This window comes from Microbulbifer mangrovi, assembly GCF_002009015.1.
Classification (GTDB): Bacteria; Pseudomonadota; Gammaproteobacteria; order Pseudomonadales; family Cellvibrionaceae; genus Microbulbifer; species Microbulbifer mangrovi.
Genome location: NZ_LZDE01000344.1, coordinates 57,672 through 99,942, shown reverse-complemented (window position 1 = coordinate 99,942; position 42,271 = coordinate 57,672). Strand labels below are relative to the sequence as shown.

The following is a 42,271-nucleotide window of genomic DNA, read 5'->3' as shown; positions in this document are numbered from 1 at the left end:
CCATCCATGGCGGTGAAGGTCTCACAAGGCTATACCCGGCATCAGCTCCTTAGCATCTGGATACACCACCTGGCCAGATGACGAATTCCAATTGAGAGCTAAAGCTGGGTGTTATGGAACAACTACTGCACTGGTGTGACCTGATCGGCATCGCCATCTTTGCTTTCACCGGCGTACTGGCTGCCGGTCACAAGCAGATGGACCTGTTTGGCGCGGTAGTGCTGGCCTGCGTCACTGCCACTGGTGGTGGCACCCTGCGCGATATCATCCTCAATGTCCCCGTCTTCTGGCTCTCAGACAGCTACTACCTTTGGATCGCCGCGGCCACCGGGGTGGTCAGCTTCTACATGATTCGATACCTGCAGGTGCCAATGCGCCTGCTGATGGTGGCCGATGCCGCCGGCCTGGCGGTATTTGTGGTTATCGGCACCCAGAAAGTACTGGATCTCGGCCACACCCCCGCCATCGCCATTGTTATGGGGGTAATGACCGGCACCTTTGGTGGCCTGATCCGGGACATCCTGTGCGGCGACATCCCCCTGCTCCTACGACGGGAAATTTATGCCACCGCGGCCTTGAGCGGCGCCGCCGCTCTGGTGATACTGGACGACATTGACGCGCTACCCGGTGAAGCCGTGGTAGCCCTAGCAGTCCTGGTAACGCTCGGGATACGACTCGCGGCACTGCGCTGGAACCTTTCAGCGCCTATCGCGCGCATCCGCCCCGAGCAATAGCACCAGTGGTCACGGTTACCCACTCAGACAACACAACTATGCCCCCACGTTTTTCCGCCTTACGCCCCTCTGACACACTGCGTGTATTACTACCGGTGCTCACGGCACTGACCCTGCTGGTGAATACCGGCTGCTCTCGGGAGGATACTGCAGGAAAATCTGCACAGACGGCGTCCCCCAATCGCCTGATCCCCAAGCCCTGCTGGTTTGATACCGAACCCAGCTGGCCGACCAGTCAGTGCTTCATGATGGAAGTGCCGGAAAACCACGCGGAGCCGGAAGGCCGCAAAATCCAGTTCCCGGTGGTGCGCTTTTACGCGGAAATCAGCGATCCAGACAAGGATCCCCTGCTCCATCTGGGTGCCGGAGGCCCCGGCGCCAGCATGGGTCTGGAGCCCGAAAATGCCAGTGACTGGCTGTGGTTCAATTACGCCGGCATGTCGGTACAGGATGGGCGCGACCTGATCGTCATCGACCCGCGCGGGACCGGTATGGCGCAGCCCAGGCTGGCCTGTGATGAGTTCATCAAGGATGCCGACCTCGCCTTCACCCGCGACCTCAGCACCGACGAAGAGGCCCGGGTGTTTAGCTACAGCATGGAGCGCTGCTACAGCCGACTGAGCAAGGTTGCCGACCTCGCCCAGTACAACAGCGCGACGGTAGCCCAGGATGTGGAAGCATTAAGGCAGTCTCTGGGCGTACCCAAGCTGAACCTTTACGGCGTGTCTTACGCGAGCCGCTATGCCCTCACCATTGCGCGCGACTTCCCCGAGTCCGTGCGCGCCATGGTGCTCAACAGCGCCGTGTTCCCCGACATTATTTATACCCAACAACTACCCGAAGATGTGATCGCGGCCTACCAGCGCGGCATTGACTACTGCAGCGAAGACGACGAGTGCAATAAGCGCTACCCGGATCTCAAGCGACGTCTCGAGAGCCTGGTGGACAAGCTCGACGAAACCCCGCTCACCGTCGAAACCGGCAAGATCCATCCGGGTGAGCAGTATCCCTTTGTACTCAGTGGGCAGCGGCTCCTGCGGGTGCTGTTCCAGGCACTGTACAGCGAACAGTTTTACGCGGAGCTCCCGGCCATTATCGAGGAACTCGAATCCGATCAGGCAGAACTGCTTAAACCAGCCATCGCCAGTTTTATGGGATTGGTGCTCGACCCGAACTTTGGCGATGCGGCGGGTATAAGCCATTTCTGTTATGAAGAGGCACCCTTCGTCGACTTTGACCTGGCACGGCAAGCGGCCGCCAGCAGCGGCATTCTGGGAGGATCGGTACGTTCTGATATCGATATGATGCAGATGCAGTGTCGCATCTGGGCGATTCCCTCGGCCCCACTGCTCGAGGCACGCGCCATCAAAACACAGGTGCCAACGCTGGTCATGCACGGCGCCCTGGACCCGGTGCTCGCTGCGGCGGATGCGGACCGGGCCCGTAAAAAGCTGCCCAACCACCAGTGGCTGCTATTCCCGAAGCTGGCACACGACGTGATCTCTGCCAGCGATTGCGCAGAACAGGCAGCCGCCAGCTTTCTGGACAGTCCACAGCAGCCGGTGGTGGAAGCTGCCGTCGAGTGCCGCAAGCAAGAGCTCGCGCAAAAGGCGGAGCTGGAAAAACAGATTGCGGATCTGGAAGCACAGCGGGCACTGGAGGAGGAGCAGCAGCGCAGCCATACGTCACCAGCGGGCAGCCGCTACTCGGAAGCCCAGTAAGCGCGGGCGCGGGGAATGACGACCTCATTGGCGCCCGCTACTGCGAACCCGCGTTACAATTTCCTGCAACGAGGCGCTGGACAAATGGCATCGCGGGGCTTAATTTGAGCCTCATAACGACTATAAAACGCAGTAGCTATGAACTATCAGGGTGTGATTGAAGTCTCCAAGCTGGCCGAGCTGCAGGGCCAACAGGAGCAAGGGAATGGTCAACTGGTCATTCTCGATTGCCGCTATGATCTGGCCGATACCGACGCCGGAGAAGACGCCTACTTCGGCAAACATATCCCCGGCGCACACTACGCCAGCCTGCACAGGGACCTTTCTGCCCCCTGTGAACGCTACGGTGGCCGCCACCCCTTCCCCACAGCAAGCCAGTTCACCGAATTTGCCCGCTCTGTGGGTATCTCCTCTGACACCCAAGTGGTCGTGTACGACGATCAGCGCTTCGCTTTTGCCGCACGCGCCTGGTGGCTGCTGAGACACTTTGGTCACAGCCGGGTCGCTATTTTAGATGGCGGCTTCAGCGCCTATAAAAACGCCGGCTTGCCGCTGGCACATGGTGAAGAGGAAGCGCCGTGCACTGGCGACTTTACAGCTGCCGCCCGCGCAAATGAATTGCTGCATTATGATGACCTCTACCCCCGACTGGACAATCCGCCCTGGCAATTGGTCGACGCGCGGGACACCAAGCGTTTTCTTGGGAATGAAGAGCCCATCGATCCCATTGCAGGACATATTCCGGGGGCGATCAACAAGCCCTGGCAGGCAGTGACCGACGATGAGGGGTTTCTCAAGCCGTTGCCGGCGCTGCGCGAAAACTGGCAGTCGATTCCGGCAGACGATGACATCGTGTGTTATTGCGGATCCGGGGTTACTGCCTGCGTAAACCTCTTCTCCTTGCATCTGATTGGACGCAAAGCGCAGCTGTATCCGGGTAGCTGGAGTGATTGGTGCGCGCATATTTTGCATCCGCGCACCGCATCGGCCTGATCAGCGCAGCAGGCAGGCGCCGGTCCCGGCAAGACCACAGTAGCCACCCGGATTCTTGGCCAGGTACTGCTGGTGATCTTCCTCCGCATAATAAAACGTGGGCGCCGGCTGGATTTCAGTGGTAATCGCACCGAAGCCCTTCTCTGCCAGCGCCTGCTGGAAAGCTCGCTCTGACGCCTGCGCCTCGGCCAGCTGTTCCTCGCCATAGGTATAAATACAGGACCGGTACTGGGTACCGAGATCATTGCCCTGGCGCATACCCTGGGTCGGATCGTGTTCTTCCCAGAAACGGCGCAGCAGCTCTTCAAAGCTCACCTTGCTCGGGTCAAATACCACCAGCACCACTTCCGCATGCCCGGTTCCGCCGCTGCAGACTTCCTGATAATTCGGGTTGGGGGTGTGACCGCCGGCATAACCCACGGCTGTGACATACACGCCCTCGATTTCCCAGAACAAACGCTCTGCGCCCCAGAAGCAGCCCATGCCGAACACCGCCTGCTGCATACCCTCGGGAAACGGCGCAACCATGGAGTGGCCGGATACGAAATGTTTGCCACTGATAGGCATCGCCTCAGGGCGGCCGGGAAGCGCCTCATTGGCGGTAGGGATCTGGGTCTTGTCGTAATGCATCAGTTTTAACCTCTAACGTATATGCCACACAGCAAGCTGGTTATTCACCGGCGAGCATAATACAGCCGCTGGCCTTCATCGGGCGCTGAGTCTGCCACTCGAAGTACTGGGCGTCGAGTTTTTCCTCGGCGCGCTCGGCGAGCTGCCGAAACGGGGGGCGTCCCGGGTCCACCAGCATGACCCGCCCTACTCCGGCACGCATGGCACGGCGGGTCAGGTTGTACAATAGCCCCTCCAGCTTGTCCCAGAAGCAGATATCCGTGCCGATCACCGCGTCAAACTCCGCCAGATCAGCCTGGGTTACTTTCTCGTAGCGGCACTGCCAGGTAGTGATGCTGACGTCGTTGAGCTCAGCGTGGTATTCGGCAAAGGGAAATACGCTGGGGTCCGCGTCGAGGGAAGTCACCTTTGCGCCAAACTCCTTGGCACAGAAGATCCCACCCAAACCCCAGCCACAGCCGAGATCCAACACCCTCGCGCCCTTTTTCAGTGGGTGCCGCTTCAGATAGTCCATGGTGAGGCAGGAACTCTTCCAGAATTTGTTGCCGTGCAGGCTCGCGTCTCCTGCCTCGCGCCGCAAGCGGCGCATATCGGGGTGCGCATTTTTCCGCACGGTCAATCCAAACATCTGACGGCTGAGAGAATTGCTTTCTGCCAAGGATCTACCCCCTCCATTGATGACTTGCCCACTTAGATGGCGTTTCAATCGATTTTTTCAACCGGAACCGCACTGAAGGTAGCACGATTCCACTGCGGAGCTTTCTACAAAAAAAATGCAGCCTCTGCCATTTCTGCGAAGTGTAACCAATCGAGCGGATCGTCTTGGCTATCTGGTCTACTTTTGCATGAGGGCCACTTTCGGTGGAACCGCCGCAGGGTGTTCCCCGAAGCCGTTTGGCTTCTCCCTTCGGATCGGCAAGCGAGAGCACAGACATGACAATAAGTATCCGCAGAACATTGCTGGCCAGCGCCCTTGGCGCTGCGGCGCTAAATGCAAATGCGGTGCCCATTTACCAATCAAACGAAGTCACTCTCTATATGGAGGGTTACTTTACCGCCCACATGGTCAACACCATGGGCAATACCAGCATGCAGAACGGCGCCTCGCGCATCCGCTTCGGTCTGAACGTACCGGCCTACGACAATTGGGACACCGGCTTCAACTTGGAATGGGGTGTTGCAGCCATCAATTCTGCCCAGAACATCGTGATTCAGGGCGACCAGCAGGCGGCGCCAGGGGACAGAAACCAGTCGCTCTTCCTCCGCCAGGGGCATGCCTTTGCCAAGCACCCGAAGTGGGGCGAGTTTTCTGCCGGCAAACAGTGGGGTGTGTATTACGAAGTCACCTATATCACTGACTGGTTCAACGTGTCCGGTGGCCTCGCCAGCGGTACTTATGGTCTGGGCACAGACGGTGGCGTAACCGGCACCGGACGCGCAGATAGCGCTTTCGCATGGCGCAAAGCATGGGAGTTTGAAGCAGGCGAGTTCAAGATTGGCCTTCAGGCCGCACAGCATGTGGCCCAACTGGAAATTGACGTTGAACTGACACCCGAAACTCGACTCGTGTGCCCGCCGCGAGACTGCGAGTACGGCCTCAGCCACGGTATCGCAGCAGTTTACCGCGCCGATATCGGTGACGGCTTCTTTATCGGCGCTGCGTTCAATCGGGTAAAACTGGATATTTCGAGCAGCGACGGCTTGCTCTACGACATCTCGGGCGACGAGCCCATATTGATCACCGATGAATACGCGTTCAGCGCCAGTAGTAACGATTGGACCTCCGCCCTGGGCATGTACTACGGCCAGCAAGCCTTTGCCAAAGGGTTCTACGGTGCAGTGGTATTCCAGCGCTCCCAGAACAACGAGCTGGCTCCCCCCGGTTCCGTTGTCGGTATCACCAACTTTTTCGATGCCAAAGGATCCGAGTCATTCCTCAGTTATACGTGGGGCCGCGATAACTGTTATTCCGTATACGGCGGGCACAATTACCTGGTTTCGGATGATCCTGGGTTTGAAGCTGCACTCGTACGCGGTGACAGATACAAACTGGCTCAGTACTACCTCGGGTTCCAGTACCGCTGGAACGAACGTGTTCGGCTTTACTGGGAAAATGCCGTCGACGCCAGTAACGAGGTGGCACAGCCGGTGGTTGATGACTTTATGGCCGTCGGCTTTCGTATCGACATCTGATACGCTTGCGGCCTAACGTAGTCGAATCACCCGGGAGCAGCACACCTTGGGCCGCATGATCCTGTTAATTGCCGTCGGTATTTTCGCCTGGCTGGCAATCCAGAAATTCAAATACAGCCCGCCGGAACAGCGGCGCAAACTCATCATTCAGTGGGTATTGATTGCCCTGGCACTGGCTGCTGTCCTACTCGCTATTACAGGACGCCTGCACTGGGTCGGCGCCGCAGTGGCGGTGGTACTGCCGATTGTAAACCGACTCTGGCGCATGTTCGGGCGGCACCTTCCCTGGATAGCGCCGCTGATCGCCAAGCACGCACAAGCCAAGGCAGAGCGAAATAAAGCAGACCGGGAAGAGGACGGACAACAACAGCAGTCCGGTGCGGGCGGCGCGAGCCAGAGGCCCCATGAGCCCCAGTTAACCCTGCAAGAAGCGCGCAAGATCCTGAGCGTATCCGCCGATGCAAGCCGCGAAGAAATCATCGGTGCGCACCGCAAGCTGATCCAGAAGTTTCACCCCGATCGCGGCGGCAACGACTACCTCGCCTCCCGTATCAATGCCGCCAAGGCCCTGCTGCTGAAACAGCTCGACGGTCAGTAATTTCAGGCCCGCCGGCACAGCAGGTGTACGTAGCGGGCCAGCTGTCGATAGGGATCGATACGGGAGTAAGTCAGCTCCTTCTCGACAATGGCTTCCGTCGGCAGCTTGTCGCGCATTTCCGGCGTCATGAAATCGTGGAAACAGCGAATACCACTGTGGGCCACAACAGACAGCCCCGCCTGTTCCACCCATCCCATGACTTCTTCCGACAACAGCGGGTTTTTCGGGGTCAAACTTCCCGGATGCCCGCCCCAGTCACCACTTTGTCGATTGCGATCCAGCTGACGCAGGCTCCCGCGCTGCAGCAAGCGAAACTCCAACGCGCGACGATTATAGAAAGTCAGGGAAAGGTATCCGGAAGGTTGGAGACTCTCAGCCAGATGCACCAGCGCCTGCTGCGGCGCCTCGAGCCACTCCAGCACCGCGTGACATAGCAAAAGGTCCGCGGCGGGTATGCGCGCATCGGAAGAGATCGACTGCAGCGGCAACTGCAAGGTTTGCACGCGCCCTTCAAGCTCACGTACAGCTACCTGTTCCCTGGCCAATTCCAGCATTGCCGCAGAAATATCGGTGAGCCAGACTTGATGCCCGGCGGCAGCCAGATCCAGGGCAAACTGTCCTTGCCCGCCACCCGCATCCACCACTTTGAGTATCCGGCGCGCTCCATCGGCCTGATCAGAGTTCAGGGTCGGAGCCAGGTCCCGGTTCAGTACCGCAAGGCGGATATCCCCTTTCAGGCCGCCGTAAATCCGCCTTTTGAAGCGCTCTGCGAGATCATCAAAGTTCCGGTCACCCACGGCGTGTCCACGTGCTAACAATTTGCTTCATCTCTGGCTACTTGTCCCGCACCTGATCCAATGAGCGCCCTTCCGCGGCAAGGATGACCTGCAGGGTACGCGAGCGGAATTCCCGCATATAAAGCACCCATATGACCGCCAGATAGCCGAAAACGAACAGGATGGGATGTACGAACCAGCCCATCACCGCCATGGAGAAATAGAAGGAGCGCAAACCGTAGTTGTAGCTGTGCCCCGCCTGATCGATCACTTTTGCAGCACTGATCGCGTAGCGGCGACGCTCCTCTCGGGTCACCTCCTCCTCATCCACTGCGGGCGCCGCCCCCAGCAATACATTGGCAAAGGAGTACTGGCGCAGAGACCAGGTGAAATTGAAGAACGCAAAGATGTAGATCACGATGAGCACCATGACCTTGATCTCAAACTGCTCCACCGTAGTGGTCTGGGCAAAAGGCAGGCTGCTAAGCACTTCCACCGCGGCACTGTTTGCGGACAGTGCCGTAACCAGACCTGCCAGGATCAGGATGCTGGTGGAGGCGAAGAAACCGATGACCCGCTCCAGGTTGCTGAGGATGGCCGCATCCGGCATACGCATATCCCGTTCCAACATGCGCAACATCCACTCGACCCGATACCATTGCATAGAGGACGCCAGGCACCACGCCGTTTTCGCTTTGCGGCGGGCAAACACCGTATAGCCAGCCCAAATCAGGCAAAACCCTGCCAGGCTCGCATAGTCCATCCAGTTCAACGCACATCCCCCTTTCGACTACATTTATTGCGTCAAAGAATAAAGGCCGAAGTTTCGCACCGATGGCGCAGGTGTCAACACTCTCCTGTCAACCCTGTCATTTCGCCCATCCGGAGCGCTAAAATGGCCGCCGATTTTGCCGGGACCCAACCCGAGCCAGTCCCGGCAACTGCAACTTACCCATTGGAGCAGTCTTTTGAGCAACGTACACCCCGCATTTGAGCCGATTACCAGTGCCGAGATCGAGTCCCTCGGCGTACGTGTGGAAGAGTACCGTCATCGCCGTACCGGCGCGCAGCATCTGCATATTGCCGCCGACAACCCGGAGAACGTATTCCTGGTTGCGCTGCGCACCGTACCCGAAGACTCCACCGGCGTCGCCCATATTCTCGAACACACCGCCCTCTGCGGCAGTGACAAATACCCGGTGCGCGACCCGTTCTTCATGATGATCCGGCGTTCACTCAATACCTTTATGAATGCCTTCACCAGCTCCGACTGGACCGCCTATCCGTTCGCCAGCCAGAACCGCAAGGATTTCGATAACCTGCTGGACGTGTATCTCGATGCGGTGTTTTTCGCCCGTCTCGATCCTCTGGATTTCGCCCAGGAAGGACACCGCCTGGAATTTGCCGACCCGGACAACGCGGACAGTGATCTGGTATTCAAAGGCGTTGTGTTCAACGAGATGAAAGGCGCGATGAGTTCTGTCACCTCCCAATTGTGGCAGAAACTGAGCAAATATCTGTTCCCCACCACCACCTATCATTTCAATTCCGGTGGTGAGCCCGCGGATATCCCCGACCTCACCTACGATCAGCTGGTGAGTTTCTACCGCACTCACTATCACCCGAGCAACGCCATCTTCATGACCTTCGGTGATATAGAGGCAGCAGAGCATCAGGCAATCTTCGAAGAAAAAGCCCTGCACAAATTCGACCAACTCCACAAAACCGTGGAAGTGGGTCGGGAAAAACTGTACAGCGCTCCGGTGCGAGTAGAAGAAAAGTATCCGCTTTCCGGCGAAGAGTCCCTGGATGAGAAAACCCATATCGTCCTGGGCTGGCTGCTCGGCGACGTTACCGACCTGGAACAGGCGCTGACCGCACACCTGCTGTCGGGTGTTCTGCTGGACAACAGTGCCTCGCCGCTGATGCACCTTCTGGAGACAACTGAACTCGGCCACTCCCCCTCCCCCCTCTGCGGCCTCGACGACTCCCAGCGCGAGCTGGTGTTTGTCTGCGGTATCGAGGGTAGCGAACGGGAGCGTGCAGACGAGCTGGAACAACAGGTGCTCAAGGTACTCGAAGACGTTGCAGAAAACGGCGTGCCCTACGATCAGGTTTCCGCCGCACTCCACCAGCTGGAACTACAGCAGCGGGAAATTGGTGGTGACGGCTACCCTTACGGTCTACAGCTGATCCTTACCGCACTCACCGGCGCTACTCACCGCGGCGATGCCATCGGTCTGCTGAACATTGATGCCGCACTGGAAAAACTCCGCGAGCAAATCCAGGACCCCAAATTTATCGCCAATGCTGCGCGCCAGCTACTGCTGGAAAACCAGCACCGTGTGCGCCTGGTACTGTCGCCAGACGCCGAGCTGGCTGTCCGTGAGGAGCAGGCGGAAAAAGCCCGCCTTGCACAACTCAAAGCGGAACTCACGGATGGCGAGAAACAGCAGATCATCCAGACAACCAAAGCCCTCGCAGAACGCCAGTTGCGCAAGGACGATGAGTCGATCCTGCCGAAGGTAGGTGTAGAGGATATTCCCGCGGAACTGCCCAAGGTAGAAGGGGAAAAAATCGAGCTGAACAATACCCGGGTGACCCGCTACGGTGCCGGCACCAACGGGCTGGTATACCAGCAGCTGGTTGCAACGCTGCCGGATTTTACCGACGAAGAGCGCGTCCTGGTGCCCTACTACTGCCAGACACTGAGCGAGCTGGGTCTCGGCGACAAGAACTATCTGGAAGTCCAGCAGTGGCAGGCCGCCGTGGCGGGCTCCCTGCACAGCTTTACCAGCCACCGCACCAAGCTTGACGATCTGGACAGCCAATCCGGTCACTTTATCCTCTCCGGCAAAGCGCTGGCTGCAAACCAGGCGGGACTCACCGAACTGATGCAGGCCACCATGGAGCAGGTGCGCTTTGACGAGCTGCCGCGCATCAAGGAACTGCTGCTACAAACCCTGGCGCGCCGCGAACAGTCCGTTGTCGGCAGTGGACACGCCCTCGCCATGGCGGCCGCCAGTGCCGGGTTCAACCGCGCAGCCTGGGAAGGACACGAGTCTGGCGGCCTGCTCGGCCTGCGCCAGCTCAAGGCCCTGGTCAAAAGCCTGGATAGTAACCAGGGGCTGGAAGCCCTGGCTGGTCAGTTCAGTGCGATCCACCAGAAAATCCTCAATGCCAACCGCCAGTTCCTGGTGGTCGGGGAAGAGGATCGCCTGGCAGACTTTACCGCGGCACTGAGCCCGCTGGCGAAAAGCAGCGAGCCAACGACCAATCGGGAAGAAGCACCGTTTACCCCGCGTAAAATCCAGGAAGTGTGGCTGGCCAACAGCCAGGTCAACTTCTGCTCCAAAGCCTATCCGACCGTGCCGATGTCACATGACGATGCCCCGGCTCTGGCAGTACTGGGCGGGTTCCTGCGCAACGGTTACCTGCACCGCACCATCCGCGAACAGGGCGGCGCCTACGGTGGCGGTGCCAGCCACGACGTCAACATTGGCGCATTCCGTTTCTACTCATACCGCGATCCGCGTATGGCAGAAACTCTGCAGGACTTCGATGCGTCGGTGGAATGGCTACTGAATGAAACTCACGATGAATCACAGGTAGAAGAAGCCATCCTCGGCGTGGTCGGCAGCATGGACAAGCCGGGCTCCCCCGCCGGCGAAGCCAAAAAGGCCTTCCATTCCAACCTGTATGGCCGCACCCATGCCATTCGCCAGGAGTTCCGCCGCAAGGTTTCCGAGGTCAGCCTGATGGATCTGCAGCGGGTGGGGAAAACCTACCTGCAGGCGGAAAAAGCCAGCACCGCGGTAGTCACCGGGAGTCAGGGACGCGACGCGGGACTGGCGCTGGATCTGCACGAAGAAAAACTGTGAAGACATACGATAAATCGAGAACGGCGAGAAAACCGCAGTGAGCAAGAAAGACGATATTTTTTCCAAACCGCTGGGAGAAGTCGCCGGCTTCAGCTTTGATCAGTCGGTGGTAGAAGTCTTTCCAGACATGATCCAACGCTCGGTACCCGGTTACACCACCATTGTGGCCATGATCGGTACCCTCGCCGAGCGCTACGCCCAGGCAGGCAGTCGCTGCTATGACCTGGGCAGCTCCCTGTGTGCGGCGACGCTGGCAATGCGTCACCGCATTCCGGCGGCAGACTGTGAAATCATCGCCGTGGACAACTCACCGGCGATGATCGAGCGGGCCCGTACCGTGCTCGCCGCCGACAGCGCACAAATTCCGGTGCATCTGGTATGCGATGACCTGCAGAATGTCGAGGTGGAGAATGCCTCTGTTGTGGTGCTGAATTTCACCCTGCAGTTCATTCCCACCAGTGAGCGCGAAGAAATTCTGCAGAAAATTTACGACGGCCTGCGCCCGGGTGGCGTGCTGATCCTGTCGGAAAAAGTGGCGTTCTCGGACAACGATCACCAGGAACTGATGATCGACCTGCACCACTCGTTCAAGGCCGCCAATGGCTACAGCGCACTGGAAATTGCCCAGAAACGCAGTGCCCTGGAAAACGTACTCATCCCGGAGACCCTCTTCGACCACCGCACCCGCCTGAAAAGTGTCGGCTTCAGCAGCGTCGATGTCTGGTTCCAGTGTTTCAATTTCGCATCCTTGATTGCCATCAAGCAGCGGGATGCCTGAGCAGTACCCATGATTGACTACACACCGCTCTACTCCGGGCTGCAGCATATCCCTGCCCTGCGCCCCTGGCTCACCTCCCTGCCCCAACAGATCGCCGACAACTTGAATCCGGCGCGCTGGGGCGACCTGCCCGACTGGCAGGCAGCTCTGGACGCGCTCCCCGATATACTGCCATCGACCACAGAGATCGGCAGCGAAGTGCGTATCGGTACCGGTGCAGACGCAACCGCCGAACAGAAGGCCTTGCTCGAATCCCAGCTGCACAAGCTGCATCCATGGCGCAAAGGACCCTGGACGGTGTTTGATATTTTTATCGATACCGAGTGGCGCTCGGATTGGAAGTGGGACCGGGTGGCCCCCCATCTCGATGACCTGAAAAACCGACTGGTCCTCGATGTCGGCTGTGGCAGCGGCTATCACTGCTGGCGACAGTTCGGTGCCGGTGCGCGACGGGTGATTGGCATCGATCCCTCCGCCAAGTTTGTAGCGCAGTTTTACGCACTGAAAAAATATCTCGGCCTGGAAAAGCCCGTGGATGTGGTACCTGTAGGTATCGAAGCCCTACCCGCCAATCTGCGCGCTTTTGACACCACCCTGTCTATGGGCGTGCTGTACCACCGCCGATCTCCCCTGGATCACCTGCGCGAACTGAAAGATACCCTGCGTCCCGGCGGCCAGCTGCTGCTGGAAACCCTGGTTATCGACGGCGGGCTCGGCGAATGCCTGGTTCCCGTAGATCGCTATGCCAAGATGCGCAATGTCTGGTTCTTCCCCAGCACCGCCACTCTGGAAAGCTGGTTGCGCAAAACCGGCTTTGTGGACGTGAAAACCGTCGATCTTGACCACACCAGGCTCGAAGAACAGCGCAGTACCGAGTGGATGCGATTTGAATCCCTGGTGGACTTCCTGGACCCTGCAGACCACAGCAAAACCATAGAGGGCCACCCCGCTCCACTGCGCGCCACCATCACCGCCATCGCCCCCTGACACCAGTATTCCCTGCGCCAGCCGGCAGCAAATCAGTGGTTTGTTGCACGGCCCGCAGGCTGCACCAAATAAAATCTCGATTTACCGCCCCCGTATTGCACAGCCCAGGCCCTTCAGCGAACGTGTACGGCATCGCTTTCCCATGCACGTTGTGCAGGAGACAGCATCCCCACAACTACACTTATATCTGACTCTGTCGGCGCGGATTCCGCGCAGACACTTCTGGCGAAAATTTTCAGGATCCCCATGAGCATCAGTGTTTTCGAGCTGTTCAAAATAGGCGTCGGCCCGTCCAGTTCCCATACCGTCGGTCCCATGGTGGCAGCGCGCCAGTTTGTGTGCGATCTGGAAGAGCGCGGCGACCTGACCAAGACCGAGCGTGTAGAGGTGCATCTTTACGGCTCACTGGCCCTCACCGGTATAGGCCACGGAACCGACATGGCAGTGCTAATGGGCCTGGAAGGCGAAGCGCCGGATACCATCGATGTGGACGCGATTGACGGACGGCTCGCAGGCATCGACAAGCACCAGCAGCTGATTCTGAATGGGCTGCGCGCAATCCATTTTGAACGAGAGCGCGACCTGCTGTTCCACAAGGAGGAATTCCTGCCCCAGCACTCCAACGGCATGACCTGCAAGGCGTTTGCCGGCGATGAATGTCTGTTTGAGCGCAGCTACTTTTCCATTGGCGGCGGCTTTGTCCTGTCGGAAGAGGATTTTGAAAATCGCGAACAGATCGCCACCCTGCTCCCCTACGATTTCAGCTCCGCCGAAGAATTGATGTCACTGTGCGAACAGCACGGCTGGACCATAGCCGAGCTGGCCATGGAAAATGAAAAAGCCTTCCGCGGCGAACAGGAAATCAAAGATGCCCTGTGGCATATCTGGGAAGTGATGGAAGCTTCCATTGAGCGGGGATGTCATCAGAGTGGCGTTTTACCCGGGGGGCTGGGCGTGCGTCGACGCGCCGAGGAGCACTACCGGGAGCTCTCCAAGCAAAGTGACGAGGAGCGGCGTCAGGGATTGTCGATCCTGGACTGGGTGAGCCTGTTCGCACTGGCTGTAAACGAGGAAAACGCAGCGCGCGGACGCATTGTTACCGCCCCCACGAATGGAGCCGCCGGGGTCATTCCGGCCACCATCGCTTACTACGTCCAGTTTGTGCATGACCCGCAAGAGCACGGCGACCTGAAGGATCAGGTAGTGGAATTCATGCTCACCGCTGGCGCCATTGGCATGTTGTTCAAAAAAAATGCATCGATTTCCGCCGCCGAGGTGGGCTGCCAGGGGGAGATTGGTGTCGCCTGCTCAATGGCTTCCGCCGGATTGGCCGCCGTTCAGGGGGGCAGTAACCAGCAGATCGAAAACGCCGCCGAGATCGGTATGGAGCACAACCTGGGGCTGACCTGCGACCCCATCGGCGGACTGGTCCAGGTACCCTGTATCGAGCGCAATACCATGGGCGCCGTGAAGGCCATCAATGCCGCCCGCCTCGCCCTGCGCGGAACAGGCGCACATATCGTCCCGCTGGACAGCGTGATAGAGACCATGCGCCAGACAGGTATCGATATGCAGAGCAAATACAAGGAAACGTCGCTTGGTGGACTGGCAGTAAATGCCGTCAACTGCTGACGTTGAAGCTAGCCAGGCACTCCGTGCCGGGTATACACATCAAAGCGACCGGACTTTCCCTCGAAACGCAGGTTCGGTTTCGTGTCCGCAAGATCAGGGGCCAGGCGCGGTCGCTTGACTACGGTGCGGTAATAACAGGCAGCGAGCGCCGGTGCCAACAGACTGTCTGCGTCCTCGTCGCTGCCCACCAACTGGTGGAACGCGACCATTTCCTTTTTCACCTTTGCGCTTTTTTCACGACTGGGAAACATTGGGTCCAGGTAAATCACCGGGATTGATTCTGCCCCCTGCTGTGCCAGCCACGCAGCCGCACTTTCTACACGCGGTTCCAACCGCATGTTTGCGGCAATGGCAGCCAGCTCGCTATCCGTTTGCGCCGCTTCCTGCAGTCGGCGCAGGCCGTCGTCCAGCAGCGCAAAAACCACCGGGTTCCGCTCCAGCATACGCACCTCACAGCCCAATGACGCCAGAACGAATGCATCCCGCCCAAGACCCGCCGTGGCGTCCAGTACCTGCGGATAAAAGCCGCTGCGAACTCCGATTGCCTTGGCGATCTGCTGGCCCTTGCCTCCGCCAAACTTTCGCCGGTGGGCCGCGGCGCCGGTGACAAAATCCACGGCCACCGGCCCCGGCGCCTTGCGCCCGGTCGCGCACAGTTGCAGCTGCTCCCCACACTTGAGCACAAAAGGCCGATCTTCGATCCGCTTTTCTGGAGATTCACCGAGAAACGGGAGGTTCAATTGCACCGCGAGCGCTTCCGCTCGCGCACAGAATTCTACCGTCGCGGCGGTTACTGCCAACTGCATGGTTTGAGGCATGGTGGGAGACATGCTGGAGGATATCCATCGCTAAAAGCGGGGAATTTAACCGGGATGGCTCAACCATTCCAGTGCCGCGGCTTCATCCTCAATGGGAAACGGGCGAACTTCCGCCGCCACAAAGTGGTTCAGCAACTGCGGCATGAAGCCCAGTAAAGTACTGTCCGACAGCACCGCTATACGATGCAGGTGCCGGTGCTGATTGCGGGTAAACACACAATGGGAAACCAGAGCGGCAAAGTTTTTCCAACCCCGGTAATGGCGGGCATCGATCAATAGCCCTTGGAGATAACCGTGCTGGCAGATCACCGGATCCACCTGTGCGGCGAGCGCCCGAAACTCTGCCGGCTTCAGATCCGCAACCGGGCGGATTTCCAGAATATCGTGGTCGTGATGCCAACAGTGCTCGATCATCGCCTGACACAAATTCGTAACTACTTTATCAATGGTAGAAAAGAAAAAGGCCGCGAACCAGTCGCGGCCTTTTCTCGAGGTGACGTCCAGCAATCATGTGCTTACTACTGGGGCTCCTCATCCGTTTTTTCCTCGTCGCCACGAAGTTTATCCATGGCGTCCTCGGCGGCATCTTTTGTCGCCTCACCAGCGTCTTTCAGCGCATCACCGGCATCATCGGCGGCATCCTTGATCACGTCGCCAGCGTCTTCCGCGGCGTCCTTGACCGCTTCACCGGTATCCCGGGCAGCGTCTTTGGTTTCATCCATCAGGGAGCTGTCTGAGCTCTGCGGATCATCGGTGGTCGGCGCCACGTCATCACTTTCCTGAGGCATGGTCGGATCCGAGTCCATGTCCGGTGGCGTGGATGAATCAGGCATTGTGCTTTCGTTGGCGGGTTTCTCCATATTGTCGTAGGCATCACCGACGGAGTCGTCCGATTTCTGCGACATAAAGTACCCGATGATTAACAGCAGAATAATCAGTGGTAACAGTAATTTCTTCATATACCCAATGACCCCTAGTCGGTTGTAGAGAGTTCAGAACGAGTGGACTCAACCCTGTGGTTGCAGCGGAACGACTTCCGGCTACGTAGCCCTGCGGCTATTGCGCCCTATCGCTACTGGTTGACGCTGCTACCGGTTTCGCAAAAACCATCATCGTAGAAGAAGGCGGCGCCAATACTGATAAGAATAATCTTCAACCGGCGCAATTCAAGGAACATTGTTCCCACATTCAAGTATTTATTGTTCTATCTAGACCGGGGCATATTTAGAGGAGGTCTATATCGGCTGGTGCCGGGCACAAGTGGATGGAAGAATAAAAGGTACCGTCCCGCTGACTACCCCTGGTAGTAGCGGTCCAGCTGTCCCAACAGGCCGGCGGCATCGGCACCCGCCACGGCAGCTTCGCAACTGGCGAGCTGCAGACGCCCCTGAGTATCCACTTTGGCGAAGATCAAATAATGTTCGCCCCGCTCGAGTTTGCGGTCGCAGTCATCCAGTGTCAGCCGGAATGCAACCAGATTGGTAGGCGCCCCTTTCCAGATTTTTTCCGTAACGCCGGAATACACATAGCCGAGAATGGCCACCATACCCGGTTCGGAAAGGGCATTGTCGATCATGCGGTGAACCCCAGTGATTTTCACCTGCGCCACCAGCTCCGAGGTTGCTATACGATCCTGCACCGCGGCATCCAATAACTCCGGCCCACCATCGTTCTCGCTATTCCGCGCGCGACTGTCCGCATCTGTCTCGTGCGAACCACTCGCGAGCGCTGCAGAAGATACGCCGGTATCGGTATCCACCTCGTCTGCATACAACAGCGCCGTTGGCGACAGCAGGCTTAGCAGTAGAATTGATCGGAGCGCGCCCCCAACCGAACCCCATCCCCGAACTCGGAAGGACATACCCGGCATAGCTTTCCCCTGTCGTGAATTCCGCGCAATAAAAAAGGGCGCCGAAGCGCCCTCTTATCTTGCTACTGAAGCGGAAGTAATTCCAGCTCCACACGACGGTTGGCCTGACGACCGGCGTCGGAATCATTGCTTGCGATTGGATAACGCTCACCGTAGCCCACTGCCTGTACCCGGCCGGCGGCGACGCCACGGGTAGCAAAGAAGTTGGCAACAGATTCGGCGCGACGCTCACTCAGAGTCTGATTGGTTACGTCGGAACCAGTGCTATCGGTGTGGCCGCTAACGCGAATTGCAGTCTTATCAAACTCCTTCAGTACCAGCACCACAGAATCCAGGGTGTCGTAGAAATCGGAGCGGATTTCGAAACGGCTGGTCGCGAAGGTAATGTTGCCCGGCATGATCAGGCGGATGTTGTCGCCCTCACGCTGAACACGTACACCGGTACCTTCCAGGCGCTGGCGCAGAGCCATTTCCTGGCGGTCCATGTAGTAGCCGATACCACCGCCGATGGCCGCACCACCCAGTGCGCCAGTGATGGCACCCTTCTTGCGATCACTCTTACTAGAGGTCGCCGCACCAATAATGGCGCCAGCGACAGCACCAGCACCTGCGCCTTTAGCCGCATTGCTGGTTTTACTTTCCTGGGTGTACGGGTCGAGGGTGGTACAACCAACCAGTGAGCCCAGGGCAAGAATTGCTACCCATTTTTTCATTTAAGCTTCTCCTAACGCTTTTATTGATAACGGGGAAATATCCGGCTATTGATCCCAGTATCACTCGCAGTAACTGACTGTAAGCTGAACCGGGTTCGCCATGGGCACGAAGACTATGCGCAAAGTCTCTACAGGTCTACCGCCTATTTCCCAAATTTGACGTGTTGTGCATTCTGGCCGAGGCAGGTAAAACAGCACACACTTTCATCCACCCACTACGATGACCACTACCACACTCATGTGAAATCTTCTCGGGCATTCACGCGAGTGATTTCAAACTCTGCAGCCAGAAACCGTGCGCTACCGGTGTAATCCGGTGTAATTCACTCTTCCACAAGATCTGTGGATAACTTTGTGCATGAATCTGAAAAAGCGCACCCCAAGCCGCACAAGCTCTCGCCCCCAGCAATTTGGGCACTTTTTGGCCCATCACTTTTACCCCTTTAAAATCAGTGCTTTACGCCATTTTTCGGCATTTCCGTACCAACTAAAGCGGACCTGTCAGATAAATTCACAGGCACCCCCTTCATGTGGAAAAAAACTTGTCAAGGTCTCACGGGGGCAGAAAAAACGAAATTTCGGGGTTTTCCAGAAATTGAGGTAGAAAAACGCGCAGTGTTATATCGGCAACTAGTAACAGCGGCGCGTTGGGCCGCAGATTTCGCCGCTGGCTCAATAGTGAGGAGGCTTTTCCTCGCCCGGACTGACGCCCTTTTGCACTTCAAACGACAGGTCCTGATATTTCTCTGTCATTTCTTTCACCCGCTGTACCAGGGCGCGAATCTGCGCATCCTGGGCGGCGATCACATCGTTTAGCTCGGCCAGGGTGTCTTCCTGAAAAGCTAGCCGGGTCTCGAGCTCGTCCACTCGTGCAGAAATCTGTTTATAATCTGTACTCATTGTTCACCTCTTGGGTACATAAGCCCACTTAAAGCAGGCTGTACAGGCAGTTCTTCAATCCAACTGCACGCTGATCCATAAACAGGCTCTGCCCCATACGAGAGGTGACATAGCCAAATCCCAGCTCCGCACCCGGGTCGGCAAAGCCAACGCTGCCGCCGGCGCCGGGGTGCCCGAAACCAGCTTCACTGCCAAAATGCAGATCTTCAGCGCCAGCGGATTTCAGGAAACCACAGCCAAACGCGATATCTGCCTGCAGTATGGCGTCCTGCCCACGACTCTGCTCCTCGGTTGCCTCACGCAGCAATACCAGCGGCAGCAACTGGGGATCTTCACTCGCGAGATCACCGTAAACGGTCGCCAAATCTCTCGCGCTGAAGTGGCCATTGGCCGCGGGAATCAACGCGCCGCGCCACTGCTCACCGTTAGTGCCCATCATCAGCGACACCGGATTGGTGAAAGCAGTAGCCACTGGCCCCTGGCGGTCTTCCTTGATAGAGCGACCGATAGCGTTATCGCGTAATTCCGGCAGTGGTTTCTTGAGGGGGCCAACGTCAGCGATTTCAGAGGAGCGGTGGCCAACGGCACCGAAGCCGCCATCCAGCTCCAGCGGGTCCGCAATACCGGCACGGTAAAGAGACATCAGCGGCTGACCGCTGGCTTTTTCAATCAGCCCCCCGATCGTCCATCCATAAAGGAAGGGTGCATAGCCCTGCTGGCTGCCGGGCTTCCACCAGGGTTCCGTGGCAGCGACCTGTTCCAGTGCTGCCGACCAATCGTAAATCAGATCATCCTTCACCCGTTCGCGGAACGCGATCACCCCGGCCCGGTGACAGAGTAGCTGGCGTCCGGTGATCTCGGATTTGCCGGCAGCGGCAAACTCGGGCCAGTAGTGTGCCACCGGTATATCCAGGTCCAGGTTACCCGCGGCAACCTGCTGCAGAGCAATCAGCGCAAGAATCCCCTTGGAGGAGGAGAACACGTTGGCGAGGGTATCTTCTTCAAATACCCGCGTACCGGCGCGATCTGCACTCCCTGCCCACAGTGAGGCAATTACCTCGCCCTGATGTACGGCACAGAAAGAGGCGCCGACATCACCGTGATCGCGAAAATTAGTGGCGAAGGCATCAAATAGGGCTTCGAAGCCCGGTGCGCAGTATCCCTGAATATCCATTGGGGGCAGCTACCAGTGTCTGTAGGAGTTGATGGCGGAACGGCCTTCTGGAAAAAGGCGGCAGGTTGAACGGGGCGCAAGGATAGCGGATAGCAACGGGGCTGTTAAGCAGCCCCCGGGACTATCTTGCGCCTCCGCCCTCTGGCGCGCAGGCGATGCGCGCGGGTGGGTCAATTTTCGGTAATCGGCTCAAAATCTTCGAGCTTGTACCCGCAGTGCTTGCAGAACTCGGAATCCGCATCATGCCCCGCCCTTCCGCAATTGTGGCACCGCGCCAGTTGCTTTTCCCGACCCAGCTCGTGGGCCAGTTCGGCAGTGACAATGCCGGTAGGCACCGCAATGATCGAGTAACCGATCAACATGGTCATGGAGGCGATCGCCTGTCCAAGCGTGGTTTGGGGGGTGATATCCCCGTACCCCACGGTGGTGATGGTGACGATGGTCCAGTAAATACTTTTGGGGATACTGGTAAACCCGTGTTTCGGGCCTTCCACAATAAACATGATGCTGCCGAAAATGATACACAGCACAAGCACACTCGAATAAAACACCAGGATCCGTCGACGCGCCTGCCACAGGGAGCGCACCAGCAGGTTGGCGTCACTCAGGTAGCGGACAAGTTTCAGGATCCTAAAGATTCGCAGCACCCGCAACAGGCGAATCACCATCAGGTATGTGGCGCCGGTAAATATCAGTGCCAGATAACTGGGCAGGATTGCCAACAGGTCTACAACGCCATAAAAGCTAAACACATAGGACCGGCGGTCATTTGCGCAGTAAATCCGGGTCAGGTACTCCACTGTGAACAGTGCGGTGAAAAACCACTCCAGGCGAAAGAAGATCTCTCCGTAGCGAACCCACCAGCTCTCAACAGAAGCAAGCAGAACCAGCACCACACTGACAAGGATGGTCCAGATAAGGACCACATCAAAATACTTTCCGGCCGGCGTGTCGGTGCCGAATATCACTTCATTGAGCCGCTTGCGGACACCTGTCAGGGCCATTCAGTCATTTCCTTGTGTCTTTGCTTGGAGGAATTGCCGTCATTTTAGCCGACCGGGACCCGTTTCAATCAACCCCGTTGTGTAGGGCCTTGCCAGGTAACTGCCGGCGGAACCTTTATCTGCCCGACACGCTTCGGCTATCCTTGCGCGGCAAGAAAGTAACCGATATCTGTAAAGCACAATTATGAGTGACAAAAACCGGCTTGTTTATTCCACCGACCGCGGCCGCATCAAAGAGTCCGCACCGGCAGAAAAGCGCCATCAAGGTGACGGCATCGTCCGCATCCAGAGAGAAACCAAGGGCCGCAAGGGCAAGGGCGTGACCTGTGTCAGAGGGGTGGATGGCACTGACAGTGAACTGAAACTACTTTTGGCGGAACTGAAAAAGCGCTGTGGCTGCGGTGGCGCCCTGAAAGATGGCGTCATTGAAATTCAGGGCGACAAACGGGACGAGATCAAGGCCGTTCTGGAGGCCAAAAGCTACACGGTGAAGCTGGCCGGAGGCTGATTGGCTCCGGGCAGGACGCCCGGATCCACGGTAAAGCGTCGGGGATTACAGCGTTCCGGCGAGTCGCAGGGGTTTCACCTTGCGGCGCCCCTCCTCCACCAGGCACAGCTTCAACAGACTCGACAGTGCCAGGTGATATCCCTCACACACCACGGCGCTGGCATTTTTGCAGCGCAGCTCGATCGCCTGCAGCTCTCCAGCCAGATCCCCCCCACGGGCATCTGCCACACCGTTCGGATCTCCAGCGCCACAGGCCGCCAGTTTCTCCAGCAATGGCGCCGGCAGAAGCGCAGGTTCCTCAACCGCAATCCTGTGCACCTCGCGAATCTGCTGCACCGCCAGCTGGGCGTATTTTTGCAGCAGCGACGCGGGGACCTCATTCCCAGGCAGGTACTCAATTAGCTCGCACACCAGGTCACCGTAGCGGTCGAGACTGCTGAGCGGTTCGCGCATGCGCTCGAAGCCTTGAAGCTGTGCCAGCGACTGATCTGCATCACCGCGCTCGCCGCCACTCAACCCGGAGACAATCCCCTGTATACGCTGAAAGAACATCTGGTGTAATTGTTGGCGCTGCTGAATACACTCCTGAACCCGCGCGCGATTGTCTTTCGCCGACGCTTCGGCAGCAGAGGGTGTGGTACCGCTCAGTTCAAAGCGGCGCGAGTCCACCCGAACGTTAGCCCGTACCAGCGCCGCGCCCAACTGAATTCGGGCACCACTCAACTGCAACTGCCCCAACCGCTGTTCCTGTTCCTGAAGATCCACCAGACGCGAGCGCAGCCAGTCGATAGTGTCCTGCAGTCCGAGGTCCGCCAGTTCCGCATTTTGCGGCCCCTGCAACGGCAGGAAGTCCCGCGGGATAACCCGGTTGAAATACTCGGACAGGACCTGCTGCGCCTCTTCGGTTTCCTTGCTGGCCGTCAGCAACAGGCTGTTCTCTACCGCCCGGCAGCTCTCCTCCGCTCCCAAGCGGCTCGCGCGCGCACAGAGCTCATCGAAATCGGTAAATAGTTTCTGCACAGAGAAGTCGACTCTCTGTAACAGTGCCGACAGCTGCCGCGCTTCTACAGCTGCTATCCGCTCGTGTCCAGCGGGCTCGGTCGGCTGCCAACTATCAGTATCTTCGGCCATCGCCATATCGATACTGGTGCGAGTGGCCTCCTCCAGATTGCGGTAAAGCCAGCGTACGGCGCGCGGAATATCCGCCAGACGCTTGCCGGTAATCTGCGCCTCCCGGTTGATCTCGCCGCATACCAGATCGGCGTGCACCAGTTGATTCCATCGCTCGGCAAATTGCGCAAAGTCGTCGCTGCCAATCATTTGCGCTGCGGCACGGTCTGCGCGGGCTTCCAGCCTGCGTGCAACCGCACCGCTGGTCGCTCGGTGCACGCCCTGTAAGCGTTCAAGCACCGGCACCAGCGCCAGTCCGCAAACCGAAAGTAACTTATGTAGAGGGTTGAGCGCTGAAATACGCGCGGCAGTTGGCTCATCTTCGACACTGAGCAGGGTCACCTCCCGCTCAAGCGCGTCCTGCCAGGATTTCAGCCGTTGTGCTGTGGTCATTGAAAGGTGCACTCCGGCACGCATCAGCGGCCCCTGATGATAGGACAGCGCACGCGCAACGAGCGCCACCACATCTCCACCATTCAGTGTCGCGACCGCCCCCAGTCCCAACTGCAGGGTACGCGGTTCACCGGGCTGCCGGGTCACAACGACATCCGAGCCTGCAGTTACCTCAATCGGCGTACTTTTTGCACCACGCGCTACAGCCAGGTTTTTCGGCCCTGGCTGCTGGCCGGCAATACCCAGCCCCGACCTTGTCTCAAGCACCTCGAGCAGCAGGAATAAGCCCGGGGCTTCAGACTTGCGGATGCTCAGTCCCACAGCCTGCTCGGACTCTGCCAGCACTCGCCAGCGAGATGTAAAAAATGGATATGCCAGCAATGCCCCGACAAACACCGTAAGCAGGAGCTTGATCAGCACACTGATGACCGTACCCACACCGAAGCTGCCATCCATTACGGAAGCGGGCAGCGCCCACAGCGCCATTCCTATGGAATAGATACAAAAGAGCATCAGGCCGGTAAACAGAGCCGGCACCAGCGCTGCGCTGACGAGGCCTGGGAGCATTGCCAGCCTCTGTGCCAGCGAATCGAATCCAGCGCTTTCACCGGTAAACAGCGCTTCCAGTTGGGCTCGCGCAGCGGACGACTCGCGCTCGCGCGGGGCCGGTGTGTCATTGTGTGATTTTTTGGGGGTAGCGGACTTCGCTGCTCGAACCTCCGCTTGCGAGGCTATCGAGTTAGTTGGTTCCACCTTTTCGACAGAATCTTTAGCAGACTTTTGAGCGCTCTTTGGCTGAGTTGCCTGTTGAGCAGCCGGCTTTGTGTCACCCGAACGTCCGGGCTGGGCGCCGGATTCTTTACGCGCCTTGCGTTTTTGCGCGAATTGCAGCCGCGCGAGTATTGCACGGTTGTCGAACTTGCCGGCGGGGTGTACTTCGATTTTCAGTCCGATCTGCTGTAGCTGAGTGCGATACTGGACCACCTGCCCCGGTGAGAGCTGATCCTTGATTACCCACCCTTTCAGGAAAAGCTTGCGCGCCTGTTCGGCACTGACGGAGAAGGTGCTGGCCACCTCCTGTAATACTTCCGCAGGTGCTTTCGCACGCAGGGTTTTACCTGCAGATACAATCTGGAATTTTTGTTGGCCTGACATGAAATACTCACCGCGCGAGGTTGGCTGTTAACCCAGCGGTGAGCCTAAAAGATTCATCAACGGCGGAGTGCGCACTGGTTCTCAGTGAATTCGGCAAAATGGGACATGTTTCCGGTTTGGCAACCGGCATCACAGTCGCTGGCGGAACAGTGTCTCATTACCGGGGAAACAGGGCTGCGCCCCGCCCTATTCCATATGCTCTCCCGGGGTATGTGGCCCACCCTGCCACACATCCGGCTCGATACCCGGGATATTGTGCTGTCGCGCATCGAACACCGGCTCTGCAATTCCCCGATTCCGCTGCGTTTCGTAATCCGCAAACACCTTGATCGCCACCCCGGACAACAACAGGATCGCGAGCAGGTTGGCAGTTGCCATAAAGCCCATGGACATGTCTGCCATATTCCACAGCAGCTGGAAGTTGTCGGAACTACCGCTCCAGGCCACCCAGGCGCCGAACAGGATAAATACGATATACAGGAACCGGTAGCAGAATATGGAAAAGCGCGTGTGCCAGAGATAGAAAATATTGGTTTCCGCATAGTAGTAATTGGCAATTACCGAAGTAAACGCGAAGAAGATCAGCGCGATAGCGATAAAACTGCTACCCCAGCTGCCCACCTCACTGGCCAGTGCTGCCTGGGTCAGGGTGACCCCTTCCATCGCCCCGCTTAATTCGACATTGCTCAATAATATGAGCGCTGCCGTGGCGGTACAGATCAGCATGGTATCGAGAAACACCGAGGCCATCTGCACGTAGCCCTGTACCACCGGGTGTTTCACATCGGCAACCGCGCCCACGTTCGGCGATGAGCCCATACCGGCTTCATTGGAAAACAGACCCCGCTTGATGCCGTTGGCCACCACCGCACCAAACGCTCCCGCCCCCGCTTCCTGCATCCCGAAGGCATTGGCAAAGATCAGGCTGAACACTTCCGGAATACGCGAGATATTGGTCGCAATCACAAACAGGGCAATGGCGATGTAGGCCAGGGCCATGATCGGCACTACGATACCAGCGAATCTGCCGATTGATTTGATCCCGCCAAACACAATCGCGCCCGCCAAAATCGCAATCAGCACACCCACCAGCAGCGGGTTTACCCCCCACGCCGAGTGGATCGCCTCGGACATGGCATTGGCCTGCACAGCATTAAAGAAGAATCCGAAGCAAATGATCAGGAAGACGGAAAAGACAATGGACAACCATTTCCAGCGCTTGCCCAGCCCCTTGTCGATGTAATACGCGGGGCCACCCCGGAAAGTGCCTGCTACCTCGCCCTGCTCCTTGAACACTTGCGCGAGGGTATTTTCAACCAGGCTGGTCGCCATCCCCACCATCGCTACCAGCCACATCCAGAAGATGGCGCCAGGCCCTCCTGCGGTAATCGCAACCGCCACACCGGCGATATTACCGGTGCCCACACGGGCTGCTGCACTGGTAGCAAATGCCTGAAATGAGGACACCGCGTCATCATGTTCCTTATGGAAACTGTGTCCCATCACACGCAGCATGTGGCCGAAGCAGCGAAACTGTACAAACCCCATACGCACCGTGAAGTACAGCCCCGCAGGTAACAGTGCGGCGATCAGGATGCCCAGCCACCAGTATCCGCCCAGCCCACCCCAGGTCAGGCTGTTCCCCCAACCAATCAGAGATGCCAAGCCGTCCAAAAACCCCTGCATACCGTTCTCCGCCATAGTGAACCACCCCCGGATCTTTTTCCCAGGGACGGCTGGCGCCGAATGACGCAACTACATTAAGACTAGCAGCCGATGAGAACGGCGTTGCACGTAGCCACAGCATTTGCCGCAATCCCGCGCCGGCGTACAATGCGTTCATTCACGCCAGCTCGATGTTTTAAACAGGCGACAGGAGACATGACTTTGACCCCACTGGATACCCGATCAAATGACACGCCGGAACAGGCGCCATACGGCAGCTGGCGCTCTGCAATCAGCGCCGATTTACTGACCGCCGGCAATGTTCGTCTGAGTGAAGCGCGCCTGTTTGAAAACCGCGCTTACTGGCTCGAATCAAGGCCGGCAGAAAAAGGGCGTTCGGTACTGGTGGAGTTCGATACTCAATCTGGACGCCGCGACCTGTTGCCAGCACCATTAAGTGTGCGTTCCAAGGCACACGAATATGGCGGCGGCTGCTATACGGTCGCTGATGGCTGGGTCTATTTCGTGCTGGCCGCAGATCAACGGATCTACCGTATGCCATTAAATGGCGAGGTACCCGAACCCATTACCCCGGAAGGTAATATCCACTATGCCGACCTGATCATCGACCAAGCCCGCCAGCGCCTGATCTGTGTGCAGGAAGATGAGTCACAAAGTGACCGCGAAGCGGTCGCCCGTATTATCGCTATCGACCTGCGAGGCACTGAGGCTCCGGATGAAGCCGCCCCGTACGAAATCATTGCAGAAGGTGCAGATTTCTACTCCAACCCGAGAATCAGCCCTGATGGCAATCGGCTCAGTTTCCTGCAGTGGCACCACCCGGATATGCCCTGGGACACCACGGAACTGATGCTCTCTGAACTCGATGTCGATGGGGCTTTTGGCAAGGCGCGACGCATCGCGGGGGATGGCAATGAGTCTATTTTCCAGCCGCAGTGGTCTCCCGGCGGCGACCTCTATTACGTTTCTGATCGCAGTAACTGGTGGAATCTTTACCGGTTGGGTAGCGACACCCCGATCTGGAATCTACCCGCGGAGTTCGCCACACCTCAGTGGGTGTTCGGCATGTCGACCTACGATTTTATCGCCGAAGATCAGATTTTCTGTACCTTTACACAAAACGGGCTCTGGCAACTGGCCATCGTCAACCTGAAAAATGGTACTTCGGACCTGATCCCTCATCCCGGGTGCGATTTCGAGAGCATCAGTTGCGCATCGGGAAAAGCCCTGATGATTGCGGGCAGCGCAGACTCGTTACCTGAAATCTCCCTGTATTCTGCGGAAACCGGGCAATTTCAATCCATTGCCCAAAGTGGAAACCTCGCCCTGCCCAAATCCACCTTTGCACGTGCAGAACCGGTCAGCTATCAAGTTGCGGAACGGGAAGTACACGGATTTTACTACTCCCCCACCAATTCCCAGTTCAGCGCACCCGCCGGCGAGTTGCCGCCGCTGATCGTGTTTAGCCACGGTGGCCCCACTGGCGCCACTTCCGCCGCACTCAACCTGAAGATTCAGTACTGGACCAGCCGTGGTATCGCCATCCTGGATGTCAATTACTCAGGCAGCACCGGCTACGGTCGCGAGTACCGCGACCGCCTGGCAGACAACTGGGGTATTATCGATGTGGAAGACGTGTGTGCGGGCGCGGAATACCTGGTTCAAAAAGGGCTTGCAGATCCTGAGCGACTGCTGATCAAAGGCGGCAGCGCCGGCGGCTATACCGTGCTCGCCGCCCTCGCCTTCCACGATACCTTTTCCGCTGGAGCCAGCCACTACGGGATCGGCGATCTCACCACCCTTGCCAGGGACACCCACAAATTTGAATCCCGTTACCTGGACAAACTGGTCGGCCCCTGGCCGCAAGCCGAATCCGTCTACCGCGAGCGCTCTCCCATCGAGCACATCGAAAAGCTCAATTGCCCGGTAATCTTTTTCCAGGGCATGGAGGACAAGGTAGTGCCACCGAACCAGGCCGAGGCCATGGTTGACGCGCTGAAAGACCGCGGCCTGCCGGTCGCTTACATCACGTTTGCCGAAGAGGGCCACGGATTCCGCAGTGCGGACAGTATCAAGATGGCATTAGAGGGAGAACTGGAATTTTATAGCCGGATCTTCGGCTTCCCCCTACCTACCCCCGGGCCCGGGATTGAAATCCACAATCTCGAGGAATGTTCCTGATGGGCCGCTGGAGACCACCGCGCCCTCGAGGCTCACGTTACATCACTGCGGAAGGTGCGCGACGGATGCGCGCGGAAGTGAAATTCTTGTGGGAACAGGAGCGTCCGCGCATTACCCAGGCAGTGAGTGATGCCGCCAAACTGGGGGATCGCTCGGAGAATGCAGATTATATCTACGGCAAGAAACGTCTGCGGGAAATCGACAGCCGGGTACGCTTCCTAACCAAGCGCCTTGAAGAGATTACCGTGGTGGACCGAATTCCAGACGACCGCGATAAGGTTTTCTTCGGCGCCTGGGTGACACTGGAAGACGAAGACGGCAAGGAAGTGAAATACCGTATCGTCGGACCCGACGAGTTCAATGTGAAAGAGGGGCTGATCTCGATGGATTCGCCAGTCGCCCGCGCCCTGCTGGGCAAGCGGCTCGACGATGAAGTGGAAATTCAACAGATGGAGCAGTGGGTGACCTATTTCATCTGCGAGATCGAATACCCGGAAACTGCCCCTGAAGATTAAGCTCGCCGCTATTCAGGAGAATGCGAGCGCCCTTGTCCCCATCAAGCTTTTGCAACAACGACAAGTGTGGTGCCCCGAAAACCGCGGGCACCCCTCGTCGATCGCCATATACGCCGCAGACAATATTCTGACCATCAAACTGTGACAGCCGTGCAGCACAGACAATGCGCTGGCATCCAGCTCCACGTTATGACTCATCAAGACTGCAGCGCTAACTTTCTGGCCAGTTACAAAATCCGCAAGCGAATCCACTGGGCAGCTCAGTAATTCATCCGCGTCGGGAAAATACTCACGCCAGGCATTGGCCGGACGCGGATCCCACACGCTGATCCGCCACCCCAGCTAATGGCCCATCGCCGCCAAAGGTCTCGCGTCTATGCCACCGCCAACGATCAAGAAATGCGGTGGCGGTGTTATACCGGCACACAAGCAAAGGCTCTCGCCCTCCTCAATCAACCGGGCGCGCACACGGAAGGATTCCACTGCAGGCGAGTCACCTTCTACAAAGTGCGCCTGGCATTCATTGCCCGCCGCGTCAGATCGGTTGCGGGGAATATGTTGGTAGTAGGAACCGGAGCGAAACTCCCGGAGTGCGAATACACGCGATCCAGTGCAAGATACTGGTTTTTGCATGCACTGGCTGTAGCAAGATATGTACAGTACCGCCTCAGCCGATACCCAACTGAAATGACAGGAAAATGGGGAGCAGTGGCACTTGCCACCAAACGAATCGACTCACTGTGTTCCGGCCACAACACCGGCTAGCCTGTCAGGCAGCGACATTGGCCAGCAGAATGACTCCGCCGTACACGACCACACCGACAAATACCGGCCAACCCAGCGAATTCGTGCGCTTCCACACCAGGTAAGTAACCAGCGTGCCGATTGCGGTAGCCAGCCATGCCTGCGTACTGACCTTTGATGGTACCAGCGACACACCAAACATCGCCGCGATCATCAATGGTCCCAGTACAGTGAGCCAGGACGGCATCGCATCCAGCGAATTACCAGCCTGCTTGCGGACCAGATGACGTTGCATCCACAACAGGGGCAGAGCACGCATCAGAAACGTGCCGATGGCTGTTGCCAGCAGAGCAATCCAGAGTTCGCTATCCATCTCGTGCCCCCCTGCTCCGCTGCACCTTATTCCGCACCAGCGAGCTCAGTCCGTAATACACCAGCGCACCACACACCGCAGCGATAGGGATGCCCGCATTCTTCATGCCGCTCACCGCAAACAACAACGCAACAATCGCCGTGCTACCGAGGGTAATGGCCCACAGTCTCGAGGCAAACCGTGGCGCCAGCAGCACGAGAAACAATGCCGGCAACGCGAACGGCATAATCTCGCCAAGCAATGGCCACCGTTGTGTCAGCTCTTTGCCGGCAACCGCGCCCAGCGCCGTACCACCAATCCAACTGAACCAGGCAACGATCGACGCACCGATATACCACCCCATACGCTCGCGCGCTTCGAGCTGCGGCAAACGCACAAGCGCCAAAGCAAAAATCTGGTCCGTAAGGCCGTGCATCAGCCACGGCCACCACCGGTTTTTATTCAGCCAGGGCGCAATGTTCGGCCCATATACGACGTGGCGCGCATTAATCAGGAGCGTCATTAGCACCACAAACCATAATGGCGCGCCGGACGCGACCATGGCCACAAACAGAAACTGAGATGCGCCGGCATACACCAGCGTCGAAATAAGCACAGCCTCCCAGCCGCTGAACCCGGATTGAATCGCGATAAGACCGAACGAGATCGCAACCGGTATATAACCGCCGAGCAAGGGGATAGCCTCACGTGCTCCCAAAAGCAATGAGCGGCTTTCAGTTGAGGCAATCTGTAAACTCAAGAATTCAATCCTTTAATGCGTCAGGACGGCTATACGAGGTGGAGGGTAAAAAAACCGATAAGCGCAAACATACTGCAGACCAGGGCGAGCAGCAGAAGGTCGAATGGTCGCTCTTCCCGGGCCTGCTCGGTCGTGCTATCGATTTCCCGCTGCTTGCTGCGCATACGCAGATAGGCCAACAGAATCACCAGACCGCCGGAAATCAACATGGCAATCTCGGTCCACGGCGAGGGCAGCTGATCACCGAGGCGCCCAATCGCGAGACCAAAACCGACTACCGCTGTCGCTGTACGAATCCAGGCGAGAAACGTCCGCTCATTGGCGGCATGCTCCTGAAAATTGCGAATCATATGCGACTCCAGTTCGGAAATGGCGATCTCGGTCGGTGTCGGCGGGTTAGCGTACACCTTCCAGCAGATGCCGCGCGATAATCAGTCGCTGAATTTCGCTGGTGCCTTCATAGATGGTGGTAATACGTACATCCCGCGCCATCCGCTCCAGCGGGAACTCGCGGGTATAACCCACACCACCATGCATCTGCAGCGCCACGTAACAGGCTTCATTGGCCTTTTCCGCCGCATAAAGTTTTGCCATCGACGCCGCGGGCCCGAAATGCTCGCCCGCATCTTTTTGCCAGGCTGCCTGCATCAGTAACAGGCGCGCAGCTTCCAGTTCGGTGTATTTGTCCGCGAGCTGCCACTGCAGTCCCTGGAACTGGGCCAGGGGTTTGCCGAACTGCTCCCGCTCCTGCAGATAAGCGCGGGCGCAGTCCAGCGCTTCCAGTCCGATTCCCAACGCCAGAGAACCGATGCCGATACGGCCACCGGCCAGCTCACCGGCAGCAATACGGAAACCGCGATTCTCCTCCCCCAGCATATTGGCTGCGGGCACGCGGCAGTCCTCGAAAGAGACTTCGTTGGTGACGGAGGCCTTCTGCCCCATCTTCTCTTCCGCCTTGCCGACCACCAGCCCGGGAGTGCCGGCTTCGACCAGAAAACAGGAGATACCCTTCCCTTTGGAAGCGCTGCTGTCGGTCACTGCCCACACCACGAAAATGCCGGCAAACTCGGCGCTGCTGATAAACAGCTTGCTGCCGTTCAACACATAGTCGTCGCCGTCCCGTACTGCGCGGGTGCGCATCGCAGCGGCGTCCGAACCTGAACCGGATTCGGTCAGGCAGAAAGAGCCTGCAGGGTATTCGCCACTGCAAATTTTCGGCAGGTAGCGGGACTTCTGTTCTTCGGTGCCCTTAGCCTGAATGACTTCCGCCACCATATTGGTAACAGAGGTAGTGGTTGCCGTAGATGCACAACCGCGAGCGAGCTCCGTGATGGCCAGACTGAACGCAACAGTACCGGCACCGGTGCCGCCGAAATCCGGGTCGATATTGATTCCCATAAAGCCGAGCTCTGCCAATTGCTTCAGCTTGTCCAGAAACAGCGTCCGGTTACCGGTCTTGTCCAATTCTGCAGCGACGGGCTTCAGCTCACTGTCAGCGAACTGGCGCGCGGCGTCCTGGATCATTTGCTGTTCTTCACTCAGGGCAAAATTCATGATGCTCTCACCTCTTTTCTCGCAGGTAATACTCGCCCACTACTCTGGTGTGCGATTCGTTATTGGTGTTATCAGGAACGTTTCAACAGCAGCCGCTTTAAAGCGCCCTGCTGTATCGCCACTCCCAGCAGGATCAGTGCTAAGCCGGCAATGGTGGCAAGCTGGATTTTTTCACCGACCAGCAGCGCAATCAACAGCAGTGAAAGCGGTGGCGACAGGTAAATAAAATTACTGATTCTGGCGGTATTGTCACAGGTCATCATTGCCGCTTGCCAGAGCAGGAATGCAATACCCATCTCGAACAAGCCCACATACAGGGCTCCGAGCCAGCCCGCCAGTGGCGGCCACTGCCAGCCCTCTCCCCACCCCTGCCATAGCAGCGTAGCGGCAAGCCACGGTAGTCCACAGCAACAGGTGAGGAACAGATTCACCGCTGCATTGCCTCCGATACGGGTATTCAGCAGCCAGTAACAGGACCAGATCAGGGTGCTGAGCAGCGCCAGTGCCACCCCCCAGGGCTGCTCGAACTGCAAATCGAGCAGATTGCCGCTGGTAGCGATGACCAGCACGCCGGTGTAACACACAAGTCCGGCAAGGAGATCCTGACGGCGCAGCTTTTGCTTGAGGAGTGGTACTGACAACAGCGCCAGCAGGACGCCCCAGGTGTAATTCAGAGGCTGGGCCTGCTGCGCTGGCAACAGTTCATAGGCGTGAAACAGCGTCAGGTAATAAAGGAAAGGATTGCAAAAACCGAGTGCAATATACCAGTGGTAGTTTGCCTTCCAGCTGCGGGCAATTTCCGCGGTTCGCCCCTGCCAGAGGATCGCGCCCAGCATAAACACGGCCGACACCACCGAGGCAATGCTGACCAGCTGTAACGGAGTCAGGTATTGGAGTGACAGCTTGAAGGCGCTCGCCACAGTAGACCAGCACAGTACAGCAGCCAGCGCCAGCAGCGTAGCGCGGCGGTTGGCCGCGCTGGTGGCAGGCAAGGATTCCGCTCGATCCACTAGACTCGATCCAAATACAGCATGGGTTACTCAGGTCGGAACGGACTATCGCTTGCCGGACTTGGGTTCAGGATCAGGCACGGCAACCGACGTATCGGTCTTCACTTCCTGCATGACGACATAGGTGTGGGTTTCACGCACACCGGGTACCGACGCCAGCTTTTCGCCGAGGAATCGACGGTAGCCGAGCATATCCTTAATACGGATTTTCACCAGGTAATCGAAACCACCGGCGACCATATGACATTCCTGAACCTCTTCGAGACCGGAAACATGCTTGTTGAATGCCTCGAGCGTCTCTGTGGCGGTGTCCGACAGGGATACCTGGATATACACGACGAGGCCCGCATCCACTTTCAGCGGATCCAGCAGTGCGACATATTCCTGAATAAACCCCTCGCGCTCGAGGCGCTTCACCCGCTCGAGACAGGGCGTGGGGCTGAGGTTAACCCGGCGGGCCAGCTCAACGTTGGGCAGGCGGCCAGCGCGCTGCAGAATGCGCAGAATCTGGCGATCAATGCGGTCCAGATCTTCCAATTTCCGAGACATAACAAAATACCCTACTGGTGATTAACCGAATAAGCCCTATATTTAACCACACTCCGTGGAAGAATGGCGATTAATTCTGGGACATTTACCACATAATCCGGTTTTTTATCCTGCACCTTATTTTAGTCTGGGAGTCCACATGTCTAAACAGTTCGCCGGCAAATTGACCGAAGAGTTGCACAACGCCCGCCAGAAGGCCCGCCAATACCTGCATGCCGACGAAAACCAGTGCGTCAGCGAGCTACTGGCCGCACCGCGCCCGGGAGAGGCCCTGCGGGAGAAGATCCTCGCCACCGCCAGCGAGCTGGTGGTCAAATCCCGGGAACAGCGCAGCAAGCGCGGCACCCTCGATGCCTTCCTGCAACAGTTCGGCCTCTCCAATAAGGAAGGCGTGGCACTGATGTGCCTGGCCGAGTCCCTGCTGCGGGTGCCGGACGCCGACACCGCCGACAAGCTGATCGCCGAGAAAGTGCACTCCGGCAACTGGTCCAGTCACCGCGGCCAGTCAGACTCCCTGTTCGTGAATGCCTCGACCTGGGGTTTGATGCTGACCGGCAATATTGTCGAGCTGGATCCGGATATTACCGAAAAGCCATCCACCTGGATGAAACGGCTGGTCAGTCGCATGGGTGAGCCCATGGTCCGCACCTCCATGATGCAGGCCATGAAGATCATGGGTGGCCAGTACGTGCTTGGCCGTACCATTAAAGAAGCGCTCAAGCGCGGTCCGGCGGAAAACAAGCCCGGCACCCGCTTCTCCTTCGATATGCTCGGTGAGGGTGCCCGCACCATGGCGGACGCCCAGCGGTACTTCGACGCTTACATGATGGCCATCGAGGCCATCGGTGCGGACAACACCAAACGCGACGTTGTCGAGGCCAACGGCATATCCATCAAGCTCTCCGCCCTGCACCCCCGCTACAGCGAACTGCAGCGCGACCGCGTGATGAATGAATTGCTACCCAAGGTAAAAGAGCTTTGCGCGGCTGCGGCAAAATACGATATGGGCCTCAATATTGACGCCGAGGAAGCGGATCGCCTCGATATTTCCCTGGACGTATTTGAAGCACTGGCGCGCGATCCTGAGCTGAAAGCGTGGCAGGGTCTCGGCTTTGTACTGCAGGCCTACCAGAAACGCTCCCCGCACGTGGCGGACTGGCTGATCGCGCTGGGCCGCGATACCGGACGCAAACTGATGGTGCGCCTGGTAAAAGGTGCCTACTGGGATACCGAGATCAAGCACGCCCAGCAGATGGGTCTGTCCGACTACCCGGTTTACACCCGCAAGTGCCACACCGACCTCTCTTACCAGGTGTGCGCGAAAAAACTGCTGGATGGCCGCGATGCCATCTACCCGCAGTTCGCCACGCACAACGCCTACACCGTGGGCCTGATCCTGGAACTGGCGGGCGACGCCAACGATTATGAATTCCAGCGCCTGCACGGCATGGGCCACCTGCTCTACGACCAGATCGAACAAGTACACGGCAAGCGCGTCCCGGTCCGGGTCTACGCTCCAGTGGGCGCACACAAAGACCTGCTGCCCTACCTGGTCCGCCGCCTGCTGGAAAATGGCGCCAACAGCTCCTTCGTCAACCGTTTCATGGACGAGAAAACCCCGGTCAATGAACTGGTGCGCGATACCCTGAAGCTGAGCGAAGCATGCAACCCGTACCGCCACCCGGAAATCCCGGTCCCCGCGGACATCTATATCGGCCACGAAGCTCTGCCGCGCAAAAACTCCCGCGGCATTGAACTGACCGACCCCGTCGCCGCCAAGCCACTGATGCAGGCGGTATCCGCCACTAGCGGCGCTTCCTGGAAAGGCGGCCCGATCATTGCGGGCGAGTCCATTTCCGGTGACCAGCCCGTGCGCAACCCGGCCACCGGCGAAACCGTCGGCCATACCGCCGATACGGATCCTGCGCTGATTGAGAAAGCCTACTCCTCCGCGCAGCAGCACCAACGCGCCTGGAACCGCCTGGGCGGTGACGCGCGCGCGAAGATTCTCGACACGGTTGCCGACCTGTACGAACAGCACCTCAACGAACTGGTTGCAATCATCTGTCGCGAAGCCGGCCGTACCCTTAACGACGGCATCTCGGAAGTGCGCGAGGCGGTGGACTTCTGCCGTTACTACGCCAACGGTGCGCGCAAGCACTTCAGTGAGCCCACCGTACTGCCCGGACCCACCGGCGAAACCAATGAGCTCAGCCTCTGCGGCCGCGGCGTGTTCGTGTGTATCAGCCCGTGGAACTTCCCGCTGGCGATTTTCACCGGCCAGGTGGTTGCGGCCCTTGCTGCAGGTAACGGTGTACTTGCCAAGCCCGCCGAGCAGACCCCCTGCATCGCCCACCGCGCAGTACAGCTGATGCACGAAGCCGGTGTACCCCGCGAAATTCTGCATCTGGTAACCGGTACCGGTGCCGCCATCGGTAAACCACTGCTGGACGACCCGCGGGTTGCCGGTGTGGCTTTCACCGGCTCCACTGAAACTGCCAAGCACATCAACATGCAGCTGGCAGCCAAAGACGGCCCCATCGTCCCACTGATCGCCGAAACCGGCGGCCAGAACGTGATGATCGTGGACTCCACCGCCCTGCCCGAGCAGGTGGTGGACGATGTCATCCAGTCCGCTTTCCTGAGCGCCGGCCAGCGCTGTTCCGCGCTGCGCATTCTTTGCGTGCAGGACGTAATCGCAGACAACCTGCTGAACATGCTGAAAGGCGCCTGTGACGAACTGACCCTGGGCGACCCTTCCAAGCTGGAAACTGATATCGGTCCGGTGATCGATGAGAAAGCGCTCGGCCTGCTGCAGAAGCACAGCGAACGCATGCAGCAGGAAGCCAAACCGCTGTTTGCTTTTGACGAAGCCAAGCGTCCGCAGATCGGTACCTTCTTCGGCCCGCAAGTAGTAGAGATCGAGGACTTCAACCTGCTGAGGCGCGAAGTGTTCGGCCCCTTCCTGCACGTAGTGCGTTTCAAGGCGGAAGAGCTCGAAGATGTGATTCAGCGCATCAACGCCACCGGATATGGCCTGACCTTCGGTCTGCACTCCCGTATCGAGGGCCGCGCCGGCGCCATCTTCAAGCGCATTGATGTGGGCAACTGTTATGTAAACCGCGATATGGTCGGTGCTGTGGTCGGGGTCAACCCGTTCGGCGGCATGGGCCTGTCCGGCACTGGCCCCAAGGCTGGTGGTCCACACTACCTGTTCCGCTTCGCAAACGAAAAGACCAAAACCGTTAACATTGTTGCCACGGGCGGCAACACACAACTGTTTACGTTAGGAGAGTAACGCTCTCAACATTAGCGTTGCAGCAAAAAAACGGGCGCGCTCGAAAGAGCCGCGCCCGTTTTTCTTGGCAACTAAAAGACTTGCGATTTAGATACGCTAGTTACTGATTAATCACGCCTTTATTTGCCGCACCAAACTGAGTGGCTACCGCAGTTTCATTGTAACCAAGCTGCGTGGTGTGATGAACGTTGTATTCACCCAACTGGGTTGTGAAGGATTTGTGCCCATACTCTTCCTGCATGGTCACGGCTTTGTTACCAATACCTACCTGCAGTGTCACTTGACTGAGGTCTACACCAAATTGATCAACCCGAGCACGGTTGTACTCTCCGTGCTGAATGATCAAAGAGTCACTATAGAAGGCTGTTTGGGTAACGTTGGCCCGGTTACCGGTGCCGTACTGATAAGTGTATGAATGCGAGCCCAACGTGCCCCACTGTTGTGTACGGGCGCGGTTATCCTGGCCGTGCTGCTCAATCAAACCTATCGAATACTCGCTGGCCCATTGATCAATCCAACCTTTGTTACCAGTGCCATCCTGCTTGATCGAGCCCAGGTTGTAGTTGCCCCACATCTGACTTACTTCAGCGCGGTTGAACTCGCCATACTGGTCTACCAGTGCGTGATCACCCACCGTCAACACCTGAAAAGTGAACGCTTTGTTTTTGGTGCCTACCTGTAGAACACTCGTCAAATTGTCATAACCATCCTCCTGCAAGGAAGATGCCCTGTTCATTTGTCCGAACTGGGTCTGAAAGATCGCACTACCAGTTTCAGTGCCATCCTGAATTGCTTCAGCTTTGTTCCTGTACCCGAATTGGGTTTGCAGAATGAAATTATCGGATGAGAGCGGACTTTCTTGATCAGCAATTGCATTGTTCATTGCGCCGATCTGCACCTGTACGGCGGTATTATTTTCAGCCATGGCTGCCGAGCTGATGGCAAAAACCATGACTGCGGCTATCGGGGTATACGTCTTCATGAATATCTCCTTGAACATCAACACCTCGGTTGACGATATTGCGGTGATCGCCATCCGATTACACAGGTGCTCTCCCGCACCTAACGTTCGCGACTTACAGATTTCCCGATGAGCTGACTGCGAATGTCAAAGCGAACCCCAAAAAACAAACGGCAGAAAACCGAATGCCATATGGCAGTAGCTTTGAACATATTGCGGCTATCTCAATTGTCAGGTGAAAACTGCTACGACAGACAAGGACTGCACTAACTGAAGCCAACCGGCGAGTGACAGCAAAACTACTGCACAGGATGAATTAGTCGTCTTACCTTGTAGGGACCGATCTTATTTCGTACAACAAGCTCGAATAATGAACAATCGGTATTCAGTTTTGAGTCGAGCCGGATTAGTCGCCATGGGAGGGAAGTTTTAATTCACTAGGAAAAAAGTTGTGATTAAGCAAAAACGGCGCATGCTGCGACCCGCCAGAATGCAGCAAACGTCACAGCCATAAGGCATCGAAGAACCTGATATCAAAACACTCAATTTTTACGCCGAATTTCTACTAGTGCGTAGTGCGGCATTCAAGACAAGCTCAATAAAGTTACATACCCCAAATGCATACTTATTGGGGAACAGGTAAAAACGGCTTATAGTTTTTTTTATTTTTTTAACAATAGCCCCTACTAGCTAATCGATATAATTTTATATTCGTATCCCATAAAAAAATAAAAGCAAAAGGGGTATAACAAAAGATCGCAAAAATTTAAAAATGTTAAATTCTGCCCGTAATAATTTCTCAATTTAACCCGCCACTCAAATACAGCAGCTATTGGTAAGCACGACGACCTAGATCCACGATCAATGGGTACGCAAAGCCGTTAACTATTGTTTTATTTGAAATTTTTACTTTTCGAGAAATAGGCGCCACAGAATCTTTTCGTAAAAAACACTATCTCCACACCAGAATCACCTGCCAGCTGAGTCATTTTTCTCAGAAACTTCCTTCTCACTCTTATAACTGATAGGCCGCGAAGCCAGTTGTCATATGCAAAACGAAAACCTATTTTTTAAAGGTTGCCCAAAAAATGATCAATCAGCCGGGGATGCTTTTACACCATCGTAAGAGATTTCCGCCCCGGTGATCTGTGGCAATGAGAAGTATCGATCAGAGTAACCAGCGAGAGGGATCTAGCTATGCCTTGCCGTAATGGCGATTGCTATCCGCACAGGGATAAACCGTCAATCGCACCTCCAGAGTCACACCTCGAACAACCTTCAGGACGTCGAACCTCCATAACCCGTGTGTTTCTACAGCGAGGCGGCGCTTGGGGACTATCTCTGTCCTTGATTGCTGGACCGACCTTGGCTGATCCCCCTCCTCTCAAGAAAGTCACTGTTCCCGATGTAAACATGCTGGGCTTACTAGATGGCGAAGGCGAAGGTGTTAGCACTTCGGAATGGGAGCAAATCACCAAACCAGGCAAGCGCGTAGCGCTACAACGACTTGGAAAGCTGTTCTTTTACGACATGCAGGTTGGCAGTGACGGAGTTCAGGCATGCGCCAGCTGCCACTTCAACTCTGGCGCTGACGTACGACGAGTCAATAGCATGAGTCCAGGTCTCCGCGGTGGGGACATGTCACACCAATTGCTGGGGGCCAACAAGAAGCTTACCGCAGCGCATTACGGTGGCGTAAATTCACCGCGCGGCTTGCCGGTTAGCGAAAGTACACTCATCAGTTCGGGGGCAACCCCGGACCAAGGCAACGGGACTCCAGGCAACCTTGTTGACAGTTCTGTCCTGAATAGTATTGCCAACTACGACGTAAACGATGTCGTTTCCTCCCAAGGGGTGCGCGCCACATTGTTTACCGGTCTGATCGCCGGCTCCGCGCAGGATGCCGGAACGATTAATGCAAAAGACCTGGGATTTGACGACGACGACGTTCTGTTCCCAGTGGACTTCCCCAATGATCCGGCATTCCCCAAGACCGTGCGACGGGTAGAACCGCGCAATACACCGACAACCTACAACGCCATCTTCAACCAGCGCAGTTTCTGGGATGGTCGTGCGGATATGTTTTTTAACGGCGTAAACACACTGGGATTCCGCGACCCGGACGCGAAATTGCGTGTTTATTACGGCGGGGACTATGCCCAGAAACATGGCGTTCTGATCCCATTTTCATCACTTGCCTCCCAGGCAGTAGGCCCGATCGGCAGTGACCTGGAAATGGAGTTTACCCACCGCGGTGGAGGCAACGAGCCCACTTACAATCTCGGCCGCAAAATGCTTCACCTCACCCCGCTTTACGGACAGTGGGTGAACTGCAATGACTCCCTTTTAGGGAGCCTGATCAGCTGTGGTGTCGGTGAATCTCAGAAGCGCGGTGTTGACGACTATCTCTACTCCGACTTTGTCAAAGACATCTTCGTAGAGAAATTCTGGGGAGACGGCAATGGCAACGACGTTTGCCTGACCGCTGCTTCCGACTTCACCGAAAAAGTGGACATGAGCAACTGTGGTTACGGCTCGGACAACAGAACCCTGATGGAGGTCAACTTCAACCTGTTCTGGGGTCTTGGCGTGCAGGCCTATGAAGCGATGCTCACCACGGGCAACACCATTGTCGACCTGATGGCTGGCGGCATGATCGATTCGGACCCAGAAGGTAATAATGGTCCGAAAACGATGGTCGAGCATATCAGCGCTGACGGGAGAATACTGGTACGCCTGGATGTGGGTAAAGCCCGTCCGCCAGCAGGCGCACCGAACCGGAAATTTGAGCGTGTCAACGGTCGCTTCATGATGGTAATCGACTGGACTGAACTCCAGCCGGAGGGCGATGGTGTAGCCTTTGAGGATTGTACGGCGATGCTCCCACCGGAAGATACTCCCGAGGAAGCTGCTGCCGCTTATGACTCCTGCTCCTACAAGTTTGCAGAGTTTATCCATCCTAAAGCGGAAACCGGATCCGAAGCCCCCAAAGCGCCGAACCAGCCGGAAAGCGGCGCACTTGCCGCGGGTGAGCCTATTGGAGGGTGTGCACCTCCGTACAGTTCCCGTGTTTGCGAGGCTGCTGCCGCCACCATCGCCAATATCGATGAGGGTATGGGGCGTTTCCAGGCCGGTGCGACAGACTGCGCCGCATGCCACTCCTCCGCTGAGTTTACCGGTGCCACCATCAGTGCCACGGTTGGATTTGGTGGCGTAGACCCGGTTCCCGGTGAAGAGCCTCCTGCCATTCTGGAAAGAATGAACACCTTTGAAAACCAGGGGGTCTACGATTCTGGCTTCTACAATATTGCGGTTCGCCCAACCGCGGAAGACGTCAGTGTTGGTGGAGATATCTTGACGACCAACGGAGGGATCATACCACTGTCCAAAGCGAGGCTGGCACAGCTCATAGGTATGCTTCCCGGTGAATTACCCTATCCGTATAACACGCCGGAATCCAAATCGGTTCTGCAGAAAATTGCCGACCGACTGGAAGCTGGCGTGGGTCTCGGCGGTGTGCAGGTACCCAAATCGCCTAGCGACCTTTCGGCCAAGCCGTTCGCCATGAACCTGGCTTGTGACCCGGAAATGGATCCACCGCCGACAATCTGTGATCCAAACGTCCCGAGTGACGATCTGGCGCTCCGCTATGGTTTCTTTAAAACACCAACCATCCGTATGACCAAGTTCACCGGACCGTTTATGCATAACGGCTCAAAAATGAACCTGCGTCAGGTACTGGAGTTTTATAAGACCATTGTCGATTTTGATGCGGACGACGATAAACGCTTCGGCTTTTCCAAACTGAACCGCCACAACCTGGATGCGGGACTACGCATCTTTGATGTGGGTGCCGATCGAGAGGCAGCCATGATCGAAATGATGGAGACCGGCTTGACCGACTGGGGCGCTGCCTACCAGCAGGGCAAATTTGACCACCCGCAAATTTGCGTTCCCCATGGTCACGACAAACAAGGTCGTACCAAGCTCGCTGATATCGCGGCGGTCGGTGCGGAAGGTAGTTCTAACCGTA

The 42,271-nt window shown here is 57.2% G+C and carries 35 protein-coding genes (1 of these 35 running past the window's edge); 14 read left to right on the top strand and 21 right to left on the bottom strand.

Annotated features, from left to right (window positions below):
- The first annotated feature begins 113 nt into the window (after positions 1-113).
- The 3 genes from B4U49_RS17220 to B4U49_RS17210 all read left to right on the top strand — a co-directional run bounded on the left by B4U49_RS17220 (position 114) and on the right by B4U49_RS17210 (position 3,448).
- Positions 114-734, top strand: a complete 621-nt coding sequence (locus tag B4U49_RS17220) for a trimeric intracellular cation channel family protein (protein WP_078085839.1) — start codon at positions 114-116, stop codon at positions 732-734.
- A 38-nt stretch (positions 735-772) separates the two neighbouring features.
- A complete protein-coding gene (locus B4U49_RS17215) occupies positions 773-2,455 on the top strand; it encodes an alpha/beta fold hydrolase (protein WP_239692688.1) in 1,683 nt (560 codons plus the stop codon).
- 138 nt (positions 2,456-2,593) lie between these two features.
- On the top strand, positions 2,594-3,448 hold the full coding sequence (locus B4U49_RS17210; RefSeq protein WP_078085838.1) for a sulfurtransferase: 855 nt from the start codon (positions 2,594-2,596) through the stop codon (positions 3,446-3,448).
- Here B4U49_RS17210 and msrA read toward each other — a convergent pair whose 3' ends face one another.
- Both msrA and B4U49_RS17200 read right to left on the bottom strand, forming a co-directional pair.
- The gene (msrA, locus tag B4U49_RS17205; RefSeq protein ID WP_078085837.1) at positions 3,449-4,078 is read right to left on the bottom strand and encodes a peptide-methionine (S)-S-oxide reductase MsrA; all 630 of its coding nucleotides are present in this window, start codon (positions 4,076-4,078) and stop codon (positions 3,449-3,451) included. It lies immediately after the preceding gene.
- A 40-nt stretch (positions 4,079-4,118) separates the two neighbouring features.
- Positions 4,119-4,736 (bottom strand): class I SAM-dependent methyltransferase, encoded by a 618-nt coding sequence (locus tag B4U49_RS17200; RefSeq protein WP_078085836.1) that lies wholly within the window; start codon positions 4,734-4,736, stop codon positions 4,119-4,121.
- A 275-nt stretch (positions 4,737-5,011) separates the two neighbouring features.
- Between B4U49_RS17200 and B4U49_RS17195 the strand changes: the two genes are divergently transcribed.
- Entirely contained in the window at positions 5,012-6,271 is a 1,260-nt protein-coding gene (locus tag B4U49_RS17195) for a porin (RefSeq protein ID WP_143735723.1), read from the top strand.
- A gap of 55 nt (positions 6,272-6,326) precedes the next feature.
- Complete coding sequence (locus B4U49_RS17190; RefSeq protein WP_239692690.1) at positions 6,327-6,869, top strand: J domain-containing protein; 543 nt, start codon at positions 6,327-6,329, stop codon at positions 6,867-6,869.
- 2 nt (positions 6,870-6,871) lie between these two features.
- Here the strand turns inward: B4U49_RS17190 and B4U49_RS17185 are convergent, their stop codons facing one another.
- Positions 6,872-7,666 (bottom strand): methyltransferase domain-containing protein, encoded by a 795-nt coding sequence (locus B4U49_RS17185; RefSeq protein WP_078085833.1) that lies wholly within the window; start codon positions 7,664-7,666, stop codon positions 6,872-6,874.
- Between the two features lie 37 nt (positions 7,667-7,703).
- Positions 7,704-8,408: a DUF599 domain-containing protein gene (locus B4U49_RS17180; protein ID WP_078085832.1), complete on the bottom strand. Its 705-nt coding sequence runs from the start codon at positions 8,406-8,408 to the stop codon at positions 7,704-7,706.
- Between the two features lie 205 nt (positions 8,409-8,613).
- Here B4U49_RS17180 and B4U49_RS17175 point away from each other — a divergent pair, with 205 nt between their 5' ends.
- The 4 genes from B4U49_RS17175 (at position 8,614) to B4U49_RS17160 (ending at position 14,923) form a co-directional block, all read left to right on the top strand.
- Positions 8,614-11,526, top strand: a complete 2,913-nt coding sequence (locus B4U49_RS17175) for an insulinase family protein (protein ID WP_078085831.1) — start codon at positions 8,614-8,616, stop codon at positions 11,524-11,526.
- A gap of 37 nt (positions 11,527-11,563) precedes the next feature.
- Complete coding sequence (gene cmoA, locus B4U49_RS17170) at positions 11,564-12,304, top strand: carboxy-S-adenosyl-L-methionine synthase CmoA (protein WP_143735722.1); 741 nt, start codon at positions 11,564-11,566, stop codon at positions 12,302-12,304.
- A gap of 9 nt (positions 12,305-12,313) precedes the next feature.
- Positions 12,314-13,291 carry a tRNA 5-methoxyuridine(34)/uridine 5-oxyacetic acid(34) synthase CmoB gene (gene cmoB / locus B4U49_RS17165; RefSeq protein WP_078085829.1) on the top strand — a complete coding sequence of 326 codons (978 nt, stop codon included), beginning with the start codon at positions 12,314-12,316 and terminating at the stop codon, positions 13,289-13,291.
- A gap of 246 nt (positions 13,292-13,537) precedes the next feature.
- Positions 13,538-14,923, top strand: a complete 1,386-nt coding sequence (locus B4U49_RS17160; RefSeq protein WP_078085828.1) for an L-serine ammonia-lyase — start codon at positions 13,538-13,540, stop codon at positions 14,921-14,923.
- 8 nt (positions 14,924-14,931) lie between these two features.
- Here B4U49_RS17160 and B4U49_RS17155 read toward each other — a convergent pair whose 3' ends face one another.
- The 8 genes from B4U49_RS17155 to B4U49_RS17120 form a co-directional block, all read right to left on the bottom strand.
- Positions 14,932-15,753, bottom strand: a complete 822-nt coding sequence (locus B4U49_RS17155; protein WP_078085827.1) for a class I SAM-dependent methyltransferase — start codon at positions 15,751-15,753, stop codon at positions 14,932-14,934.
- Positions 15,754-15,786: 33 nt separating this feature from the next.
- Complete coding sequence (locus B4U49_RS17150) at positions 15,787-16,155, bottom strand: SpoIIAA family protein (RefSeq protein WP_078085849.1); 369 nt, start codon at positions 16,153-16,155, stop codon at positions 15,787-15,789.
- A gap of 104 nt (positions 16,156-16,259) precedes the next feature.
- On the bottom strand, positions 16,260-16,700 hold the full coding sequence (locus tag B4U49_RS17145; protein WP_078085826.1) for a hypothetical protein: 441 nt from the start codon (positions 16,698-16,700) through the stop codon (positions 16,260-16,262).
- A 335-nt stretch (positions 16,701-17,035) separates the two neighbouring features.
- Positions 17,036-17,602: a hypothetical protein gene (locus B4U49_RS17140; RefSeq protein WP_143735721.1), complete on the bottom strand. Its 567-nt coding sequence runs from the start codon at positions 17,600-17,602 to the stop codon at positions 17,036-17,038.
- A 71-nt stretch (positions 17,603-17,673) separates the two neighbouring features.
- Positions 17,674-18,324: a YiaD family glycine zipper/OmpA-like lipoprotein gene (locus B4U49_RS17135; RefSeq protein WP_078085824.1), complete on the bottom strand. Its 651-nt coding sequence runs from the start codon at positions 18,322-18,324 to the stop codon at positions 17,674-17,676.
- A 672-nt stretch (positions 18,325-18,996) separates the two neighbouring features.
- Positions 18,997-19,224 carry a SlyX family protein gene (locus B4U49_RS17130; protein WP_078085823.1) on the bottom strand — a complete coding sequence of 76 codons (228 nt, stop codon included), beginning with the start codon at positions 19,222-19,224 and terminating at the stop codon, positions 18,997-18,999.
- A 28-nt stretch (positions 19,225-19,252) separates the two neighbouring features.
- On the bottom strand, positions 19,253-20,398 hold the full coding sequence (locus B4U49_RS17125; protein WP_078085822.1) for a serine hydrolase domain-containing protein: 1,146 nt from the start codon (positions 20,396-20,398) through the stop codon (positions 19,253-19,255).
- 170 nt (positions 20,399-20,568) lie between these two features.
- Entirely contained in the window at positions 20,569-21,402 is an 834-nt protein-coding gene (locus B4U49_RS17120; protein ID WP_078085821.1) for an ion transporter, read from the bottom strand.
- 184 nt (positions 21,403-21,586) lie between these two features.
- Between B4U49_RS17120 and yciH the strand changes: the two genes are divergently transcribed.
- Positions 21,587-21,910: a stress response translation initiation inhibitor YciH gene (yciH, locus tag B4U49_RS17115; RefSeq protein ID WP_078085820.1), complete on the top strand. Its 324-nt coding sequence runs from the start codon at positions 21,587-21,589 to the stop codon at positions 21,908-21,910.
- Between the two features lie 45 nt (positions 21,911-21,955).
- On the opposite strand, the gene B4U49_RS17110 is transcribed toward yciH, so the two are convergent.
- Both B4U49_RS17110 and B4U49_RS17105 read right to left on the bottom strand, forming a co-directional pair.
- A complete protein-coding gene (locus tag B4U49_RS17110) occupies positions 21,956-24,628 on the bottom strand; it encodes a hypothetical protein (RefSeq protein ID WP_078085819.1) in 2,673 nt (890 codons plus the stop codon).
- A 186-nt stretch (positions 24,629-24,814) separates the two neighbouring features.
- Positions 24,815-26,314, bottom strand: coding sequence for an alanine/glycine:cation symporter family protein (locus B4U49_RS17105; protein ID WP_143735720.1), 1,500 nt, complete (start codon positions 26,312-26,314; stop codon positions 24,815-24,817).
- A gap of 195 nt (positions 26,315-26,509) precedes the next feature.
- On the opposite strand from B4U49_RS17105, the gene B4U49_RS17100 reads away from it, so the two are divergent.
- Positions 26,510-28,495, top strand: coding sequence for a S9 family peptidase (locus B4U49_RS17100; RefSeq protein WP_078085818.1), 1,986 nt, complete (start codon positions 26,510-26,512; stop codon positions 28,493-28,495).
- A complete protein-coding gene (gene greB / locus B4U49_RS17095; RefSeq protein WP_078085847.1) occupies positions 28,495-29,010 on the top strand; it encodes a transcription elongation factor GreB in 516 nt (171 codons plus the stop codon). Before B4U49_RS17100 ends, greB begins: the two co-directional genes overlap by 1 nt.
- A 769-nt stretch (positions 29,011-29,779) precedes the next feature.
- Here greB and B4U49_RS17090 read toward each other — a convergent pair.
- The 6 genes from B4U49_RS17090 to B4U49_RS17065 form a co-directional block, all read right to left on the bottom strand.
- On the bottom strand, positions 29,780-30,127 hold the full coding sequence (locus tag B4U49_RS17090) for an AzlD domain-containing protein (RefSeq protein WP_078085817.1): 348 nt from the start codon (positions 30,125-30,127) through the stop codon (positions 29,780-29,782).
- Positions 30,120-30,866: an AzlC family ABC transporter permease gene (locus B4U49_RS17085; protein WP_078085816.1), complete on the bottom strand. Its 747-nt coding sequence runs from the start codon at positions 30,864-30,866 to the stop codon at positions 30,120-30,122. Before B4U49_RS17085 ends, B4U49_RS17090 begins: the two co-directional genes overlap by 8 nt.
- Positions 30,867-30,895: 29 nt before the next feature.
- Positions 30,896-31,216, bottom strand: a complete 321-nt coding sequence (locus tag B4U49_RS17080) for a YidH family protein (RefSeq protein ID WP_078085846.1) — start codon at positions 31,214-31,216, stop codon at positions 30,896-30,898.
- 46 nt (positions 31,217-31,262) lie between these two features.
- Positions 31,263-32,420: an acyl-CoA dehydrogenase family protein gene (locus B4U49_RS17075; protein WP_078085815.1), complete on the bottom strand. Its 1,158-nt coding sequence runs from the start codon at positions 32,418-32,420 to the stop codon at positions 31,263-31,265.
- Between the two features lie 71 nt (positions 32,421-32,491).
- Positions 32,492-33,430, bottom strand: a complete 939-nt coding sequence (locus B4U49_RS17070; protein WP_078085814.1) for a DMT family transporter — start codon at positions 33,428-33,430, stop codon at positions 32,492-32,494.
- A gap of 45 nt (positions 33,431-33,475) precedes the next feature.
- Complete coding sequence (locus tag B4U49_RS17065; RefSeq protein ID WP_078085813.1) at positions 33,476-33,979, bottom strand: Lrp/AsnC ligand binding domain-containing protein; 504 nt, start codon at positions 33,977-33,979, stop codon at positions 33,476-33,478.
- Between the two features lie 139 nt (positions 33,980-34,118).
- Between B4U49_RS17065 and putA the strand changes: the two genes are divergently transcribed.
- Positions 34,119-37,277, top strand: a complete 3,159-nt coding sequence (gene putA, locus B4U49_RS17060) for a bifunctional proline dehydrogenase/L-glutamate gamma-semialdehyde dehydrogenase PutA (protein WP_078085812.1) — start codon at positions 34,119-34,121, stop codon at positions 37,275-37,277.
- A gap of 100 nt (positions 37,278-37,377) precedes the next feature.
- Here the strand turns inward: putA and B4U49_RS17055 are convergent, their stop codons facing one another.
- A complete protein-coding gene (locus B4U49_RS17055; protein WP_143735719.1) occupies positions 37,378-38,259 on the bottom strand; it encodes a hypothetical protein in 882 nt (293 codons plus the stop codon).
- A 1,344-nt stretch (positions 38,260-39,603) separates the two neighbouring features.
- On the opposite strand from B4U49_RS17055, the gene B4U49_RS17050 reads away from it, so the two are divergent.
- A protein-coding gene (locus B4U49_RS17050) for a cytochrome c peroxidase (RefSeq protein WP_204903074.1) crosses the window boundary here: on the top strand, positions 39,604-42,271 show its 5' portion. 140 nt of this gene lie beyond the right edge of the window; only the first 2,668 of its 2,808 coding nucleotides appear in the window; it begins with the start codon at positions 39,604-39,606; its stop codon lies off the right edge, out of view.

What these genes read in the sequence shown, in the direction of transcription:
- B4U49_RS17090 (WP_078085817.1), bottom strand. Translation starts at nt 30,127, where the DNA reads ATGGATAGCGAACTCTGGATTGCTCTGCTGGCAACAGCCATCGGCACG.
- B4U49_RS17155 (WP_078085827.1), bottom strand. Translation starts at nt 15,753, where the DNA reads ATGTCTCCCACCATGCCTCAAACCATGCAGTTGGCAGTAACCGCCGCG.
- B4U49_RS17130 (WP_078085823.1), bottom strand. Translation starts at nt 19,224, where the DNA reads ATGAGTACAGATTATAAACAGATTTCTGCACGAGTGGACGAGCTCGAG.
- B4U49_RS17075 (WP_078085815.1), bottom strand. Translation starts at nt 32,420, where the DNA reads ATGAATTTTGCCCTGAGTGAAGAACAGCAAATGATCCAGGACGCCGCG.
- B4U49_RS17140 (WP_143735721.1), bottom strand. Translation starts at nt 17,602, where the DNA reads ATGTCCTTCCGAGTTCGGGGATGGGGTTCGGTTGGGGGCGCGCTCCGA.
- B4U49_RS17190 (WP_239692690.1), top strand. Translation starts at nt 6,327, where the DNA reads ATGATCCTGTTAATTGCCGTCGGTATTTTCGCCTGGCTGGCAATCCAG.
- B4U49_RS17110 (WP_078085819.1), bottom strand. Translation starts at nt 24,628, where the DNA reads ATGTCAGGCCAACAAAAATTCCAGATTGTATCTGCAGGTAAAACCCTG.
- B4U49_RS17160 (WP_078085828.1), top strand. Translation starts at nt 13,538, where the DNA reads ATGAGCATCAGTGTTTTCGAGCTGTTCAAAATAGGCGTCGGCCCGTCC.
- B4U49_RS17120 (WP_078085821.1), bottom strand. Translation starts at nt 21,402, where the DNA reads ATGGCCCTGACAGGTGTCCGCAAGCGGCTCAATGAAGTGATATTCGGC.
- greB (WP_078085847.1), top strand. Translation starts at nt 28,495, where the DNA reads ATGGGCCGCTGGAGACCACCGCGCCCTCGAGGCTCACGTTACATCACT.
- putA (WP_078085812.1), top strand. Translation starts at nt 34,119, where the DNA reads ATGTCTAAACAGTTCGCCGGCAAATTGACCGAAGAGTTGCACAACGCC.
- B4U49_RS17150 (WP_078085849.1), bottom strand. Translation starts at nt 16,155, where the DNA reads ATGATCGAGCACTGTTGGCATCACGACCACGATATTCTGGAAATCCGC.
- B4U49_RS17080 (WP_078085846.1), bottom strand. Translation starts at nt 31,216, where the DNA reads ATGATTCGCAATTTTCAGGAGCATGCCGCCAATGAGCGGACGTTTCTC.
- B4U49_RS17065 (WP_078085813.1), bottom strand. Translation starts at nt 33,979, where the DNA reads ATGTCTCGGAAATTGGAAGATCTGGACCGCATTGATCGCCAGATTCTG.
- B4U49_RS17100 (WP_078085818.1), top strand. Translation starts at nt 26,510, where the DNA reads ATGACTTTGACCCCACTGGATACCCGATCAAATGACACGCCGGAACAG.
- msrA (WP_078085837.1), bottom strand. Translation starts at nt 4,078, where the DNA reads ATGCATTACGACAAGACCCAGATCCCTACCGCCAATGAGGCGCTTCCC.
- B4U49_RS17055 (WP_143735719.1), bottom strand. Translation starts at nt 38,259, where the DNA reads ATGAAGACGTATACCCCGATAGCCGCAGTCATGGTTTTTGCCATCAGC.
- B4U49_RS17125 (WP_078085822.1), bottom strand. Translation starts at nt 20,398, where the DNA reads ATGGATATTCAGGGATACTGCGCACCGGGCTTCGAAGCCCTATTTGAT.
- B4U49_RS17210 (WP_078085838.1), top strand. Translation starts at nt 2,594, where the DNA reads ATGAACTATCAGGGTGTGATTGAAGTCTCCAAGCTGGCCGAGCTGCAG.
- B4U49_RS17180 (WP_078085832.1), bottom strand. Translation starts at nt 8,408, where the DNA reads ATGGACTATGCGAGCCTGGCAGGGTTTTGCCTGATTTGGGCTGGCTAT.
- B4U49_RS17195 (WP_143735723.1), top strand. Translation starts at nt 5,012, where the DNA reads ATGACAATAAGTATCCGCAGAACATTGCTGGCCAGCGCCCTTGGCGCT.
- B4U49_RS17220 (WP_078085839.1), top strand. Translation starts at nt 114, where the DNA reads ATGGAACAACTACTGCACTGGTGTGACCTGATCGGCATCGCCATCTTT.
- B4U49_RS17145 (WP_078085826.1), bottom strand. Translation starts at nt 16,700, where the DNA reads ATGAAGAAATTACTGTTACCACTGATTATTCTGCTGTTAATCATCGGG.
- yciH (WP_078085820.1), top strand. Translation starts at nt 21,587, where the DNA reads ATGAGTGACAAAAACCGGCTTGTTTATTCCACCGACCGCGGCCGCATC.
- B4U49_RS17105 (WP_143735720.1), bottom strand. Translation starts at nt 26,314, where the DNA reads ATGCAGGGGTTTTTGGACGGCTTGGCATCTCTGATTGGTTGGGGGAAC.
- B4U49_RS17215 (WP_239692688.1), top strand. Translation starts at nt 773, where the DNA reads ATGCCCCCACGTTTTTCCGCCTTACGCCCCTCTGACACACTGCGTGTA.
- B4U49_RS17135 (WP_078085824.1), bottom strand. Translation starts at nt 18,324, where the DNA reads ATGAAAAAATGGGTAGCAATTCTTGCCCTGGGCTCACTGGTTGGTTGT.
- cmoB (WP_078085829.1), top strand. Translation starts at nt 12,314, where the DNA reads ATGATTGACTACACACCGCTCTACTCCGGGCTGCAGCATATCCCTGCC.